Source organism: Clostridium sp. AF37-5, from assembly GCF_003477605.1.
GTDB lineage: Bacteria > Bacillota > Clostridia > Lachnospirales > Lachnospiraceae > Eubacterium_F.
In genome coordinates, this window is sequence record NZ_QUDR01000005.1 from 115,343 (window position 1) to 173,013 (window position 57,671).

62 protein-coding genes and 1 pseudogene (2 of these 63 running past the window's edge) are annotated in these 57,671 nt (G+C 40.5%); 6 read left to right on the forward strand and 57 right to left on the reverse strand.

The features are described from left to right. The 14 genes from guaB to DW019_RS05070 form a co-directional block, all read right to left on the reverse strand. Nucleotides 1-675, reverse strand: the beginning of a protein-coding gene (gene guaB / locus DW019_RS05005; RefSeq protein ID WP_022376910.1) for an IMP dehydrogenase. Its footprint begins 783 nt before the window's first position; 675 of the gene's 1,458 nt are visible here — the first part of the coding sequence; its start codon is at nt 673-675; the stop codon falls past the left edge of the window. 103 nt (nt 676-778) lie between these two features. Next, nucleotides 779-2,515, reverse strand: a complete 1,737-nt coding sequence (locus tag DW019_RS05010; RefSeq protein WP_118442721.1) for a methyl-accepting chemotaxis protein — start codon at nt 2,513-2,515, stop codon at nt 779-781. Beyond that, entirely contained in the window at nt 2,467-2,820 is a 354-nt protein-coding gene (locus tag DW019_RS05015) for a hypothetical protein (RefSeq protein WP_118442722.1), read from the reverse strand. The genes DW019_RS05010 and DW019_RS05015 overlap by 49 nt, the downstream gene beginning before the upstream one ends. Before the next feature lie 206 nt (nt 2,821-3,026). Next, nucleotides 3,027-3,542: a hypothetical protein gene (locus tag DW019_RS05020; protein ID WP_117478065.1), complete on the reverse strand. Its 516-nt coding sequence runs from the start codon at nt 3,540-3,542 to the stop codon at nt 3,027-3,029. Between the two features lie 26 nt (nt 3,543-3,568). Next, nucleotides 3,569-5,194 carry a chaperonin GroEL gene (gene groL / locus DW019_RS05025; RefSeq protein ID WP_117478066.1) on the reverse strand — a complete coding sequence of 542 codons (1,626 nt, stop codon included), beginning with the start codon at nt 5,192-5,194 and terminating at the stop codon, nt 3,569-3,571. Between the two features lie 29 nt (nt 5,195-5,223). Continuing rightward, nucleotides 5,224-5,508, reverse strand: a complete 285-nt coding sequence (gene groES, locus DW019_RS05030) for a co-chaperone GroES (RefSeq protein ID WP_022376906.1) — start codon at nt 5,506-5,508, stop codon at nt 5,224-5,226. A gap of 142 nt (nt 5,509-5,650) precedes the next feature. Then, nucleotides 5,651-8,119: a hypothetical protein gene (locus DW019_RS05035; RefSeq protein ID WP_118442723.1), complete on the reverse strand. Its 2,469-nt coding sequence runs from the start codon at nt 8,117-8,119 to the stop codon at nt 5,651-5,653. Then, the gene (locus DW019_RS05040) at nt 8,119-8,718 is read right to left on the reverse strand and encodes a TetR/AcrR family transcriptional regulator (RefSeq protein ID WP_118442724.1); all 600 of its coding nucleotides are present in this window, start codon (nt 8,716-8,718) and stop codon (nt 8,119-8,121) included. The genes DW019_RS05035 and DW019_RS05040 overlap by 1 nt, the downstream gene beginning before the upstream one ends. 407 nt (nt 8,719-9,125) lie before the next feature. Beyond that, entirely contained in the window at nt 9,126-9,563 is a 438-nt protein-coding gene (locus tag DW019_RS05045; protein WP_118442725.1) for a GNAT family N-acetyltransferase, read from the reverse strand. Nucleotides 9,564-9,597: 34 nt separating this feature from the next. Beyond that, the gene (locus DW019_RS05050; RefSeq protein ID WP_118442726.1) at nt 9,598-10,284 is read right to left on the reverse strand and encodes an HAD family hydrolase; all 687 of its coding nucleotides are present in this window, start codon (nt 10,282-10,284) and stop codon (nt 9,598-9,600) included. Nucleotides 10,285-10,405: 121 nt separating this feature from the next. Continuing rightward, nucleotides 10,406-11,152, reverse strand: a complete 747-nt coding sequence (locus DW019_RS05055) for a class I SAM-dependent methyltransferase (protein ID WP_117478069.1) — start codon at nt 11,150-11,152, stop codon at nt 10,406-10,408. 53 nt (nt 11,153-11,205) lie between these two features. After that, the gene (locus DW019_RS05060; RefSeq protein WP_117478070.1) at nt 11,206-11,805 is read right to left on the reverse strand and encodes a YitT family protein; all 600 of its coding nucleotides are present in this window, start codon (nt 11,803-11,805) and stop codon (nt 11,206-11,208) included. 282 nt (nt 11,806-12,087) lie between these two features. Beyond that, nucleotides 12,088-12,300: a helix-turn-helix transcriptional regulator gene (locus DW019_RS05065; RefSeq protein WP_118442727.1), complete on the reverse strand. Its 213-nt coding sequence runs from the start codon at nt 12,298-12,300 to the stop codon at nt 12,088-12,090. Nucleotides 12,301-12,494: 194 nt separating this feature from the next. Continuing rightward, entirely contained in the window at nt 12,495-13,370 is an 876-nt protein-coding gene (locus tag DW019_RS05070) for a helix-turn-helix transcriptional regulator (protein WP_117478071.1), read from the reverse strand. Nucleotides 13,371-13,787: 417 nt separating this feature from the next. On the opposite strand from DW019_RS05070, the gene DW019_RS05080 reads away from it, so the two are divergent. Next, nucleotides 13,788-14,015, forward strand: coding sequence for a DUF6061 family protein (locus DW019_RS05080; protein WP_008119346.1), 228 nt, complete (start codon nt 13,788-13,790; stop codon nt 14,013-14,015). A 108-nt stretch (nt 14,016-14,123) separates the two neighbouring features. Here the strand turns inward: DW019_RS05080 and DW019_RS05085 are convergent, their stop codons facing one another. Together DW019_RS05085 and DW019_RS05090 are read right to left on the reverse strand one after the other, a co-directional pair. Beyond that, the gene (locus DW019_RS05085) at nt 14,124-16,922 is read right to left on the reverse strand and encodes a chitobiase/beta-hexosaminidase C-terminal domain-containing protein (protein WP_118442728.1); all 2,799 of its coding nucleotides are present in this window, start codon (nt 16,920-16,922) and stop codon (nt 14,124-14,126) included. 278 nt (nt 16,923-17,200) lie between these two features. After that, complete coding sequence (locus tag DW019_RS05090; protein WP_207663920.1) at nt 17,201-17,593, reverse strand: hypothetical protein; 393 nt, start codon at nt 17,591-17,593, stop codon at nt 17,201-17,203. A gap of 82 nt (nt 17,594-17,675) precedes the next feature. On the opposite strand from DW019_RS05090, the gene DW019_RS05095 reads away from it, so the two are divergent. Continuing rightward, on the forward strand, nt 17,676-18,395 hold the full coding sequence (locus tag DW019_RS05095) for a DUF6062 family protein (RefSeq protein ID WP_118442729.1): 720 nt from the start codon (nt 17,676-17,678) through the stop codon (nt 18,393-18,395). Here the strand turns inward: DW019_RS05095 and DW019_RS05100 are convergent, their stop codons facing one another. The 6 genes from DW019_RS05100 to DW019_RS05125 all read right to left on the reverse strand — a co-directional run bounded on the left by DW019_RS05100 (nt 18,396) and on the right by DW019_RS05125 (nt 24,693). Then, entirely contained in the window at nt 18,396-19,241 is an 846-nt protein-coding gene (locus tag DW019_RS05100) for a DUF2225 domain-containing protein (RefSeq protein WP_022376896.1), read from the reverse strand. A 26-nt stretch (nt 19,242-19,267) separates the two neighbouring features. Further along, nucleotides 19,268-20,929: a glutamine--tRNA ligase/YqeY domain fusion protein gene (locus tag DW019_RS05105; protein ID WP_118442744.1), complete on the reverse strand. Its 1,662-nt coding sequence runs from the start codon at nt 20,927-20,929 to the stop codon at nt 19,268-19,270. A 73-nt stretch (nt 20,930-21,002) separates the two neighbouring features. After that, a complete protein-coding gene (locus DW019_RS05110; RefSeq protein ID WP_182431046.1) occupies nt 21,003-21,491 on the reverse strand; it encodes a cell wall hydrolase in 489 nt (162 codons plus the stop codon). Between the two features lie 184 nt (nt 21,492-21,675). Continuing rightward, nucleotides 21,676-22,449 carry a phosphoribosylformimino-5-aminoimidazole carboxamide ribotide isomerase gene (gene hisA / locus DW019_RS05115; RefSeq protein WP_022376893.1) on the reverse strand — a complete coding sequence of 258 codons (774 nt, stop codon included), beginning with the start codon at nt 22,447-22,449 and terminating at the stop codon, nt 21,676-21,678. Nucleotides 22,450-22,464: 15 nt separating this feature from the next. Continuing rightward, nucleotides 22,465-23,949, reverse strand: a complete 1,485-nt coding sequence (thrC, locus tag DW019_RS05120; protein ID WP_118442731.1) for a threonine synthase — start codon at nt 23,947-23,949, stop codon at nt 22,465-22,467. Between the two features lie 99 nt (nt 23,950-24,048). Next, a complete protein-coding gene (locus DW019_RS05125; protein WP_117478077.1) occupies nt 24,049-24,693 on the reverse strand; it encodes a cell wall hydrolase in 645 nt (214 codons plus the stop codon). A 142-nt stretch (nt 24,694-24,835) separates the two neighbouring features. Between DW019_RS05125 and DW019_RS05130 the strand changes: the two genes are divergently transcribed. Further along, nucleotides 24,836-25,630 (forward strand): hypothetical protein, encoded by a 795-nt coding sequence (locus tag DW019_RS05130; protein WP_117478078.1) that lies wholly within the window; start codon nt 24,836-24,838, stop codon nt 25,628-25,630. On the opposite strand, the gene DW019_RS05135 is transcribed toward DW019_RS05130, so the two are convergent. From DW019_RS05135 to DW019_RS15380, 6 genes and pseudogenes are all read right to left on the reverse strand, one after another. Further along, nucleotides 25,614-25,943: a DUF6142 family protein gene (locus DW019_RS05135; protein ID WP_022376889.1), complete on the reverse strand. Its 330-nt coding sequence runs from the start codon at nt 25,941-25,943 to the stop codon at nt 25,614-25,616. The two genes, DW019_RS05130 and DW019_RS05135, sit on opposite strands and share 17 nt — an antisense overlap. A 13-nt stretch (nt 25,944-25,956) precedes the next feature. Beyond that, nucleotides 25,957-26,442: a VanZ family protein gene (locus DW019_RS05140; protein ID WP_022376888.1), complete on the reverse strand. Its 486-nt coding sequence runs from the start codon at nt 26,440-26,442 to the stop codon at nt 25,957-25,959. Nucleotides 26,443-26,475: 33 nt separating this feature from the next. Further along, nucleotides 26,476-28,914 (reverse strand): phenylalanine--tRNA ligase subunit beta, encoded by a 2,439-nt coding sequence (gene pheT / locus DW019_RS05145; protein WP_118442732.1) that lies wholly within the window; start codon nt 28,912-28,914, stop codon nt 26,476-26,478. A 12-nt stretch (nt 28,915-28,926) separates the two neighbouring features. After that, on the reverse strand, nt 28,927-29,946 hold the full coding sequence (gene pheS / locus DW019_RS05150; protein ID WP_022376886.1) for a phenylalanine--tRNA ligase subunit alpha: 1,020 nt from the start codon (nt 29,944-29,946) through the stop codon (nt 28,927-28,929). 142 nt (nt 29,947-30,088) lie between these two features. After that, nucleotides 30,089-30,256, reverse strand: a complete 168-nt coding sequence (locus DW019_RS14975) for a hypothetical protein (protein WP_022376885.1) — start codon at nt 30,254-30,256, stop codon at nt 30,089-30,091. Nucleotides 30,257-31,055: 799 nt separating this feature from the next. After that, nucleotides 31,056-31,742 (reverse strand): annotated as a pseudogene (locus DW019_RS15380) (glycoside hydrolase family 11 protein); the annotation flags it as partial. A gap of 189 nt (nt 31,743-31,931) precedes the next feature. On the opposite strand from DW019_RS15380, the gene DW019_RS05160 reads away from it, so the two are divergent. Beyond that, on the forward strand, nt 31,932-32,813 hold the full coding sequence (locus DW019_RS05160) for a YihY/virulence factor BrkB family protein (RefSeq protein WP_117478083.1): 882 nt from the start codon (nt 31,932-31,934) through the stop codon (nt 32,811-32,813). On the opposite strand, the gene DW019_RS05165 is transcribed toward DW019_RS05160, so the two are convergent. The 7 genes from DW019_RS05165 to DW019_RS05195 form a co-directional block, all read right to left on the reverse strand. Further along, nucleotides 32,764-34,545 carry a SpoIID/LytB domain-containing protein gene (locus DW019_RS05165; protein ID WP_182431047.1) on the reverse strand — a complete coding sequence of 594 codons (1,782 nt, stop codon included), beginning with the start codon at nt 34,543-34,545 and terminating at the stop codon, nt 32,764-32,766. The two genes, DW019_RS05160 and DW019_RS05165, sit on opposite strands and share 50 nt — an antisense overlap. 50 nt (nt 34,546-34,595) lie before the next feature. Then, nucleotides 34,596-35,570, reverse strand: coding sequence for a beta-ketoacyl-ACP synthase III (locus DW019_RS05170; protein ID WP_118442735.1), 975 nt, complete (start codon nt 35,568-35,570; stop codon nt 34,596-34,598). A 122-nt stretch (nt 35,571-35,692) separates the two neighbouring features. Beyond that, on the reverse strand, nt 35,693-36,220 hold the full coding sequence (locus DW019_RS05175; RefSeq protein WP_117478086.1) for a hypothetical protein: 528 nt from the start codon (nt 36,218-36,220) through the stop codon (nt 35,693-35,695). After that, entirely contained in the window at nt 36,211-36,876 is a 666-nt protein-coding gene (locus DW019_RS05180; RefSeq protein WP_347461375.1) for a DnaJ domain-containing protein, read from the reverse strand. The genes DW019_RS05175 and DW019_RS05180 overlap by 10 nt, the downstream gene beginning before the upstream one ends. Beyond that, on the reverse strand, nt 36,873-37,688 hold the full coding sequence (locus DW019_RS05185; protein WP_117478088.1) for a DUF5685 family protein: 816 nt from the start codon (nt 37,686-37,688) through the stop codon (nt 36,873-36,875). Before DW019_RS05185 ends, DW019_RS05180 begins: the two co-directional genes overlap by 4 nt. A 54-nt stretch (nt 37,689-37,742) precedes the next feature. Then, a complete protein-coding gene (locus DW019_RS05190; RefSeq protein WP_117478089.1) occupies nt 37,743-38,150 on the reverse strand; it encodes a hypothetical protein in 408 nt (135 codons plus the stop codon). 82 nt (nt 38,151-38,232) lie between these two features. After that, nucleotides 38,233-38,457: a hypothetical protein gene (locus DW019_RS05195; protein ID WP_022377453.1), complete on the reverse strand. Its 225-nt coding sequence runs from the start codon at nt 38,455-38,457 to the stop codon at nt 38,233-38,235. 91 nt (nt 38,458-38,548) lie between these two features. Here DW019_RS05195 and DW019_RS05200 point away from each other — a divergent pair, with 91 nt between their 5' ends. Together DW019_RS05200 and DW019_RS05205 are read left to right on the forward strand one after the other, a co-directional pair. Next, the gene (locus tag DW019_RS05200; protein ID WP_243024102.1) at nt 38,549-39,724 is read left to right on the forward strand and encodes a glycoside hydrolase family 27 protein; all 1,176 of its coding nucleotides are present in this window, start codon (nt 38,549-38,551) and stop codon (nt 39,722-39,724) included. A 2-nt stretch (nt 39,725-39,726) separates the two neighbouring features. Then, a complete protein-coding gene (locus DW019_RS05205; protein ID WP_117478090.1) occupies nt 39,727-39,933 on the forward strand; it encodes a hypothetical protein in 207 nt (68 codons plus the stop codon). Nucleotides 39,934-39,999: 66 nt separating this feature from the next. Here the strand turns inward: DW019_RS05205 and gpmI are convergent, their stop codons facing one another. From gpmI to spoIIIAA, 22 genes are all read right to left on the reverse strand, one after another. Next, nucleotides 40,000-41,529 (reverse strand): 2,3-bisphosphoglycerate-independent phosphoglycerate mutase, encoded by a 1,530-nt coding sequence (gene gpmI, locus DW019_RS05210; protein WP_117478091.1) that lies wholly within the window; start codon nt 41,527-41,529, stop codon nt 40,000-40,002. A gap of 107 nt (nt 41,530-41,636) precedes the next feature. Further along, nucleotides 41,637-43,271, reverse strand: a complete 1,635-nt coding sequence (locus tag DW019_RS05215) for a class I adenylate-forming enzyme family protein (RefSeq protein WP_022377450.1) — start codon at nt 43,269-43,271, stop codon at nt 41,637-41,639. Between the two features lie 35 nt (nt 43,272-43,306). Next, the gene (locus DW019_RS05220) at nt 43,307-43,978 is read right to left on the reverse strand and encodes an HAD family phosphatase (protein WP_181974923.1); all 672 of its coding nucleotides are present in this window, start codon (nt 43,976-43,978) and stop codon (nt 43,307-43,309) included. A 50-nt stretch (nt 43,979-44,028) separates the two neighbouring features. Next, a complete protein-coding gene (locus DW019_RS05225; RefSeq protein ID WP_117478093.1) occupies nt 44,029-44,805 on the reverse strand; it encodes a GDSL-type esterase/lipase family protein in 777 nt (258 codons plus the stop codon). 94 nt (nt 44,806-44,899) lie between these two features. Further along, nucleotides 44,900-45,637: a YebC/PmpR family DNA-binding transcriptional regulator gene (locus DW019_RS05230; RefSeq protein WP_022377447.1), complete on the reverse strand. Its 738-nt coding sequence runs from the start codon at nt 45,635-45,637 to the stop codon at nt 44,900-44,902. A gap of 38 nt (nt 45,638-45,675) precedes the next feature. Then, a complete protein-coding gene (argR, locus tag DW019_RS05235; protein WP_117478094.1) occupies nt 45,676-46,119 on the reverse strand; it encodes an arginine repressor in 444 nt (147 codons plus the stop codon). A gap of 29 nt (nt 46,120-46,148) precedes the next feature. Further along, on the reverse strand, nt 46,149-46,979 hold the full coding sequence (locus DW019_RS05240; protein WP_117478095.1) for an NAD(+)/NADH kinase: 831 nt from the start codon (nt 46,977-46,979) through the stop codon (nt 46,149-46,151). 11 nt (nt 46,980-46,990) lie between these two features. After that, complete coding sequence (locus DW019_RS05245) at nt 46,991-47,809, reverse strand: TlyA family RNA methyltransferase (RefSeq protein WP_278286498.1); 819 nt, start codon at nt 47,807-47,809, stop codon at nt 46,991-46,993. A 1-nt stretch (nt 47,810) separates the two neighbouring features. Beyond that, nucleotides 47,811-49,691, reverse strand: a complete 1,881-nt coding sequence (gene dxs, locus DW019_RS05250) for a 1-deoxy-D-xylulose-5-phosphate synthase (protein ID WP_118442736.1) — start codon at nt 49,689-49,691, stop codon at nt 47,811-47,813. A gap of 13 nt (nt 49,692-49,704) precedes the next feature. Beyond that, nucleotides 49,705-50,604 (reverse strand): polyprenyl synthetase family protein, encoded by a 900-nt coding sequence (locus DW019_RS05255; RefSeq protein WP_117478097.1) that lies wholly within the window; start codon nt 50,602-50,604, stop codon nt 49,705-49,707. Next, entirely contained in the window at nt 50,591-50,806 is a 216-nt protein-coding gene (gene xseB / locus DW019_RS05260) for an exodeoxyribonuclease VII small subunit (protein WP_022377441.1), read from the reverse strand. Before xseB ends, DW019_RS05255 begins: the two co-directional genes overlap by 14 nt. Continuing rightward, on the reverse strand, nt 50,806-52,020 hold the full coding sequence (gene xseA / locus DW019_RS05265; protein WP_022377440.1) for an exodeoxyribonuclease VII large subunit: 1,215 nt from the start codon (nt 52,018-52,020) through the stop codon (nt 50,806-50,808). The genes xseB and xseA overlap by 1 nt, the downstream gene beginning before the upstream one ends. Continuing rightward, a complete protein-coding gene (gene nusB, locus DW019_RS05270; protein WP_022377439.1) occupies nt 52,013-52,429 on the reverse strand; it encodes a transcription antitermination factor NusB in 417 nt (138 codons plus the stop codon). Before nusB ends, xseA begins: the two co-directional genes overlap by 8 nt. A 10-nt stretch (nt 52,430-52,439) precedes the next feature. Next, a complete protein-coding gene (locus DW019_RS05275) occupies nt 52,440-52,814 on the reverse strand; it encodes an Asp23/Gls24 family envelope stress response protein (RefSeq protein ID WP_022377438.1) in 375 nt (124 codons plus the stop codon). 64 nt (nt 52,815-52,878) lie between these two features. Further along, a complete protein-coding gene (locus DW019_RS05280) occupies nt 52,879-53,529 on the reverse strand; it encodes a SpoIIIAH-like family protein (protein ID WP_117478098.1) in 651 nt (216 codons plus the stop codon). Continuing rightward, complete coding sequence (locus tag DW019_RS05285; protein WP_022377436.1) at nt 53,526-54,059, reverse strand: hypothetical protein; 534 nt, start codon at nt 54,057-54,059, stop codon at nt 53,526-53,528. Before DW019_RS05285 ends, DW019_RS05280 begins: the two co-directional genes overlap by 4 nt. Nucleotides 54,060-54,062: 3 nt before the next feature. Continuing rightward, nucleotides 54,063-54,545, reverse strand: coding sequence for a stage III sporulation protein AF (locus tag DW019_RS05290; protein WP_118442737.1), 483 nt, complete (start codon nt 54,543-54,545; stop codon nt 54,063-54,065). Between the two features lie 18 nt (nt 54,546-54,563). Then, nucleotides 54,564-55,688 carry a stage III sporulation protein AE gene (locus DW019_RS05295; protein WP_118442738.1) on the reverse strand — a complete coding sequence of 375 codons (1,125 nt, stop codon included), beginning with the start codon at nt 55,686-55,688 and terminating at the stop codon, nt 54,564-54,566. Then, nucleotides 55,685-56,065 carry a SpoIIIAC/SpoIIIAD family protein gene (locus DW019_RS05300; protein ID WP_118442739.1) on the reverse strand — a complete coding sequence of 127 codons (381 nt, stop codon included), beginning with the start codon at nt 56,063-56,065 and terminating at the stop codon, nt 55,685-55,687. The genes DW019_RS05295 and DW019_RS05300 overlap by 4 nt, the downstream gene beginning before the upstream one ends. A 14-nt stretch (nt 56,066-56,079) precedes the next feature. Next, complete coding sequence (spoIIIAC, locus tag DW019_RS05305; protein WP_022377432.1) at nt 56,080-56,274, reverse strand: stage III sporulation protein AC; 195 nt, start codon at nt 56,272-56,274, stop codon at nt 56,080-56,082. A 39-nt stretch (nt 56,275-56,313) separates the two neighbouring features. Then, the gene (locus tag DW019_RS05310; protein ID WP_022377431.1) at nt 56,314-56,832 is read right to left on the reverse strand and encodes a stage III sporulation protein AB; all 519 of its coding nucleotides are present in this window, start codon (nt 56,830-56,832) and stop codon (nt 56,314-56,316) included. Next, a protein-coding gene (spoIIIAA, locus tag DW019_RS05315) for a stage III sporulation protein AA (RefSeq protein WP_242989345.1) crosses the window boundary here: on the reverse strand, nt 56,823-57,671 show its 3' portion. The gene runs 48 nt beyond the window's last position; only the last 849 of its 897 coding nucleotides appear in the window; its start codon lies beyond the right edge, outside the window; it ends in the stop codon at nt 56,823-56,825. The genes DW019_RS05310 and spoIIIAA overlap by 10 nt, the downstream gene beginning before the upstream one ends.

Here is a 57,671-nt window from a genome sequence, read left to right on the forward strand (position 1 = left end):
ACCAACACCGGCACCACACAAAAGTCTGCCCTGCTTGTCCTTTGCTGAATTTGGATACTTAATCTGTTTTTCAATATCCTTAATTGTGATAAGTCCGGTCAGGTTTCCGTCTTTGTCTACGATTGGCAGTTTTTCCTTACGGGCTTTTGCCAGAATCTGTTTTGCTTCCTCTAATGTAATACCTTCCGGTGCTGTCACGAGCCCTTCCGATGTCATACACTCACTGATTTTTTTCGTAAAATCGGTTTCAAATTTCAAATCACGGTTTGTAATAATACCAACCAGCTTTTTATTTGGTCCCTCTGTAATTGGAACACCTGAAATACGGAATTTTGCCATCAAATCATCTGCGTCTGCCAATGTATGATTCGGAGAAAGATAAAATGGATCCGTAATAACACCATTCTCCGAACGTTTTACCTTATCAACCTCTTCTGCCTGCGCTTCTATAGACATATTCTTATGAATAATTCCGATACCACCCTGACGTGCCATCGCAATTGCCATGCGGTGTTCTGTTACCGTATCCATCCCTGCACTCATCATAGGGATATTTAATTCAATGTCCTTTGTCAAATGAGTTTTCAAACAAACTTCATTCGGTATTACTTCAGAATATGCGGGTACCAATAATACGTCGTCAAATGTAATGCCTTCACCAATAATAGTTCCCATCTTTTCTCTTCCTCTCTTTTTTGTATTCTATTTGTATTTTTATCATTTTATCGAATATTGACAGGGTTGTCAACTATTTTGGTCAATCCTTAATAGCGATTTTTTATTTTGTAAATTTTTTCACAATATCACGAATTTCCTCTGCATTTTTTTGATTTTCGTGTGTTACGGAAGAAATCGCCTCCGCACTTGTCTTAGTTGTCTCAATCTTATCGATAATGCGTTCCATTCCCTGAGAATTTTCCTCTGTGGCTCCTTCCACACGCTCCATCTGATTACAAATTGCAACAACGCCATCCGAAACAGAATCTGTCACATTCTGAATACCACGAATCAATTCCTCAATCGAGCCAATCGATGTGCTGTATTCATTCGACATCTCAATAAAGTCTGTAAACTGTTTTGTAACATCAGTCTTCCAATAATCCAAAATAGAAACAAAACACTGCCTTACATAATCAATGTTTTTGTTCGCATCTTTACAAATCGTCTGAATTTCCGTCGCAGTCTCGGATGAACTCAACGCAAGATTTCCAATCTCGCTAGCAACAACGGCAAATCCCTTTCCTGCCTCTCCGGCTCTCGCTGCCTCAATCGAAGCATTCAAAGAAAGCAAATTCGTCTGGCTTGTTATCTCTAGAATTCGATCAACCATCTCATTGATGCGTGACAATGACTGCAATTCTTTCATTGCCTTCTCAATATTATTTTCATTCCATACCATCTTTTCGCGATTGGCATCTAATGACTGATTAGCCGTATCTTTCATCTTCTGAACTTCCTGAATCAGTTCTTCGCTGCGCTCGCTTCCATCACTGACTTTTCTGCCAACATCGGATACAAGTTCGGAAATACGTCCAATTTCCTTACCAACCTGTTCTACAGCCTCTTCCGTAAGTGTAACACCAGCCACTACCTGTTCTACCGTTGCTGCATTATCACCTACACAATCATATAATTCTTCTGAGGAAGAAGTGATTTTCTCTGCCGATTTAAGAAGCGATACCGAGCAGGAATTAAGTGTATCAATAATGGCATCAAATGTACGATACAAAGAATCAATCGCCGTAGCAATGTGGCCAATTTCACTTTTTCCGTTGACATATTTCTCAATTTTTTCATCTTTATTCAACTTCAGATCTTTCAAATTCAAAATGGCATTTTCTGCTACTTTCAAAGGATTCAGACAGAATCGAATCACAACATAAGTAAGCAGCATAATGAGTAAGAAAGAGCCAAGGCAGATAAATCCAAGCGTATTACGATTGGTATTTGCCATTGCAAATATTTCGTCTTCTGTATCTGTCATTACAACGGCCCAGCCGCGGTCATTTAACACGCGGTAAACACCTACACAATCTTTTCCATCAGCATCTTGGTAATCGATTTCATGAACCTGGTTACCGGCTCCTTTTTTGGCACTTTCCGAAATATTAAGGAGCATCGGATCCTTGATTTCTTTCGCAATCTTTTTCGAATCCTTGCTGAAAATATATGTATTTGTCTTTGTATTAATCATGGTAAAGGACGCATTATCAAGTCCTTCTACTTTTAACGCATCCAAACTCTTCTGAAGTTGTTCTCCAAAAGGACCACCGCCGACATATCCAATCATTTCATCCCCTTTATAAACCGGGCAATACATAGAAAGCGTTAACTTTTTCGAAGCAGGAGAAACAATAATTCCTGCATTATACAAGCGATCCGATTCCTTCATCGCGTCCTGCAATTGTTTTAGTGCTTCTCCTTTTCTAGTCGTCATTCCAACAATTTTCGGATTATTGTGAACAATTACATGCGTATTTGGCTCTCCGGCATAAATACCTTCCCATCCGGACAATTCTTTATAATAATCTTCTGTATACTTTTGAGCTTTTTTTGAATTTCCGAATCGGTAGGATTTTCTAAAAGCTTCACAATCTCGATTCCCTTACTGTAAGAAACCAGCTGGTCTTCCGCATTATTTACATAGTCTTCAATGACCTTCTGCCTAGATTCAAGCGAAGTTTTCATGTTATCCATGCTGTTGTTCTTCATTACAGATGTCATACTTCCATTTGCAAACAAAAACAATCCCAGTATGCAAACAGCAGCAACAATGGAAATAGTAATTGTAATTGTGGTGCTTAACTTTTTGTTTTTCATCTTTAGTCGTCCTTTCTTTTCCGATTTTTTTATTCTATCACATTCCTTTTTGTTTGTATTGATTTATCACGCACCACTTTTGATTTATTACGTACTATTTTTGATTTATTACGTATTTGATTTATTACGTATAATAAAAGAAAACAGTACCTTATGTTGACATAATCAAGATAAGGTACTGTTTTCTTTTATTTGGCACATTATTATTAGGACAGCGACACAATTTCCGGACATTTCTTCTGCATCAACTCAACCATACGGCTCGTTGGCTCAAAGAGAATCATTACTTTCTCGTCCTTTTCCGGAAGTCTTGTTACAATTCCGTAAACATTCGCCTTTTCATTCATTGATGAATAATCGCGCACTTCCAAGTGCCTGTATCCATCCAGTTTTGTGGACTGAATTGGGGCAATCGCATCCGCATCCTCAATTTCAATTCGAAGAATATTCTTTCGACGCTCTCCGCCTTGTATCATATCAAAGTCAAGCTGTCCATCACAGAATACATATTCCCATTCCACACGGAATCTCGGCCAATACCAAATCAAGCCAAAGATTGCTGCTACTCCGATTAATACTAACAGATTAATTTTTGTCGATATCGAAATCAGTATTGATGCTAAAAAAACAAGAATTACCAAAATAATCAATATAATTTTTAAAGCAATGACTGACCCCGTCGTTTTCTTTTTTGCGTTCGCTTCTGCGTATGATTGTTCCATCCAATCCTCCTAGTTCTTTCGTCTATTTACATCATGCCCATGCCGCCGGCACCGCCTGCTGGCATTGCCGGTGCATCTTCTTTAATATTAGCAACAACAGACTCGGTTGTCAACAAGGTAGACGCTACACTCGTTGCATTCTGCAATGCACTTCTTGTTACCTTAGCCGGGTCAAGAATACCATTGTCTACCATATTTACATATTCTTCTGTCAATGCGTTAAATCCAAATCCAGGCTTCTCAGAACGGACTTTATCAATGATAACAGAACCTTCCAGACCTGCATTTTCTGCAATACGGCGAAGTGGTGCTTCCAGTGCTTTCAAAATAATGTTGGCACCGGTCTTTTCGTCTCCCTCAAGAGAGGCAGCCATCTTAGCAACTTCTTTGCTTGCATGAATGTAAGCAGAACCGCCACCTGCGATAATTCCTTCTTCTACCGCTGCTCTTGTTGCTGCTAAAGCATCTTCCATACGAAGTTTTGCTTCCTGCATTTCTGTCTCAGTTGCTGCACCAACACGTACAACAGCAACGCCGCCAGCTAATTTAGCAAGTCTTTCCTGAAGTTTTTCACGGTCAAAATCAGATGTTGTCTCTTCAATCTGATTCTTAATCTGTGCAATTCTTGCCTCGATTTCTGCTTTATCACCTTCACCATCAACAATGATTGTATTTTCTTTCTGAACTTTTACAGATTTTGCACGTCCAAGCTGATCCATCGTTGTCTCTTTCAAATCCAAGCCAAGTTCTTCGGAAATTACCTGACCACCGGTAAGGATTGCAATATCTTTGAGCATTTCTTTTCTTCTGTCACCATAACCAGGAGCTTTTACAGCAACTACATTAAAGGTTCCGCGAAGTTTATTGATTACCAATGTGCTGAGAGCTTCTCCCTCTACATCCTCAGCAATAATCAAAAGTCTTGCACTTGCCTGAACAACCTGCTCAAGCAGTGGAAGGATTTCCTGAATATTAGAAATCTTTTTATCGGTAATCAAGATATACGGATTATCCAGTTCTGCTTCCATCTTATCCATATTAGTAGCCATATAAGCAGACAAATAACCACGGTCAAACTGCATACCTTCTACCATATCCAGTTCTGTCTTCATTGTCTTGGATTCTTCAATTGTAATAACACCGTCACCGGTTACTTTTTCCATTGCATCGGCAACCATTTCACCAACCTGCTCATCACCGGCAGAAATTGCTGCAACTTTTGCAATCTGCTCTTTACCGGAAAGTTTAGAACTCATGCTGCGAATGGAATCAACAGCTGTCTCTGTTGCCTTTTTCATTCCCTTGCGGAGAATAATCGGATTTGCTCCGGCTGCTAAGTTCTTCATTCCTTCATTAATCATAGCCTGCGCCAAAACGGTAGCTGTTGTTGTACCATCACCGGCAACATCATTTGTTTTCGTTGCTACTTCTTTTACTAACTGGGCCCCCATATTTTCAAAGGCATCTTCTAATTCAACTTCTTTTGCGATTGTTACACCGTCATTGGTAATCAATGGAGCACCAAAAGATTTATCCAAAACAACATTTCTTCCTTTTGGTCCAAGTGTTACACGAACGGTATCTGCCAGTTTATTTACACCTGCTTCTAATGCAGATCTTGCTTCTACGCCAAATTTAATTTCCTTAGCCATAATTAAATTCCTCCTATCAAATCAATCCTTTACTCTACAATTGCCAAAATATCACTCTGACGAACAATTACATACTCCTCGCCGTCCAATTTTACATCTGTTCCGGCATATTTGGAGTAAATCACTTTATCGCCAACTTTTACTTCCATTTTTACTTCTTTTCCATCTACAACACCACCCGGTCCAACAGCAATAATCTCTGCCTGCTGTGGTTTTTCCTGTGCCTGCCCCGGCAGTACAATACCGGATTTGGTGGTCTCTTCTGCGTCTAACTGTTTCAATACAACTCTGTCACCTAAAGGTACTAATTTCATGTTTGATTCCTCCATTTCTTATATCTTGTTAGCACTCCAATCTGACGAGTGCTAACCCATTGGCTCTATAATATGCAATAATCAAAAGAAATGCAATGCCTTATGCATTTCCATATTTCCGCATTTTGCCACTATATCTAACTTATGCTCTTTTTTTCTCGTTTATTCTTATTTTTTCATTTTTCGTAGTTCTCTTCTTCTGCAACATACACACAATGCCACTACCACTGAGAAAAAACAATGTAATCCACAGTTTCAAATTGCTGTCATCACCAGTCTCCGGACTCTTATCTTCTGTTCTTGACGATCCTTTTTCCTCATTCTCATCACTGGTTTCAGACAGTGTATCTTCAGCCTCTCCGCTGGTATCACTTGCTTCTGACTGTGTATCTTCAGCCTCTTCGCTGGTATCACTTGCTTCTGACTGTGTATTTACCGGATTGGAAGCGTTGCTTACAGATGGAGCATCCGTCGCACTTGCATTATTTGTTTCAGACTGTGCACCACCCTGATTTGTATTGTTTGTCTCCGTCTTTGTATTTGCGGATTTTAACTCAAGAGCGGCAACCGCATCCTCAATAGCCTTCGCCATCGCATCCACCTCTGCCTGCTCCTTAATATTTTTACCACGCACTACTGCATCTATAGCAACATTTACCGCTGTAAAGTCCTTGTACAAATTCACATCCAAAGCTTTTGCCTTGGCAATGGCCTCATCCACTGTCGTGTAATCTGCATCTTTATATGTCAATGCCTGAATTGCTGTTTCTATTGCTGCTGCCATCGCGTCTACCTCTGCCTGCTCCTTAAAGTTCTTATCCCGGTCAACGGCATCTACCGCTGCTGTAACATCCGAAAAGTTCCGGTATAAATCTGCATCCAGACCTTTTACCTTGGTCAGTGCTTCATCCACCGCTGTATAATCCGCACTTCGCAATTTCAACGCTTTGATGGCTTTTTCTATCGCTTTGGCATGACCTTCCACCGTTTCCTGTTCCGTGTAATCCTTGTCATACTCAACAGCATTTACCGCATCGGTCACAGCAGAAAAATCCTCATAATCATTCTTATTCAGTGCATTTACTTTATCAATTGCTTCATTTACCGCTGTGTAATCCGCCTTTTGTACAGACTGCTGTTCATAAGTTGTATGATAAAGTCCAAAACTCATATTCTCATTTGCATTTGCATAAAACCACGTAACATCAAGCATTCCCGAATGATTAATGAATATAGACGGCTGCGCCATAAAAAACACTCCATCTTTACCATGTAGTTTTTGCGGCAGTATTTCTGCTTTTCCTGTTGTATTGTTGTAATAATACAAGCGAATATCTTCCTGCCTGATATCCTGTTCCTTATTTTGCTCATCCATCCATTTTCCATTGGAGGATTTTGTATATTTCATACCATTGAGGGTAATCTCTGACTTATCTATTTTTAACGGGCTGTACTCTCTCGCCGTAATATACTGCATGGAACCGTCTTTGGAAAGAATCGAATATCTTGCGTCTCCTGTTTTAGATACATCTGCGAGTTCCTCAATCTTCCACCCGGATGTGCTGTCCGAATCGGTGCCGATTTCCTTAATCTTTCCATTGCAGTAGTAAATTAATTCTGGCAGATCCGTCTCAACAATGGAGCCATATGTATCCGGCAGATTGACTGTATCTACATTTTTTCCATTATTTACAGCCAGTTTAACTTTGTTATTCTTAAACTCATCCGGAGAATACAAAGATACCTTATCTCTCTGTTTTACCTGATCATACATCACATCCGATACATGTGTCCCATCCACAGCCTCTTCATAAAGTACTGCAACCGAACCATTGAGTTCTGCCACTGTATGATTGGAAATATAATTGCAGGATTCTGCAAAAACCATCGGTATTAGATTTCCCTTGGCATCGGTCTTGTTATCGTCTGAAGAAAACTTGTTCGTATCCGGATCATAATAAAGTCCCTCGATTCCATATGCTCTGTCATCATTTTTTACATCCGAACAAACAACCCATGTAATGAGTATTTTGTCTCCAAATTTAGTTATATGAGAATTATACGCGCTGACATCACTTGATTCTTTTGTAACTGTAAGAATCTTATCCGAAAATACTATGGTTGAAGACTTTAAAGCCCTAACCGATATTCTCATAGAACCTGCAATCTCATCCTTCGTCTCAGTCCCGTCAAACTTCTTATTTGCATCAGTCCATGTAATGATCATGTTGTTATTAAAAGTGTCATCAAGGTCCGTAAATAGAAATGGGTCCATATCCCATGTTTTATCATCCTGAATTTCCGTAGGAGGGCTGACGTTTGCGTACTCTTCCGAACTGCCAGACCAATATAGCTTAGCACAATCTTGTCCATCACTGTCCATATACCATGAATACAATAGCAAATCTGAACTTGTCCCCGGTAGTTTCGCACCTTTCAATCTACAATAGTCAGGATTACCATAATACATAAGATATACGTCTTCCTTACTTTCTGCTGCCGATACTTTGACCGGAACCGTATTGACCAACAATACGAACACTAAAACAAATACCACGAGTTTTACTGATTTGTAATTTTTCTTTTCTTTCTTCTTAACCGTTATCCGCATTAAGCGTCACCTCCATCAAAACCTTCCCTTCTGTACTTGTCCGCAAACAGGGCAACAGCCTGTTTCAAGACTTCCATCTGGGTTTTTAGATAATATTCATCTTCAAACATAGCATAGTGGACGCAGGCACGGACGAATATGAAGATTAATGGCGTAATCACCGTATGAGGAATACCAATCTTTGGCTCTAACTGCTTCGCATACTCCGTATACCGCTCATTGACACCCTCAAAGAATTTCTTTCCATACTCAATATACTTGGGAAGTGTGTACACTTGATACATCAAACGATACTTTTTCCCGTGCTTCTTCGCTGTCCAGTAAGGCACCTCTTCAATAAACCGTAACACATCCTTAGGATCGGTAGGTGCCTTTTCCATAAAATCATCCTCTACCTTGGTCATACAATAGGCGGTTGATTCAAGAATCAGCTCATCTATATTTTTAAAGTAACAATACAGATTGCCTGTGGTGCAGTTGCAGGCTGCGGCAAGTGCTTTAATCCCTGTACCAGTCAGTCCGTTTTCTGCATAGCATTCAAAGCATTTTTCCATGATTTCCTTTTTTCGTTCATTATGCTGCTCTTTTGTCTTTTTCATATGTATCCCCTTCATTTTATCTGATTGATTGTTCATTATTAGAATATCATAAGCTGACATCAACATCAAGTTTTTTAGAAATATAGAAAACAAAAACTGTTAGGTTGACTTAATTCTAAAAAAATCTTTCTACGGTCACCCAATTTTCTCTCTTGCGTTGACTTGTTTATACTTTTTTCTATATAAAGTCAACTTCTACGAGGTCTAAGTTGACCTAAATTTGCATAATTACAAATACAGTCATTTATTTTTTCGATTTTTATGACCTATTTAGCAAAATATGATTTTCCAGTCAACTTTTGTCTAAAAAATGGTTGACCGAATTTTCGATTTTGAAAAATCCAGTCAACCAGTCACAACCTAAATTAACATTACAAGAATACCAACAACAGGTACAAACACCTGATTTATTCTATCCATTGTACAAAGGCTGTTTTATCGGAACAATTATACCCCGCACTTTTATAAAACTCCATAGTTGATTCCTTTTTGGAACCTGTGAGTAACATCATTTTATAGCAGTTTTCCTTTTTAGCTATTTCTTTAGCATATGCTAAACATTCCGATGCATATCCCTTTCCACGATAATCTTTATGTGTAACAACATTTTCTATAATAGCATACGGTCTTACATTTCTTGTCAAGTTAGGTATGATTACACAAACACAAGAAGATACTATTTTGTTATCCACAACTTTTATAACAATATGATGATTTCTATCCTGAACAATAGTCGACCATGTTCTATTTAATTGCTCTGTCATTTCCGGAACAGTACTTTCATGTAAATGTAAATATAATTCTAATAACCCTTTTAATTCATTTTCGTGTATTTCTCTAATCAATATAGTGCCCCTCCTTTAACTTGTATCACATTCATCATACTAAACATTGTTTTTTAATCAGCTCTATTATATCCATTGGCTTTTCAATATGCTCAAAATCTGTTTTCCTTTGTGCGGGTTGATTTATTCCTTCCTTAAGATACCAAACGGCTTGTACAACTTGCATTCCAAGCCTTTGTGCCGCCTCAAGTTCATTGCTTCCACCATCTCCCACATATAGACAGGCGTCCGCCTCAACACCTAGCCTTTCTATGCATCTTTCAAATATAGCTGGATCTGGTTTTTGTATTCCTTCATCAAAAGATAAGCATACAGCATCAAAAAAAGGATACAAAATACTTTTCTTTATAACCGTTGACTCTTCCGAAAAACAATTATTAATTAATCCAATCATTATTCCTTTTTTCTTTAATGCTCTTAACATTGGAATAATTTCAATATGCAGATGCTCAAAAGCCTCTTCTTTACACCAAATACGCTTTTTCAAAATATAATTCATTTTCTCTTCCGAAAAGCAATTATTTTCTCGAAGTATCTTTTCCAGTAGTTCTTCTAAAGTGATTTTTCCTGTCGTTCTATTTTTTTCTTCTGCACGCCATGTTTCTTGGAATCTTTCTTCTGCAATACCCGCATCTGACGCCATCTGAGTTCCAAAATACAATGGACTATCAAAAAGAGTTATAAGTGTTTCATACATATCAAATATTACTGCTTTTATCACTTGCATCACCTCCGTGTACATATTTGGGCAGGTTTTCGTATAATTTTCCTAATCCTTTCTCATATGCTGCAAGTTCAACATCAATATCCATTACGCCTATCCTCCATAAACAATTTCCGATTCATATATGCGCAATCACCCTTAGTCTGCGGTAATCAGCAATCCACTGACTTCCATTCCAAAGAGACTTTCTCGTTAAATCCTCAACATTTTTAATAACTTCTGTCTGCATCTTTTCCGTCATTAATTCCAAGTCAGAGGCAAAAAACTGTTTCATCCAGTTCGCTAAACCTTTTTCATTATCTTTTAATGGCGTTGGTCTGTCATAATCATATATTTTATCAATAACAAATCCGTTCTTTCTTAATAAGGCAGCAAAATGCTCACTTGTCGGAAAATTAAACTTAGGACTGTATTCATATCTCAAATCCTTGCTCACTCTCATAAATGCATTCTCGATTGTTGCAATATTTCCACTAGCACCAAATTCGCATATCAATAATCCGCCTGGTTTCAATACTTTATGTATATTATTCAACAACGCATTATGGTCTGTTATCCAATGAAAAACAGCATTTGAAAAAACAACATCAAACTGTTCTACAAATGGTAATGCCAGTGCATCACTAACTATAAATTTTATGTCAGGATACTGCTGTTGCGCCCGTTTTATCATGCTTTCCGAACTGTCAACACCAATCACCACTTCTGCCAGCTTCTTTAATTGTACTGTAAGAATTCCGGTTCCGCAGCCCAAATCAAGAATACTTTGATTATTATTCTCAGACACAAACTCTAAAAGTCCCTTTCCATATTCCGCGACAAAATCATGTTTATTATCATATAAAGCTGCATTCCATTCACTCATAAATTTTCATAAACCTCCAATTTACTTTTCCCTCATTATAACACAATCGTGATTCAGATATTAAACACTTTTTTTGTCTTTGATACTGTAAACTGAATAACCGGTCCCGACAGAATAATTGTCAAAATAGTACATAACCCAAACTTTCCGCCAAGAATAACTCCAATAACAACCATCACAATATCAAGTATCATTCGCACAGCTTTTACCTGCCAGCCATTCTTATCTGCAAGCGAAAATGTCAATGCCTCATAAGAACCACGCCCTAAAGAAGCTGCCGCATAGATTCCCGTTCCCATTGCAAAAAGGATTATACCCAATAACATGATAAGTGCATTTACCCACAAATGCGCACTGTACACATGTATATTTGCAAATAAATCAACACAAAAGCTATATACAATCTGATATAAAATTGTACCAATATGTATCTGTGATCTGTCGTAGGAAAATGCAAATGTAATCATAATTATGGCTACAATCATAGATGCCATACCTATACTTACATGAAAAGTTTCAGAAATACCCTGCCACAAAACGGCAAGAGTTGCACCACCAAACCCAGCATATAAGGCAAGCGTGATTCCATATGCCGCCACCACGGAACCAACCACTATTATAATTATTTTCTTTATCCATTCTAATCTGCTCATTGCCATAACCCCTTTCTGCTTTTGGCACAGCAATTCTTATATTTATAATTTCCCAATAAAATTAAAAGACTATAGACACACTGTTATGTTCAGAAACAGTAAAATCTATAGTCTTCATCCATGCCGAGACAAGCTCTTTATCAATTTAGGTATAATAATAAATATATTATTCTTTTTTGTCAAGATTATATATTTTGGTGTTACAAACTTGAATCTGTCTATTTCATTAAGCCACCATGAAAATAGCATTCATATACCTTTTCATTATTACAATAAATCTGTTCATAGCCTTGAAACTATGTAAAATCTCCTACAACAATCTACTGTCACATTAAACAAATTGCTGATCTGAATAAAATTCGTAATCTCTGGATATACCTGTCCCGATTCCCATTTGGCTACAGCTTGCCTTGATACTGATAATTTTTCTGCCAGTTCTTCTTGCGCTAATCCTTTGTTTTTCCGAATCAACTGTAGTTTTTCCGAAAAAATCATTTCTAACTACCTCCAAAATCATCGTACACCAACGCAGAATCTAAGCCAATATATTGCTAGTTGCAATTATGCTACTTATATTATACATAAACACCATCTTAACGTCTTAATTTTCGAATATTCGGATTGACATTTTTTCTACCATATTGTATTATCTATTCATAAAAGAAATGGGTTTTGTGCCAAGTAAAGCCTTATGGCTCCAACGGGGTGCTCGTTTCTTTTTTTATATCTAGAATATCATACAAATACATTTTTCCATCGTTTGCATGCCTTATTATCAAAGATGCATGAAATACGTTATATCTTTCAATATCTTCATTATCACCGTATACCGGTAATGCAAAATAAGTATCATATCTATACCAGCCATTCCTTGCACTCCAATTATGTTTCCCCTTATTATTTTCTCTAAAATATCTGCCTGTTGAAATTTCTATCATTTCAGGAATTCCCTGTGTTGCATTCGCTTTAGCCTTTGCAACTGCTCCGTTCAGCCTTTTGGTATATACTGATCCCGAATATTCACTTGGCAGATCAGATCCGATATATATAACATCGCCAGTAGACGCCACCTTATAAAAGTCACCGACATATTCTTTCAAATACGCCCGCACTTCCTTCCAATTGATGGAACGTTTTCCCTTAAACCGGATATCGTTAATCACCACAATATTATTTCCATCAATGTCCTGAATGACAGAAACATTCCTCTGCTGCGATTGGCTACTATCGTTGATTTGCTTGCAGACATCAAGAAGTGCAAGGTAACTGATCATTCTTTGTCTACTCTCTGTATCTGATCGTCGATACAATTCAATTATATAATTTTCATCTGTTACATAATCTATGTAGGCTGTCTGTTCCGCATTTTCTTCGTCGCAAAGCAATTCCACAAGTGTCATATCTAGTGCCTTGCATATAGACACCAGTTTATCCGCCTGTGGATTAATCTGTTTCTTCCGCCAATCACTAATTGTGCTGGTCGCAATACCAGTTCTTCTGGATAGTTTCGTCTGGCTCATATGTAGTTCTTCAAGTCTCGCAAATATTCTCTCATATATCTTCATGATGCAATATTCTTTCCTCTATCTTTCCATTTCCGATTTTTCGGATATTGTATCATGAATAATCTCTTTTATCAATACTGTAACAGACTTACAAATTCCGATTGAGATTTCACCTATTCTAAGGAATTTAATAACTGTTATATTTTGTTACTAAATTTCTCACGAGCCATTGAAAACACTAAGTTTGTGGTAGGTGAACTTTCCCTTAGACTTTCCCTTGTGTTATATCTTCCCACAGGTTTTTACGAACTCTGATAAGGGAAAAAATAAGGGCACAGAGCAGATGTCCAGTGGACATCTGCTCTGTGCCGACCGAAGCGGCAGCGGAGACAAAGAAAATCATATAACACAAAATAAAACTGACATGGTGAACTGATTGAAATGCTTCAATATTTTTTGATTTTAAGGAGACACAACATGAATACCATTTACGCAGAATACAATATGTATCACAACAGCATTGATATCTACACATCTGCTGGATATATGTTACGCATTGACTGTAATAAGGCAGAGGATGGACTAAAAACTACTCCCTGCTCACAATGTTCGTTAAATGCTCTTGCGATTGATGAGCCACTAGAGTATGTTAAGCTATATCTTGATGGAACTATGCAGATGTGGGTAGATGCAGAAGACGCATAAGAATAACACTCTGCATATACCACCATATATACAGAGGGGATAGCCAGCATTTCTTTCGTGCCAGCTATCCCCTTTACTGAATATATATGCCTTGTCTAAAGGCGCATATTATTCATTATCCTTTTTCTTTCTCATATATAACGTTGCCAGTAATCCTATTAATGACGCTCCTAACAAAGAAATCCATAAAGTCAGATGACTATTATCTCCTGTCTGTGGGGCAGTTATATGGTGATTATCACCTGTCTGACTTCCGCTATCATCATTTTTGTTTTTGTCATCATCTTTTGGTGTTTCGCTACCGGAATCATTCTTACTTACTGTAAAGTTTGTACTGGCCGAACCATCTGTCCATACAATTTCAAATGTATGTGTTCCTATAGAAAGTGTCTTCAGGTAGTCTGTCGTTAAGGTAATAATTGTAGAGCCTTCCTTTGCGGTATAATTCTTAGCATCAATAGTGTTTCCATCTATTTTTACACCAACAAACTTGGAAAAATCACCATTTCCTCTGATTGTAATAGTTTCCTCAGTATTCTGCTTCCAATCACTGTTTGCGCCATCCAAAATCTTGTAAGATACAGGGGTTGGAATCGCTTCATAATTTGCTTTCACACTTACTGCTCCTGCTGGCATTACAAATGTTGTTGTGTCACTTGTGCTGCTTGCAAGTGTTATATTTCCACTCTCTATCGTCCACTCCTTAAAACGCTGTCCATTTGGTGCTGTGTTTGCAGTAATCGTTACTGTAGAGCCTTGTGCATAATTTCCTGAACCACTTCCATTCGTTACGGTCACCTCATATTTCGGTACCGGAATCTGAATGGTATAGGTAAATGTCTCTACACTGCTATTCTGCATTCTGTCCTTTACTGCAATTGCTTTGATGGTAGTTGTAATACTCTGTCCTTCTGTTCCTGTTACCGCTATCGGTGCTGTGTACTGTGCTGTTGTTCCGGCAGGTACACCACCGGTAATTGTTGGTTCACTTCCATCGGTAGTATAATAAATCGTTGCTCCTTCTGTGGAAGAAGTAAGTGTTACCGACTGATTCTCTGTATAGGTTCCTGCTGCCAAATTTACTGTCGGAGCACCAACAATGCCTGCCGCACTGATGGTGATGGTAATGGTTGTGGTAAGCGGAATTCCATTATCATCAATACTGTCAGGACATGTTACCGTTCCAGTTAAGATTACGGTCTGCTCGGTTAATTCAGACGGTTCATAGCTTCCGCCTGCCGGTGTAGTGGTGTTCCATGTGACCGATGCACTACTTACCGTATTACCCTCTGTCACAATATTTACCTGCTCCGGCAGATTCATGTCACTATAAGCAGTTCCGTTCGCTACGGTTATCGCCTGTGGTGTCGTGATACTTATCAATCTATCCTTTGCTGTGGCAGGAAAATCATATGTTACCGTAAGTGTTCCGTCCGTATTCTTTGTAATGCTTGTTGCGTTATTACCTGATACGGTAGCTGTCGTGGAATCAATAAATTCGTAGCCTGTAGTTGCTGTAAGTGTAATACTTGCCGTGTAGCTTGTATTGTAACCTGCTGTGGTATCACTTGATGTCCATGTAATCTGTGGTGTGGTGCTGCTTACACCTGTGGTTGCACATGATGCTTCGGTGTCCAATGCAGTATTTGACACCGGAGTTTCAATATCTGTAATTGCTACTGAATGAATTATTTTAATTGTTGTCTCAGTTGCATTGACCGCATAAGTCAGATTTTCCGTACTGTCTGTAGCTTCCAGCCAGATTTTGCAGGCTGATAAATCGATTGATGCCGGTGTATTTGATTCTGCCACAATATCAGATACGTTCACAACATCTGTTCCTGTAATCTTCTTGCTGTAATACCAGTTATTTGTTCCGTCATTGCCCTGCACGACAAGTGCCACGGTTTGTGAGGTAGCACCCTTCACCGCCTTAATATCACCTGTTGTGGTGTTATATGTTGCTGTACCAATATCCTTACCTGTTCCGTCCAGTCTTAAAGTCATCGCCGTACCGTCTGCGATTGTTCTTGCCTCTGCTTTATCAGATGATGCTGCTGTCGCAGCAGATGCGAAGAGCACAGATGACAGATTCAGATTGGAAGCGGGCTGAACTGCGAACTTGGTGCTGACAATGCTGCCGTAGACATACTTGCCCGGATAAGCGACCCACGCAATGTTATCACTACTATCGAGGTCGCTAGGCGAGCGCAGCCAGAATAACTCTCCGCTTCTCCAGTAACTACTCTCGGCAAGTACTGTATTGTTATCACTTCCTACTTTTATGGTTGTATAGGGAAAACCGGCACCATCTGCCGTCAGTGCATACAGCTTGTCTGTGGTGGTATAGATTGTACTATTCAGTATGTCATTTGTTGTCACTGTGGTAGGATTCATCAAGCCCTGCTCTGCTGTGGTGAAGTAAGATGTATTCGTAGCCATATTCTTCAACGCCACTCGAAGGTCACTTGCTCCGTAGTGGTTTTGATATACATCTGATGGATTGGTTTCATATACTCCAAAACTTGAAGCAAAAGTCTTCTTGTTGGAATCATCATCCTCAAACGCCTGCTTTCTTGCTATCGGACTTGCGGCAAAGATGATGGTATTATCTCCTGATACGCCGGTATCCCTTCCTAAGATGTACCATTCCTGCGCAACGCTACTGCTATTTTTACCAAATACCAGCTTGCCGATGGTCGTAGCATCACCATTAGAATCCGGATTAAATGCGGTCATTAACTGGTCCTTCGTGGCATATGCTGTCACACTTGGTTCTGTTCCGGAACCGGTTGCAGCCTGCACCGTATTTGCTCCGCCAGACATAGCAGGAACCAGTCCTGCCACCATAGCAAGGGAAAGAACAAACGCCATGCCTTTCTTAAAATTATGCTTTAATTTTTTCATCTGAATCCTCCTTTGATTTCGTAAATATAGTATTGGAACAGATACGTTTTCTTAATTTCCATGTATGACCATGCTTTAAATTCAAATCAAATTATCCCCCTTATCAGACAGAAAAAAAGGCGCAGTCAGAGTGCTGTGCTGTGCTGTGCTGTGCTGTGCTGTGCTGTGCTGTTAAGATTATCTCTCTGACCGCCATGCCTGTCTACCTCCGTTGCAATATTTCTATAATATTCAGAATAGCAGAAATGTCAGGATTTATCAATCATTTTAATCTGATATTATAGTAATATCGGCTGGATTGGTGTTTCTGCATTGTCATTGGATTTCTTCCAGTCATCAACTTCCTGCTGATACTCTGCATAAGCATTTTGAGATTCCTTGTAGCTTAGATAAAATTCATTCATGTTCTCAATAGCAGAAGTATTATCTGTGTTATCTACCACTATATTGCTTGCAAAATCTGTTTTTTCGGCATTCGTAACATCTGTATGCAGTATCTTATTCCGAATAGCTCTGGCTGCTTCAAGCATCTTCGATATCAGCAGTACAAGCCCCGTAATCGCCATATTAAGTATCAATGCTAATCTTTGAGGTTTGTTCCCATATATTTTAATCGACCTTTTTATCGGTTCTGTGATATGTTCCCTTTTTATCTGTAAAATATCATCCATAGGAACATTGCTTATGATTGCCCTGTCAATCTCCCAATTTCATGTTATAATAAAACAAAAAATTAAAGGAGCAATGACAACCATGCCAGAAATATTATACGAAATCCCAGTCAACGACATTTTTGACCGCCCGTGCGAGTGCCCGGTCTGTGCCATGAAAAAAAAGCTTGATGATGACGAAGTTGCCTTTGCCATGGGTCCTAGCTATATGGAAGATGACATCCGGCTGACCACCGATAAAATCGGATTCTGCGCCCACCATATGCAGATGATGTATGATTTTGAAAACCGCCTCGGTCTCGGTCTGATTCTAAATACCCATATGCAAAACATCATAAAGAATGTCGAAACACTGCAAAAAAAGAAACGGAACGGCTCCAAACACTTATTTGCGAAGGATACCGGTTCCGCTCTCTCCGATTATATCAAACAGACTACAAGTTCCTGTTTTATATGTGACCGTATAAAAAATACTTTCAAACGGTATTTAGTGACCACTTTATATCTGTACGAGAAAGATTCCGATTTCCGTAAGAAATTTAAAAACAGCAAAGGATTCTGTCTCGAACACTATGGTATGCTTTATGACCTTGCACCTTCTCACTTGAGCGGGCAGGTACTTGTCGATTTCACAAGCAATTTAAATGAAATCTTCCTTACAAACTTTAAGCGCGTGCAGGAAGACGTCTCATGGTTTGTCGACAAACACGACTACCGCAACAAAGAGGCCTCTTGGAAAAACTCAAAAGACTCTCTCCCACGTGCTATGACAAAAGTAAACAGTATCTTATCGGAAAATTGATTACTCCGCTTTGCCTTGAAGTTTCTCCTTCAGGGCAAACGCTTTGTCCTTAATACGGCGCTGGGCATTTCTTGCCACTAACACCTTTGAAACATAGCGTTTTGCTTCATCATTTTTACCAATACGTCTTGCCAGTTCTGCGAGCAGATACATCATTGTATACTGGTCCATGCCACACATTGGGAAATCTTCTTTGGAAAATGCTGCTTCAAAGCCATCATAGGCATTCGAGAGCAATTCCTTTTCTTCGTTAATCAGCTCTGTAACTTCTTCTTTTTTGTAATCGCCCTGCATCAAAAGTTCGCGCTTGCCACGGCAGAGCCATGCCATCTTCAGACAGGTGTAAGCACGCTCACTGCTCTTACCGTTTTTCACAACGGTATTCAAAAGTGCCATCTTATGTCTTGTCAGCGCATCATCATATGTGTAAATCTTTCCTGCTTCCGGCTGATAATGGAAGTTCGCAGAAATTTTTTCCTTGATGTTTTTCGCCTGGCTAGACATCACAAAATTAAAATAGCGGTTCAGTGCTGCATAACCACATTTTGGACAAAGAATCGCATCATACTTCAAGGAATCGACTCCCATATAACGCGGACGCAAATCCGAATCGGCACCAACCAAACGCACCTTACCGGTTCTTACCATACGACTCTTAAACTCATGGTCACATACCGGGCAGGTGTAACTCTTGTCAAAAAGCAGGTCTTCTTCGTTTGTTTCTTTTTTGGCATCCTGTTTTGCCGCTTCCTGCTTTTTCTTCTCGCTGTCGCTTTCCTGATACACATCTACTTTTTCAACATTTTTAAAACCTAAATCCTCCAACCCTGCAAAAATATTAGACATCGTCATCCCCCGTTTCCATCTAAATTTTATTTATTGGGACGATAAGAGCTCTTCAACGATACAATGCGATTAAACACCATATGCTCTGCCGTCGTATCCTTTGTATCCACACAGAAGAAACCAGTTCTCATAAACTGGAACTTATCCCCTGGTTTTGCCTCTTTCAGTGCCGGTTCCATATAGCACTCTTTCAAAATTGTCAAGGAATTTGGATTTACATTTATGGAACCATCTTCATTGTAAACCCCTTTTTCTTCGTCAACAATATTTTCATATAAACGTACTTCTGCTTTTGCCGCTGTATCCGCAGCTACCCAGTGAATTGTTCCTTTCACTTTGCGGCCGGTAAAGCCGGAACCGGATTTAGTCTCCGGGTCATACGTTGCATGAACAATCGTTACATTTCCATCTTCATCGGTTTCGTAACCGGTACAAGTCACAAAATAAGCACTCATCAGACGTACTTCATTGCCCGGGAACAGACGGAAATACTTGCGTGGAGGATCAATCTTGAAATCCTCTCTCTCAATATACAACTCTCTTCCAAATGGCACCTTACGTGTACCAAGTTCCGGATTCTCCTGATTATTCGGAACATCCAAATATTCAATCTTTCCTTCTTCGTAATTATCAATCACAAGTTTAACCGGGTCTAACACTGCCATCATTCGTGGCTGAGACATTTTCAAATCCTCGCGGATGCAATACTCTAACATTGCAGAATCCACAGAACTGTTTGATTTGGAAACACCACAAAGTTCCATAAACTTGCGAATGGAAGAAGCCGTATATCCTCTTCTTCTAAGAGCAGTAATCGTAACCAGTCTTGGGTCATCCCAGCCGTCTACAATACCATCTTCTACCAGTTTTTTGATATAACGTTTACCGGTTACCACATTGGTCAGATACATTTTTGCAAATTCAATCTGGCGTGGCGGCACCTCAAACTCACATTCTTTTACAACCCAGTCATAAAGCGGGCGATGATCCTCAAACTCCAGTGTACAAATCGAATGGGTAACACCCTCAATCGCATCCTCAATCGGATGAGCAAAATCATACATCGGATAAATGCACCACTTATCTCCTGTATTGTGATGGTGTAAATGTGCTACACGGTAAATAACCGGGTCTCTCATGTTAATGTTCGGCGAGGACATATCAATCTTTGCACGAAGCACACGGGAGCCATCTTCAAACTCACCATTTTTCATTCCTTCAAACAACGTAAGGTTTTCTTCTACCGAACGGTTTCGGTAAGGACTGTCTTTGCCGGGCTCTTTTAACGTACCGCGGTACTCTCTGATTTCTTCTGCTGACAAATCACAGACATATGCTTTTCCTTTGCGAATCAGTTTCAATGCACATTCATACATATCATCAAAATAATTCGATGCAAAATATACCGGTGGTTTTTCGCCACAAATCCACTCCACATCTTTGCTAATGGAGTCCACAAATTCTTCTTTTTCTTTCTGTGGATTCGTATCGTCAAAACGAAGGTTAAAGGTTCCGCCATATTCCTTTGCCAATCCCTGATTCAACAAAATCGATTTGGCATGTCCAATATGCAGATAACCATTTGGTTCCGGTGGAAAACGCGTAACCACTTTATCATACACGCCCTCCTGCAAATCCTTATCTATTTCATTTTCAATAAAATTTCTTGAAATCACTTCTTCATTCATTCCTGGCATAAAAAAAAGCCTCCTTTGCGTATCTCTCTAAATAATAACACAAAGAGGCTTTTTAGACAAGATTTTATTTGAAATCGTGTCCACCGATGCGAAGTTTTGCATGAGACAGACGCTGACTGAAAAAGTGATACTTACTCATCTTAATCTCTTTTCCCTTATAAGTAACACACTTTTCACCTTCTAAGGCAAGTTTTGCCGCCTGTACACATTTGGCACGGACACCAGATTTATATTTACCCTGGCTGTATTTTTTCATTTCCTTCTGCCATTTACCGGTACGAACCGGAGTAAACTGTCCACGCTGTTTGAGAACACCCTGAATCGAGTTTGGAAAAGCACCGGATTTTTTACGGTTCATCACAACAATTCCTACCGCTGTCTTTCCTGCTTTGCTCTGGTTTCCTGCCTCACAGAAAATAATCGCAGACATCATTTTTAATTCCTTGCTTGTATAACTTTTTTTCTCAGCAGCCTGTGAAGGTGTTGCCCCGATTAAGATTCCCATCAACGCAAAAACCGCCATCATTCGTACTACTAAAGTTTTCAAAAACATGTTTACACTCCTAACATTTTTATTGGTTACAAAATTGTTATCGACTTGCATCGTTTTTGTAACATTTACGTAACAATTGTAACATACTATAACAAAAAATCAACCCTAAATACAAAAAAACCGCCTTCCAAATGCTGGAATCAACGGTTTTTGGTTTGTTTTTACGAAAACTTTTATAATTTGTTTAATTAAATTTTGTAACAATTGTGTCGAATTTGAGCGAACCACCAAACAAATCGAGGGCACTTCCAATCGTATAATTGACTCTGTTTTTTCCTGTTTTTTGAATTTTTTCGATGTCCTCATAACTGCCAATGCCGCCGGCATATGTAATCGGAATTTCACTTTCTTTAGCAAGAATTTTTAACAAATCCTCATCTACACCTGTTCCGGTTCCCTCAACATTTACCGCATGCACTAAAAATTCATCACAGTACGAATGAAGTTTTTCCATCAGTGCTTCATCCAAACACTGATTAGTAAATTTCTGCCACCGGTCGGTTACAATATAATAAGAATCTCCTTTTTTCCGGCAGCTCAAATCCAGAACCACATGCTCTTTTCCCACCGCTTTCACTAATTGCTGCAAACGGTCAAAACGAATCTCTCCGCCCACAAAAACATACGATGTAACAATGACATGGCTTGCGCCAAAATCCAAAAAAGAAGCGGCATTTTCCGCATGGATTCCACCACCTACCTGAAGGGCCCCCTGCCACGCTAAAAGAGCTCCCTTTGCCTGCATAAGGTCTGCTTCATAATAAGGACTGTCCGCCGCATTTAACAAAATAATATGTCCGCCGCGAAGCCCCTTTTCACGATACAAGGCGGCATAATCTGCCGCCTGCATCTCCGAAACAAAATTCTCTTTTGCAAAATCCTTCTCATCTTTTAAACTTCCACCGACAATCTGCTTTACCTTACCATTATGAATATCGATGCATGGTCGAAATTCCATCCTTTTATCCTCTCTTTACAGTCCAAGAATCTTTTCTACGGTCATCTGCATCTCACTCTTGTCGCATACAATATCATGACGAATCGGTGCGGTGCGGATTTCCTCAATTGCTTCCGGAATCTTCACACCGGAAAGAGCATTTAACTCATCTACCAGTTCAAAATCAGTCATGCTGTCATATTTTTCTTTGTCAATGGCATCCATAACACTGCGGGTAAACTTGTATGGACTTGCCGTAGAAGCAATTACTGTCTTTAAGCCGGCATCCTTTGCCTTGTCATAATAAACACAGGAAGCAACCGACGTATGTGTATCCATGATATAACCGGCTTTATCAAACACCTTCTTAATGTTTGCTGCAGTTTCAGCTTCTGAAGCATAACCACCAACAAAGCAGGATAATTTCTCCATCATTTCCTTGGTAATCGTATATTCACCATTGTTTGAAAGTGCATCCATAAACACTTTTGTCTGTGCTGCATCCTCACCGGTAATGCGGTAAATCAAACGCTCTAAGTTGCTTGAAATCAAAATATCCATCGACGGAGAAGATGTCAAAATAAATTCTCTCTTTCTGTCATAAGTCCCTGACTGGAAGAAGTCAAACAATACTTTGTTCTCATTCGATGCGCAGTACAAAGTCTCAATCGGAAGCCCCATATTTTTTGCATAGAAAGCTGCCAATATATTACCAAAGTTTCCGGTTGGAACAACTACGTTCATCTTCTCACCGCAGGTAATTTCACCTTGTTTGAGAAGCTGACCATACGCATATACGTAGTAAACAATCTGTGGTACCAAACGTCCAATGTTAATAGAATTGGCAGAGGAAAACTGATATCCTTTTGCATTCATGCGCTCTGCTAAATTTTTTGAGTGGAACATCTCTTTTACGCCGGTCTGGGCATCATCAAAGTTTCCAATAATTCCTACTACATTTGTGTTTTCTCCTTTTTGTGTCAGCATCTGTTTCTCCTGAATCGGGCTGACACCGTTTTTCGGATAGAACACAATAATACTTGTTCCCGGAACATCCGCAAAACCAGCCAGTGCAGCTTTTCCTGTATCACCGGATGTTGCAGTCAAAATAACAATTTCATTTTTAACACCATTTTTCTTTGCTGCCGTTGTCATCAAATATGGCAGAATCGAAAGTGCCATATCTTTAAAGGCGATTGTCTTTCCATGGAACAATTCCAAATAATAAGCGCCATCTTTTTTAACAAGCGGAGCAATTTCCTTGGTGTCGAATTTATCATCATAGGCACCATTAATACAATGCTTTAATTCTTCCTCGGTAAAATCTGAAAGAAACAGCTTCATAACTTCATAAGCGGTTTCCTGATATGTCATATCAGCAAGTTTTTCAAGCGGTACTTCAAGTGCAGGAATCGAATCCGGCACAAATAATCCACCGTCGTCTGCAAGCCCTTTTAAGATTGCCTGCGATGCTGTCACTTTGTCACTATTGCTTCTTGTACTCTTGTACATGATACTCATAATCTCTCCGTCCTTTTCTCTAAACTCATTTCGGTAAAACAAAACTAAACATAGAATACCATGAAATGTCAATTTATACAAGACTGCAAATTACGTGTTTTAGCGAAAAAATTCGTGACAGCCGTATTCGCATATTTTGGTGAGTTCTCTGTCAAACCAGCTGACATTGGAAGAATCAGAGCCGGCGCGGTACATAAAATACAATGCTCCGTTTGTATTATCTTTTTCCTTTAACGCCTTTTCTACCGCTTTTTTTGTCCGTGCTGACACCTTTACGCGGTAGTAGCTGCCGTTTGACACCGGCGAGAACTGACGGCTGGCAAAAACGATTTCACGCACAGAGTTCGGAAATTTTTCGGATTTCATACGGTTTAATATCACATTTGCTACCATCTGACGTCCCTTGATTGTCTGGTCGCCGGATTCTGCCTCCACAATCCTCTCTAAAATCCTTCTCGCCCCATGCTCCAGATTCACCCGGTATCTCACAATTGTTTTTACCGTGCGTCTCTGCTTTTCATCTTCCTGTGCATTCATACGTCTTTCATCCATATCTGTTTCTGTGACGCCCTGATAACAAAACTGATTATTTTCCACCAGTGCTGCCATCTTCTCTGATGACTTTCGCACCAAAGTTATATCTTTCTTTACCTGCTTATTCTGATTCTGTGGATACCAGCCAATGGAAAGGGCCGAAACCAACAGACAATAAACGAAAAACAATATTTTCTTCTTTTTAATCATTTTCCTTTCCTCCTAGTATCAAATATATGTTGTTATTACATAATTATTACAATTTTGTTACGTTTTTATTCACAATATTGCAATAATTCAAAAAATCGCATACAATGATAGCAGATTTTAAACATAGGAAAGGAGCATCCGTATGCTGCCCGGTGTATATCAAGCGAAAAAAAAAGACAACACCATATATTTTCGAAGTTCGATTACCTACAGTGGAAAGCATATCAGCCTTGGCAGCTTTGACACGGAAGAAAAGGCACACGAAGCTTACCTTTACGCCGGCAGACTGCTCGCAGGAAAGGAAATAACGCTGACTTCATATAAAAAGGAAAATCCGGTGCTCTCCTTTTCCAAATGGGTTAGTTTAATTAATTTTCGGGATAATGGTATTTATATTAAGACACCGATTTATTTGTTCCAGAAATATTTTCATTATTATTTTTCGCCGGAAAATTATCTGATTTTTGATACGGACGATTTATTTTATTACTCCACCCGCACCATAAGCCGCCGCGGAGGACATCTTTTTGTTGCCGATTACGGAATGCAGGTGAATATTTTATCCCGCTATGGCATTAAAAATTACGCCGTAGCCGGACGTGATTATCTGTTTGCCAACGGAAACACAAGAGATTTCCGCTATGAAAATCTTGTAATTATCAACCGCTATCACGGCGTATGCCAAAAAACAAAACAGGGGCAGATTTATTATGAAACAAAAATTCACTGGAACGGTGATTTTTTAGTTGGACGCTATGAAAATGAAATAGAAGCTGCCATTGCCTATAACAAAGCAGCTTCCACTCTTTTAAGAAAAGGATATCTGAAAGATTATCCGGTTAATTATATTGAAGAACTTTCCGATTCGGAATACCGCTCCCGCTATCAGGTAGTGGATATTTCCGACAAAATCAAAGTTCTTAAATCGCTCCTTTAATAAACAGCACCATAAACAAAAGAATCATAATACCATTCAGCACTGAGCCAACCGCCGGTGTCACATGGTAAATATCTTCTTCTTTGTTGCAGCGAACCGCAAGCACAAATCCAATGATACTAAGTACCATCGTTGCAAGACCGAGCGCACCAATTTCCATTCCTGCCCTGCCTTTTGCATGTCCGGACACAATGCAGAGTGTCAAGAGAATAATAATCGAAAGGACACCCAGTACCACCGAAATAATTCCATGTTTCGGATGTTTCTTATCACTAAAACGTATTCTTTTCCGATTTCCAAAACGTACTTCCATATTCGGTCTCCTTTCACTTTCTTCCGAGTGCACGAATGATTTTTTTTGAAAGATAATAACAAATATACCCCAAAATAACACCAAACGTATTTAGACACAAATCATCGACATCAAAACATCCCACTTTTGTCACGAGCTGGATGGTTTCCACGACAAGACTGAAGGCAAATCCAAGGAACGTAACAAACAGTCCGCTTCTAAAATAATGCCCTTTAAAATGAACACCTTTTCGCTGTTCTCTGTATAGTACCGGGACCAGAAAGCCAAATGGCATAAATACCACAACATTTCCTAATAGATTAATAGCAAAGTATACCATGCCAATCTGCTCCCTGTACATCAGATACCGTTTAATTTCCCGGAACAACTCCAGATTGTACTGATAGGTAGTATACGGCTCATTGCGTCCATATTCCTCACTAAAGAAGAGAAAATAGACCAATAAAATCATATAACAGATAAAGCATACCGTTAATAAATTGCTTATGAACCGTTTCATCTTTTCCTCCTAAAAACACAACCAAAATCTATCTTACTGTCTTAAAGCTACTCCTAAGTTTTCCAGTTTCTTTAAGATTTTATCCATGACAGCCGATACATCTTTATCCTCTAGCGTACGGTCTTTGGCACGGAAACGAATGGAATATGCCAGTGATTTTTCATCTTTTCCAACATTTTCCCCTTCGTAAATATCAAACAAATGATAATCTTCAAGCAGCTTTCCACCGCTCTTTCGGATTACTTCCTCGATTTGTCCTGCTAATACTGTCTTTTTCATAACGAGAGAAATATCACGTGTTACTGCCGGGAATTTAGCAACGCCCTGATATTTGATATCAAAGTTTGCTTTTTCAGCTAATTTTGCAACATCCAGTACAGCAACATATGTCTTTGTTCCCAGATTATAATTATCTGCCACTTCCGGATGCACTTCCCCCAGATAGCCAAGGACTTCTCTATCCATCATTATATCCGCTTTTCTTCCAGGATGCAAATAGGAATGTTCTCCTTTTGGCTCATAAGTAACACCTGTTGTAATACCAAGTCTGTCAAGAATTGCTTCCACACAGCCTTTCATATCAAAGAAATCGCCCTGTCCGTACATACCAAGTGCTAACATCATTTTTTCTTCCGGCAGTTTGGTAAGCGGAAGGGATTCCGGCAGATATACATTTGCCATTTCATACAAACGCACATCTTTGTTGCGGTGATTATAGTTTGTCGAAAGCGAGGTAAGCATACCGTTTAACGGTGTTGTACGCATGATACTGTAATCCACTCCAAGCGGATTGGAAATTTCAATTGCCTTGCGAAGCTCATCCCCTTTTGGAATCAGCAGTTTATCAAATGCTTTCGGGCTTTCAAAAGAATAAGTCATTCCTTCCGAAAAACCATACGACTCAATCACATTACGAATCATATTGCAAATGCTTGTCTGGTAGGAAACACCGCCCTGTGTTGCCTCACCGCTTGGAAGCGTTGTAGGAATCTTATCATAACCATAAAATCTTGCTACTTCCTCTGCCAAATCGGCAAGGCGCAGAATATCCTGACGCCAAGTTGGAACATGAACACATTTCTTTGCCTTATCCGGTACAAGATCAACCATTTCCCAATATTTACACATCTCATCTTCGGAAACATCAATACCAAGTAATGCGTTGATTTTACCAACATCATAAGCCACATCAATCGGCTCTTTTTTCTCCGGATAAACGTCCACACAGCCACCGACAACTTCACCGGCACCTAATTCTTCAATCAACTGACAGGCACGGTTCATCGCTTCCATCGTAGTATTCGGGTCTAAGCCTTTTTCAAATTTTGCCTGTGCGTCGGTTCGCATACCGATTTTTTTACCGGAAAGACGAATGTTTGTACCGTCAAAGCAGGCAGCCTCAAACAGCATCGTCTTTACATCGTCCGTAATTTTGGAATTTTCACCACCCATGATTCCGGCAAGTCCAACGGATTTTTCACCATCACAAATCATAAGAATGGAAGAATCCAGTTCTCTCTCCTGACCATCGAGTGTCTGGAATTTCTCACCGGCTTCTGCTCTCTTTACTACGATTTTATGACCGGCAATTGTATCTAAGTCATACGCATGCATCGGCTGCGCATATTCCTGCATTACATAGTTTGTAATATCTACGATATTGTTAATCGGACGGATTCCGCTTGCTGCCAGTCTGCGCTGCATCCACTCCGGCGATGGTTCAATCTTAATATTCTTTACCACGCGCGCCACATAACGGGAACACAAATCCGGCGCCTGAATTTCAACGGAAATGTAATCCTCTGTCTTTTCATCATTTCCACTCTCTGTTACAACCGGCGGAACAAATGGTTTTCGAAATGTAGCTGCTGCTTCTCTTGCAATACCAAGAACACCAAAGCAGTCCACACGGTTACTTGTTACTTCATACTCAAAATCGGCATCACGAAGGCCAAGTAAGGCAATCGCATCACTGCCAACCGGTGCATCTTTATATTCCGGATTATCACTGAGAATATAAATACCATCCTCTGCTGCATCCGGATAAAAATCAGTTGAAGAACCAAGTTCCTCAATCGAGCACATCATGCCGTTACTTTCCACGCCACGCAGTTTTCCTTTTTTGATTTTTACGCCACCGGCAACTTTTTTGCCATCATGACCGCCGGCAACACGGCCACCATCTAAAACAACCGGCACTTTCTGTCCTTCTTTTACATTGGAAGCACCTGTTACAATCTGCGTTGTTGTTCCTTCCTCATCAATTGCCACCTGGCAGACAACCAGTTTATCCGCATCCGGGTGTTTTTCAATTTTCTCAATTTTACCTACAATAATTTTGTCCAAATCTGCATCGAATTTTTCATATCCTTCGACCTTTGTTCCGGACATCGTCATCGCATCCATATATTCCTGCTCTGTACAGGTAAGTTCCGGTACATAAGCTTTAATCCATGATAATGGTGTATTCATTCTTAAACCTCCTTAAAACTGTTCCAAAAATCTCTTGTCATTTTCATACAAAAGGCGCATGTCATCAATCTCATATTTTAAGAGGGCAATACGCTCTAAGCCGACACCAAAGGCAAATCCTGTGTATTCTTCCGGATCAATACCACTCATCTCAAATACATGTGGATGAACCATACCGCATCCTAAAATCTCAATCCAGCCCTCACCTTTACAGAAACGACAGCCCTTACCGCCGCATTTGAAACAGGTCACATCCATTTCTGCACTTGGCTCAGTAAATGGAAAATGATGCGGACGGAATTTTACTTTGGTATCTTCTCCAAACAATTTCTTTGCAAACTGTTCCAGTGTACCTTTCAAATCAGCAAAAGTAATATTTTTGTCAATAACAAGTCCTTCAATCTGATGGAATGATGGAGAATGTGTTGCATCGACATCATCACTTCTAAATACTCGTCCCGGTGAAATCATACGAATCGGTAACTTCCCTTTTTCCATCTCGTGTACCTGAACGGAAGAAGTCTGGGTACGAAGTACAATTTTATCATTAATATAGAAAGTATCCTGCTCATCTTTTGCCGGATGATTTGCCGGAATGTTAAGTGCTTCGAAGTTATAGTAGTCATACTCTACTTCCGGACCTTCGACAACCTCATAACCCATGCCGATAAAGATTTTTTCGACTTCTTCTAAGGCAATCGTGTTTGGATGACGGTGACCCATCTTTCGCTCACGGCCGGGCAAAGTTACATCGATTACTTCGGCTTTCATTTTTTCCTCGCGGAGTTTGCGCTCAAAAGCAGCTTTCTTTTCCTCTAAACTGCTCTCGATTTTTGCCCGTGCCTCATTCACCATCTGACCAACTTTCGGACGGTCTTCCGGTGCCACATCCTTCATGGACTTAAGAACACTTGTCAGTTCTCCTTTCTTTCCCAAAAAGGCAACCCGGATTTCATTTAATTTATCGAGTTCCCCCGACTGCTCAATTTGAGACATCGCATTGCTTAAAATATGCTCCAATTTTTCTTTCATGATAATCTCCTTTCCTGAAAGATTTCTTTTCTTGTAATTAAAAAAGCCCCTTACAGAGATTTCTCTGCAAGGGACGAATCAACTCGCGGTACCACCCAAATTCTTATCAAAATGATAAGCACTCATAATACGATAACGGATATCAGCCGTCACTTTCTACTTTTGTCTTTTGACCGTTCAAAAGCAAGACTCCGGTGCGAAATTCAACTGCTAACGGAACCTGACAGAACTTACAGCCGATGATTCTGTCTCTCTGAAGGAAATTAACAGTCTGTCTGGCAAATACCAACACCTTCTGCGTCATTTTCATAATGAAACCTTTTACACTTTAGCATATATAGTTGTTCTCTGTCAAGTGTTCGATGGAAGGTTTTTAGTTTTTAGTTTCCGTAATTTAGTAAGAAAAGTTTACATCCTGTGGGTACAAATCTTTTCTTGCTAAATTACTGGAATCCTAAAAACTGGCAACGATTGCTTGGCACAGGCTACTGCTTTAACAAGTCAGTTAGATGGGTTTTCAATCAAAAAAAATTCAACTGAAAAGTTTTGCACTGAGTGGGTTTTGAGTGCGTCGGCAGGTGGCACTGGTAGTTTCAGTGCCCCTGCTGTTACGCACTCAACGAGCGAGAGCGCCCACGAAGTGCAAACTTTTCAGTCGAATTCTTTTCATTAAAAACTACATCTTATTTGATTGTCAAATAGTCAACATAACCATCCCATGTACCATCGTCACTTGTCACAACGAGTTTTACCTCTTGATTGCCAAGTCCGTGTGTTACATTTTTAATCGTATATTCTGCCGGATAACTTCCGCCATAGTAGAACGTTCCTTTTTTCTGACCGCCTACAAATAGGTCTACTTGCGCCATCTTTGAGTTGTTTGAACAGCCACGCAATGTAAAGTCATGTGTTCCGTATCCAAAATACTGCGTATATGAACAGGAATCATTGTTTCCATACAAGGCAACACCATTAAATGGAGAGCTGATTTTACTTGCATATGAGCCGCCCAGTGTCATGTCCTCACACTGTACCGTGAGCCCATTCCATGTACTGCTGCTTCCGCCGGAAGTATTTCCTCCTGAGCTGCTTCCACCGGATGTACTTCCACCAATCGTCAGATTGTTTTTGTAAACATCCGCATAACCGCTGCTCTGGTAACCTTCTACATTCAAAGCTACTTCATAGAGTTTACCCATCGGCATGCCAAGGCTTTCCCATTTTTTAAAGTGTTCTGTCACCGAAATGGTTCCGCTTGTACGTTTGCTTGTACGTACACTCCAGTACTGTTTGAATGTTGTGTTACCGTCAATTGACGGTTGATTGTAACGAGTTGTTTCATATACATCATACGTTCCGCCATCGACTGTAATCTGTCCTTTGGAAGAAGCTCCAGGCGGACGCCAGGTTCCCCAACTGTCTACGATGTAATATTCAACCAACGGGTTTCTGGACCAGCCATATACACAAAGGTAAGAATTTCCTTTTGGCTGGTAGTAACATCCATAATCAATGGAAATGTTACCAATCTGGGAATATGTTTTTGTGCAGTCAAAGGTTTTTCCTTTGCGGAACAACGCATTCCCAATGTTGTCCCACCAGCAGCTGAAGTTTCCACCACCGTTTAAGGTCATGCTTGTATCGCCATAATCCTTCCACAGTGCGTAATCATAACCGTCTTCAACGCCGGTCTTTTCGTTGTAGATCGTCGTAGCTGCCTGAGCTGATACGGAAGGAATCATCATTCCGATGCATAAAAGCAATGCTACAACACCCATAAGTTTGTTTCGTTGCATTTGGCAACCTCCTTTCTCTGACATAAAAATACCACATTTTGGCTATAATGTAAATACTATATTTGTTGATTTTTTATAGTTTTTTGGTTATATGACTATTAGTTTTTGTGCAAATTGCATGCATTTTATGTTGATTTTTCCCCGAGAATTGCATATACTTAGCACAGCAAAGAAGAAAGGAGTCATTCGATGGAAACAAATAACCTTTATATCTGGTCCATAAAAAATATTAAAAGCAATCGCATTTCCATTCATGCGGCACAGGTTGCTTTTTTTATCATGGTGTCCTTTTTTCCTTTTTTAATGTTTTTTATTACCTTGTTAAAGCATACTCCCATCAGTGAAGCGGTTCTTCTTGCCTCCGTACAGAAGGTCATTCCTGCCAGTTTAAGTTCCCTTATTTCAACTTGGCTGAATGAATCGTTTGAGGCATCTACGACCATTCTTTCTGCTACCGTTATTTCCGCATTATGGGCCGGTTCAAAAGGGTTTGCCAGTATTGCCTATGAATTGGAAGCAATATATAGTGATGGATTGGATAAACACCGTTCTTTTTTTTCAAGACGTTTTCATTCCATCTTAGATACCGTTTTGTTTACAATTATGATTATTATCAGCTTAGTTCTTCTTGTTTTTGGCAACCAGATTATCCAGTTGATTAATCACTTTCTGCCGTTTATGCAGCACATGACATTACTTTTGTTTTTGCTGCGCTCGGCATTTTCTCTGTTACTGTTTACGATTTATTTCGCCTTTTTGTACTATTTTATACCGGGCCGCCATGCGTTGTTTAGGGAAGAACTTCCGGGTGCCATCCTGTCTTCCTTTCTCTGGATTTCGTTCTCGTATCTGTATTCTTTTTATGTGGATACCTGGGGCACGATTTCATCGATTTACGGCAGTTTGACATCCATTGTCTTCTTGATGTTGTGGCTTTATTTCTGCATCACTTTTCTTTTTCTTGGTGCGCTTTTAAACAAATATCTGCAAACCTACCACAGCATTCACCCCATCAATGACCTCAGACGGATTTCTGATATTGTAAAATACTACCTAAAAAGTAAAATTTGAGAATTTCCTCGCACTTTTTTCCCTGAGCTGCCATTTGATTGGCACCGTTCTGGCTCATCCCAACGCCGTGTCCATAACCGCCTCCGGTGAAAATATAAGAATCTCCCTTTTTTTCTATTGTAAAATATCCACTCGGCAGACAACTAAGTCCCGATACCTCTTTTTTATCTTTTCTTAAATAAATTAATTTCTCTCCGCCAAACAAATTTCTTAAATTATATTCTGTGTAAATCCGCAGTGTATTTTTGCTCCCTGTAATTTGCGCCATCACTGCCACACCGCTTTTTCCTCTTTTTAGAATTTCTACTTTTTTGATTTCTCCTAACTCTGTCTGTCCGGTACTGAAAAATGTTCCATCCTTTTGTTTTGTCTGAATCTGTGTCGGATTTTTTTCATACCGGCTTTTTATCTTTTCGGAAATAAATTGCTGCAATTGTTTTTCAGACACGGTTGTCCGCCAGCGATACCATGGCGAATTGGCATCATAACTTTTTGTTTCATCTTTCAAAAATTTAGAAAAATCCGCTTCTTTCTGCAAATCCAGTGTTTTCCTACTATCTCCTAACAACACGCACGGCATAAGATAACTTCTGTCTTTTTTCGCAAACCATACCTCCTTAATCCCGGCAGAAACTCCTGCAGAAACAGAATAAAAATAAGTTTCTGCCACTTGATTCTCTGCCCACACAACCTGCCCTTTTGTTTCATTAACCGCTGCGATGGACGCAGCATCCTCACGCAGATTGTTATACACTTGGAATGCCACACTATCGTCGACGTGCGCACCTAAAGCTGCCAGCCTTTTTCCCGCCATCTGCTTGATGGCATAACTTCTGGCGCATACTGCCTGCGCTTTCAATGCCTCCTTTTGATATTCGGTCGGCATTTCACTTGGCACAACACTATATAAATATTCCTCTAACGGCAGCTCATTGATTATATGTAATGCCTTGTCCACTAAATCAATTTCAAAAATCCCCCGGTACTCCGGATGTCCATACTGCTTATTTACACTCTCTACTCGGATTTTACCACCTGAATCCGGTATCACCACGATATGTTCCTTCACGTTTTGTGCCGTCAGTTTTTGCTTTTCTGATGCATCAAAATGTGTCTTCTTCTTTCCGGCAACCACGGTATACCCGGTTGTCGCTGAAAAACAGACATTTGGAAAATCATAAGAATGATTCTTTTCATTTTGCAAAATTACACGAATTTTTGCTGTCTTTTCCGCCCTCTCATAAAGCAGTACCGCGCAGATTTTTCCGGAGGCCGCGACATATTTTGCCTCCGACTCCCCCACCGATAATTCGCTTACTTCACCCGGTGTCACTATGCCATCACTTTTCAGATGATAAACACAAAATTCTGCATCCAGTGAAACGAAACCATAATTTTCAATCTGCAGTTTTTTATCCATAATACGCAGAATTTTTCCTTGAATCATATCCGGTTTTTTCCGAACTTTTACAACTTTTCCCTGCTCTTCAATCAAGTCTGCTACCCCACTTATTTTTTCTTTGGAAACAGCAGAACGAAGCTGCCACGTTTTTTTCTGCCCGCGCCAGATCCCCTCAACTTTCTGTTGTTTTACATCGGTTATGTACACATTGCGATACTCTTTTTTTGTCTTTACGACACGACTCTCCCGAAAGGACTGAAACAGCCACAATCCGGCCATACAAAAAAACACAAGAAAAAATACAATAATTACTCTGCCTGTCCTTCTCAAAATAAAAATCCCCCTTTGCATTATAGTTTATGCAAAGAGGGATATATATATTACCATTCAATGAGCATTGCGCCCCAAGTTAATCCACCGCCAAAGCCTGACAAAATAATTTTATCTCCTCGCTCTAATAAATGATTGCGGTTTAACTCATCAAGTAATATCGGAATACTTGCAGACGATGTATTTCCATAACGGTCAAGATTCATCGGAAACTTATCAATGTCCACCTTCAGTCGTTTCGCAATCAGTTCCAAAATTCTGACATTTGCCTGATGCAGTACAAAGAATTTAATGTCATCTACATCCGTTTCTGTTTTTTTCAAAATCTGCTTCACACAACGTGGCACCATGGTAACGGCAAACCGAAACACTGCCTGACCATCCATGCGGATATAGTCTTTTTTTCGTTTAGAATTATGAAATGGATTTTGAATTCCACGACCTTTACACGTAAGTACATCACCCTGTGTACCATCTGATCCGGTCACACTGGCAATCAGTCCTCCTACATTAGAATCATCTTTTTGAACAATCGCAGCCCCTGAGCCATCCCCAAACAAAATGCAGGAACCTCGGTCTGACCAATCCACTTCTCGAGATAAAGTCTCAGCACCAGCCACAAGAACTGTTTTTGCCATTCCCATTTCAATATAAGCATACGCCGTATTTAAGGCAAATAAAAATCCGGAACACGCAGCATTAATATCAAAGCAAGTTGCCCGTATCGCACCAATTGCTCCCTGTACCGAACAGGATGTACTTGGCACATACGTATCCGCCGATACCGTGGCTACAATAATCAGATCTAACTCATCGGCTCCTATCCCCGCATTTTCCAGTGCAGCCTCTGCCGCATGAGCAGCCATATAAGTCGTTCCTTCTTTTCCATTCGAGAGATGTCTTTCTTTTATACCGGTTCGCTGTCGAATCCACTCATCATCTGTATCCACGATGGTGGACAAAAAGTTATTATCCGCTACTTTTTTTGGAAGGTAACTGCCGGTTCCTATAATTCTGACTGACATAACATTTCCCCTTTATCCTAAATTCAAACATTGTATAGTATAAAGCCTTACTACGCCACTTGTCAATCGTAGTCATCAATACTACGTGTTAGCATTTTTCGTACTACTTTTTGTCTTATTCATTAAATTATTGTATGAAACCGCTCATAAAAAATACGTTTAAACACCCGGTACGCGACATCATAAACAAACCATCCGATCACACCGGCAGGAATTAACAGTGGGTAAAAAGCGGTCATTTTCTGCATCACATCTCCAAATAAAAGTTTTGGAAAAAAGAATATCATCGGAACATATATTAAAAGGAATATCATAAGCCTTATTACACAATGAACCCATTCTTTCGGATTCTTTTTTTGCATCAGTAAAAAAATCCCTTCTGATAAAAGTATGTAAGCAGCAAGTGCAAGATATAAAATCACATGCATCTTATCCGGATTCACAAAAAAGTCCAGTGCTGCACAAACAAAATAAAAAAGGATTCCCTCTTTGATTCCAAAGCGAACTACAATAATTCCTAACAGATATGCCGCCAATGCTGTAAAAAACACGGTATTTACAGAAATAACAGTACCAAGCACCGTAAAAACCGTGCTCAGTGCTGCGAATACACCTAATATTGCTATTTTCTTCGTCTTATTTACATGCATGAGCACAAATCTCCTCCCATACATTCACAACAAGAATCAGCAATCCACAAATCACAACAGGGATTGCCGGTTCCGCATGCACTGCCGCCACCGTAGTTTCCATAGCCACCGTAACTGCCGTAGCCGCCATAACCACCGCCAAATGGATTTCCACCAAACGGACTCGCACCGCCTCCACGCTGCAGCTGCTGATAATACTGCTGGTATTCAGGATTAGAAGGGTCTAACTCGACTGCCCTTTTGGCATAATCCATCGCAACCACATTATTTCCCAAGCCAAGGTTTGCATACGAACTGAAATAATACCATCTGGCACTTCTGTTTTCCATACTGTTTAACACGTTAATCGCCTCATTAAAACGACGTGCCCGGATGTAATTCATCGCAGCCATCAGATGCTGGTCTTCTTCGGTATATTCTCCGCCATCACCGTAACCGCCGTAACTTTGATTTGTCTTACCGGAGCGCTCATTAACAATCTGGTTATAAGCTTCTTGTACTTCGCGGAATTTTTCTTCCGCCCAGTTTTTCTGCGATTCATCCGAATAGGAATCCGGATGATATTTCCGGCTTAATGTGCGGTATGCCTTTTTAATCTCGCGATCCGTTGCTCCTCTTGTCACTCCTAATACTGAATATGGGTCTCTTGTCATCATTTCCTCCGTTTCTTTTCATCCGTCACCCAGACACCTTCGTATAAAATATTTCTTAAAATCGGTAAATCCTGTTCCAGTGGTAACTTTTCAAACTCGGCAATTGCCATCCGAAGTGTTCCATCCAGCATTTCTCTTATTGTTTCTTCTAAGTCTTCTTCTCCGATTCGGTTCATAAACGGATTATAGCATCCTTTTTTTTCATCGTCTGCCAAATCCATAAAGGCGTCCATCATATAAATAAATTTACCAAGGTAAAAACCAAAAGCACGTAAAATCTCCTGAAAAGCATCCTCTTTCCAAACAAACAATTCTGCCATCAGACTGCCAAACGGTCTCGCTGCTGCATCAATATCCTGACAATTTTCTTTCTCTAATTCTGCAAGTTCTTTTAGTGCTTTTTCAATTGCCTCAGCTTGTCTTTTATACTTTTTCTCAATCTTTTTCTTTTTTGCAGCAAAAACCTTCATCCCCAAAAAACCGCTTATTTTTCTTTCGTCTTCCCAATCATCTTTTAAGTGGTCATACGTTAAAAGAATGTTCATGTCCGACGCATAAAACGATACTTCATTCTGTATCATATACTGCTTCTTTGCCGGATGAATCAGACAGTGCTTTCTCATTTCTTCCTCTTTTGGTTCATATAAAGAACTCAATAAAATCACAAGAAATGTCATATCATAAGTAAGTGTCATCTGTCCGCGCCTGCCATGGTTTTTCAAAAGTGTATGACACAGTCCGCAGTAATATCCTTTGTATCTGGCAAATTCTCTTATCTTTAATTCCGGTTTATTTGCCGTTACATAACCAAACATCCAGTTTCTCCTATAAACGGTAACAATTCAGACACATAGGAAGTCTCTAACTCATCACGTTTTCTTAATAAATTCAAATCGACATTTCGGACACGAAATCGCAATTTTTCCACGTCCCTTTGGCACACGAATGGTCTGGTGGCACTTCGGGCATCGATATAACTTTTTTGTTCCACTCCGCTCTTTCATACGAAGTCTGCAAAACTTAAAGTAGTTTTTTACCGGGTTCCAGAATTTCAAAAATTTCTGATTTTCTCTCTGGCGGTTCACAATATTTCTCGAAAAGCAGCGGAAGAAATAAAGTACAATCACAAGCATACTGACAAGTGCAAATATCGGTGCCGCCACCGTTCTTATAAAAATCCGCTGTAACACAAATAATAGTAAATACAGGACAAACAAGAAATTTCCAAACTGATCATTTCCATATCTGCCATACATCATCCGTCGAAACCAATTCATATCATCACATCCTTTCACCTGTCCCATATAAAATAAAACATACTAAAGGATACACCTATTTTGTGAACTTCCTATGAATCTTTTACATATTATTTGCTTTCTTCCATTTAAAATACTGGATAGTATAAAACAAAGAAATCAAAATCCATACGACAAATAAAATAATAAGTGCAGTGTTAAATACGCCCATGGAACCGGAACCAATCAGCAGATTTTTTCCAATAAACAAAATAGCAATAAAGGCAGCACACACCCAGCAGCTTATCATTTCACTCTTACGGTTACGAATCGCACGTGGTTTACTCATAATAATACACATCCTTTACATAATAATCCATTGTTTTGCCTTGAGTAATATCCTATAATAGAATTAAAAAAAAATCAAGGAGCGTTTATCTATGAACGAAAATATGAGCGAAAACACAAGGGCACTGGGATTTTTACCTCCGCTCGGATGGAATTCTTGGAATACATTTACATGGGATATTAACGAATCCCTTATTTTTGAAATTGCAGACTGCATGGTAAAAGACGGCTATAAAGATGCCGGCTACGAATATCTTGTTATCGATGACTGCTGGAGTCTGAAAGAACGAAACGAAAACGGTCATCTAGTTGCCGACCCTAAAAAATTTCCACATGGCATGAGGGCGGTTGCCGACTACATCCATAACAAGGGACTGAAATTTGGTATGTATTCCTGCGCCGGCACCCACACCTGTGCCGGTTATCCGGGAAGCTTTGAGCATGAATTTGAGGATGCAAAGCAATTTGCGGATTTTGGTGTCGATTATCTCAAATACGATTTCTGCTTTAAGCCAAGACATATGTCCGGAGAGCTTCTTTATAAACGGATGAATTTGGCTCTTCGAAATTGTGGACGCCCAATTTTATTTTCTGCCTGCAACTGGGGTGAGGATAACGTACATAACTGGATTCGCGAATCCGGTGCCCATATGTACCGCTCCACACCGGATATCCAGGATAACTGGGAATCGATTCAAAAAATCGCCCTGTCCCAAATTGAAAAAGAAGCGTTCACCGGCTCCTTCTGCCACAATGACATGGACATGCTGGTGGTTGGTATGCATGGTGGCAGCAACGATGATTTTATTGGTTCTATCGGAGGTTGTACCGATACGCAGTACAAAACCCACTTTGCTCTCTGGGCTATGATGGGTTCCCCTTTGATGATTGGATGTGATATCAGAAAAGCCACACAGGAGACAAAAGATATTCTATTAAACCGTGATTTAATTGCCATTAATCAGGATGTCGAATCTCGTGGGGCTTACCGTGTCCGTGTCGAACCTCAATGGTTCCATGAGGATGAAGCCTTTGTACTGGTAAAAGTTTTGTCGAATGGTGATTTGGCAATTGGGCTTTTCAACCTCAGTGACCAAAATCGTGAATTAACAATTCAATTCTGGGATTTAGGACTTCCTTACGCTTCCGGCATAGCACTGTCTATGTACGACTGCCACGAGCACAAAGAACTCGGTACTTTTAAAGAAAGGTTTGCTGTAACGGTGCCATCCTGTGACTGTATGGTCGTTCGTGCAAAATTGGTGTGAACATGGAACCATCTCAAAATTTATGCAAAAACTGTGAAAAGAAACTTACCTCCGATGAAAAGGCAATTTACTTAAAATTAGTGGACCGCACAGCATCCCGTTTTCTCTGCCTAGACTGCCTTGGCGAAAAAATGGGATGTGGGCGCGAGCCTCTTGAAAAAAGAATCCGTTATTATCGGGAAAGCGGCAATTGTGTATTATTCCGCTAAAAAAGGAGTTTCTCCTCTTCATACAAACCAAGAGGAGAAACTCCTTTTTATTTTATTAAATCATGATTATTTTTTAATCAACAATGACTTTCCGGTCATTTCAGCCGGCTGTTCCATACCCATCATCTCAATCATAGTTGGAACGATATCTGCCAGACATCCGCCTTCACGAAGTGTATAATCTTCATCGTAATTTACAAGAACGAATGGAACCGGGTTTGTTGTATGAGCAGTGAATGGTTCGCCATCTTCATCCAAAAGTTTCTCTGCATTTCCGTGGTCGGCACAGATAAACATCTGTCCATCCACATCCAAAATGGCATCCACTGTTTTGCCAACACATTCATCAACTGTCTCAATTGCTTTTATTGCTGCTTCCATAATACCGGTATGACCTACCATATCCGGATTTGCAAAGTTTACGATAATGACATCGTATTTATCCGAACGAATCGATTCTACCAAATTGTCACAAACTTCGTAAGCACTCATCTCCGGCTGCATATCAAAGGTAGCTACCTTTGGAGAGTTTACAAGAATACGGTCTTCTCCTTCAAACTGCTTCTCTTCGCCACCATTAAAGAAGAATGTAACATGTGCATACTTCTGTGTCTCAGCCAGGCGAAGCTGTTTTTTACCATGTTTTGCCAGATATTCACCAAATGTCATTTTTAATTCTTCCGGTGGGAAGGCAACTAATACATTTGGCATCTCAGCATCATACTGTGCCATGCAGACAAACGTGAGTGGGAAATATCCGTTTCTTCTCTCGAATCCGGTAAATTCCGGATCTACAAAAGCTCTTGTCAGCTGTCTTGCACGGTCCGGACGGAAGTTAAAGAAGATTACACTGTCATTTTCATGAATCATACCATTTTTATCAACAACAGTAGGAAGCATAAACTCATCCGTTACATCATTCGCATACGAATCTTTGATTGCCTGTACCGGGTCATCTGCCTGTACACCTTCACCATATACCAAAGCAGAATATGCTTTTTCCTCACGGTCCCATGCATTATCACGATCCATCGCATAAAAACGTCCGGAAATCGTAGCAACAGAACCAACACCGATTTCTTTAATCTTAGCAACTAATTCTTCCATATACTCGGCTGCGGATGATGGTGGAACGTCACGTCCGTCAAGGTAAGCATGAACATATACCTTTTCCAGTCCGTTTTTCTTTGCCATTTCCAAAAGGCCGTATAAATGCTCCATATGGCTGTGCACACCGCCCGGTGACAACAGTCCCATCAAATGAAGTGCACTGTCATTTTTTTTGCAGTTTTCCATAGCGGCAACAAGTGCTTTATTCTCAAAGAAATCGCCATCCTGAATTGACTTTGAAATTTTAACAAGCATCTGGTATACGATTCTTCCGGCACCCATGTTGGTGTGTCCGACTTCAGAATTTCCCATCTGTCCGTCCGGCAGACCAACTGCCATACCGCTTGCTTCGCCCTGAACAAAAGGATACTTTGCAATTAACTTATCCATAACCGGCGTTTTTGCCTGTTTTACAGCATTTCCTTCTGTCTTATCACTTAATCCATATCCATCTAAAATCATTAATACCGTTGGTTTCTTACTCATATTTCCTCCGTTCTGAAGTTCTTTTCACTTCTAACTGTATTTTCCTGCCAACATCCTATTATAATGGAGTTTGCAGTAGAAATCAATGATAACTTGCTTCAATAAATCTAACCTCGGTTCTGTGCATCTACCAAGTTTTCACTCTGATACATCTTGCGCAGTTTTGGTTTCTCAATTTTACCGGTTGGGTTTCTCGGTACATCTGCAAAGAAAATCTTACGAGGTCTCTTATAACGTGGAAGTCCTTTGCAGAACTCATTCATCTCATCTTCCGTGCAAACAGCCCCCGGAACCAGTTCGATAATCGCTGCTGCAATCTCTCCCAAACGGTCATCTTTTAGTCCGATAACAGCCACATCCTTTACTGCCTCATGTTTGCTCAGATAGTTTTCAATCTGAACCGGATACAAGTTTTCACCACCACTGATGATAACATCTTTTTTGCGGTCAACCAGATAGATAAAACCATCTTCATCCATCTCCGCCATATCACCGGTGTAAAGCCAGTCGCCGTGAAGAACTTCTTTTGTTGCCTCTTCATCGTTATAATAACATTTCATCACGCCGGGACCTTTAACCGCCAGCTCACCGACTTCACCTTGTTTTACTTCATTTCCGTCGGTGTCAATAATTTTTGCCTCCCAGCCATATCCCGGAATACCGATAGCACCGACTTTATGGATATTTTCCACGCCAAGATGAACGCAGCCCGGTCCAATCGACTCACTTAAACCATAGTTCGTATCATACTGATGATTTGGAAAATACTCTTTCCAGCGGCGGATTAAGCTCTGTGGAACCGGCTGTGCACCAATATGCATCAGACGCCACTGGGATAATTCATAATCATCGGGTTTTAATCTTCCACTGTCAAGTTCCACGAGAATATCCTGTGCCCAAGGAACCAAAAGCCAGACAATTGTGCATTTCTCATTGGAGACCGTCTCCAAAATTGTTTTCGGGCTTACCCCCTTCAAAAGCACTGCCTTGCTTCCCGTCAAAAGACTGCCAAACCAGTGCATCTTCGCTCCGGTATGATACAGCGGAGGAATACATAAGAACACATCGTCATGTGTCTGTCCGTGATGCTTCTGCTCGACTTTACAGGCATGCATCAAACTTTCATGATTATGTAAAATTGCTTTCGGAAATCCGGTTGTTCCGGAAGAAAAATAAATTGCCGCATCATCTTCGTCAGAAATTGGGATTCCCGGTGCTAAACTTGCACAGTTTGCCGTCAGTTTATCATAATCTTCCGCAAAGGACGGGCAGTCGCCTCCCACATAAAACAAAAGACGGTTCTGACTGATTTTATCGGCAATTTCTTCCACACGGCCGATAAATTCCGGACCAAACACTAAAACATCTACCTCCGCCAGATTCAAACAATATTCAATTTCATCCGGTGCATAGCGGAAATTAAGCGGCACCGCCAGTGCTCCGGTCTTTAATATACCAAAATAAATCGGAAGCCATTCCAAGCAGTTCATCAATAAAATCGCCACTTTGTCCCCTTTTCCAATCCCTCTGCTGATTAAAAGCTGTGCAAAACGATTGGCTTTTTCGTCAAATACATGCCATGTAATTTCCCTGCGGTAATGACACATCGGACTTGACTCGATTAATTCATAATCCCTCCATGTTACTCTTCTTTTCTCCTGAATATCCGGATTAATCTCTACAAGACTCACTTCGTTCGGATATTTTTTGGCATTTGCCTCCAATAACTCTGTAATTGGCATTCCCTTTATCCTCCATTTCAAAATACAAAAACTATCTATATCATATCGCATTTCCACTGATTTAGCAAGGATATCGCCTCGTCAATTTCGTCCACTGCATAGTCGCAAATCAAATCAAAGTCTTCTTTTGCATAATTCCACTTTGGTTCTCTTACTAAAACCGTCTGAAAACCACCTTTTTTTGCTCCTAAAACCGCCGGCAGAATATCTTCAAACACAAAACAGTTACCGGGATTTACTCCCATCTTCTCTGCCGCCTTCAAATAGACATCCGGGAACTCTTTTCCTCTTTTTACATCCCCCGTTTCCGTAAATGAATGAAACCAGTCGTAGATTCCTAAATTTTTTAGGCACGGCTCAAATAAAGAAGCACTGTTTGAGGTTGCAACCGCCATTTTAATATCCTGCTTCTTTAGCCACAAAAGAAGTTCTTTTACCCCTTTTTTTAGTTTTACATCATGAGCATACGCATCTCTTGCCATCGCATCCCATTCCGCCATCACATCTTCCTTAGTCTCCTGCAGCAAAAAACGTTTGATGGTATATTTCGCCACCTCTTCAAACCCCATCGCCATAATTGCCGTGGAATAATCTTTTGGCACTTCAAATCCTCGTTTTTTCAAAAAATCGGTATCAATCTGCGACCAGACCCATGTCGAATCTAACAATGTGCCATCCAAATCAAATATGACTCCTTCTATCTTCACCGTATCCATCCCTTCTTTTTTTATCTTTTACCAGTATAACAGAATTCCCCCTATCTTTCCATGGCTTTTATAACCATCTGAGCGATTTTTTTATGTCCTTTTTCACTGGGATGCGGATCAATTTCCCTTCCCTTGAAAGAAAGATTGACCATGGATTCCTTCTCGCCGTCAAAACATTTTTTAATATCGACAAGCACATACTCATCCGATGGATAAAATCCGCGGTTCATCCGGTTAATATAAGCATCCGCAACCGAATACACCTGTGAAAACGCATCAATCCCCTTAGCAGGATTATAAATATTGTCCGCATATATTTTTACATCCGGATTAACCGCTCGAATTTCTCGGATGATTTTTGGAAAAGTTTTTGCAAACTGCACGCATGCCTCATCAAATTTATGTGCATCCCGTTTTATCATTTCTTCCATGTTTAAATCCAATTGAATCAAATGGAGTAAATCATTTGAGCCAATGGATATCGTAACAAAATCGGCATGTTTAATCGTTGCCCGGTACTTTTTATATTCCTTTCTTTCCGGATTTGTAAGTATATCAAGAAGTTCCCCGCTTTGCATCCCATTTTCTCCAAAATTCGTAACAAAAACCGAATCATACTTTGTCTCCAGATTTTTGCGAATCAATTCTACATACGACTGCTCTTTTCTATCGCTAAGTCCATACCCATATGCGATGCTGTCTCCAAGCGCCACATAGCGTATTGACGTTGATGTAATATCACCGGAACTTGCCTTTTCCTCCGGTACAGCTTTAATTCCACAAAACACAGCGAACATAATCACCCCGATTCTTATTATCCATTTCACCAAAAAAGCCTCCTACACATAATAAAAGATTGCTTTTTTATTATGTGTAGAAGACTTAAAATTATTAGCTCATTTTGGATTTTTGAAAATTATCTTATTCGTCATCCTCTTCGACATTGTGATATACATTCTGCACATCATCATCCTCATCCAAAAGGTCCATAATACGCTGGAACATTTTTTTATCTTCATCTGAAGTAAGTTCCACATAATTTTGCGGAATCATGGTAATTTCAGCCTGTACCATCGGAACGTTTTCTTTTTCCAACGCTTCACGAACAACACTAAAATCCTCCGGTGTTGTAAGAATTTCGTAACTATCTTCTTCCTCAACAAAATCCTCTGCACCGGCATCCAATGCCATCATCATAAATTCATCGGCATCAGTCTCATATGCTTCTTTATCAACAAGAATCTGTCCTTTTTGGTCAAACATATAAGACACGCAGCCTGTCGTTCCTACATTACCGTTTCCTTTGGTAAATGCATTTCTTACATTTGAAGCAGTACGGTTTTTGTTATCCGTCAGTGCCTCTACAATAATTGCTGTTCCGTTCGGTCCATAGCCTTCATACTGACAGCTTACATAATTAACCGCATCTACGTTTCCTGCTGCTTTTTTGATTCCACGCTCAATCGTGTCGTTTGGCATATTGTTTGCCTTTGCTTTTGCAACAACATCACGAAGTTTACTGTTATTATTCGGGTCTGGTCCGCCCTCTTTTACGGCTACCGCAATTTCACGGCCGATTACCGTAAAAATCTTACCTCTTTTAGCATCATTTTTCTCTTTTTTGTGCTTAATGTTTGCAAATTTTGAATGTCCTGACATGTTTTTACTCGACGAGATATTTCTACTCGTCTTCCTCCTTACTTATTACTTATTTTTTCAATCACTGCCGGTACTAAGTCCGCCGTACGGACTGCACACATAATCGTGTCATCCCCCGCAATGGATCCTACAATTTCTTCTATCTCAAGCGCATCAATTGCGGCGGCAACTGCCATTGCCATACCGCTTACCGTCTTGATTACTACCAAATTATCTGCCTGGTCGATACTCACCATACCATCTTGTAAAACTCTTGCATAGCGCTCGCCAAAGCTAGCACTTCCCGGAGTAACACAGATGTACTTGGATTTTCCGTTTTTATCTGCCTGTTTTTTTAACTGCAGTTCTTTGATATCCCGGCTGATGGTTGCCTGCGTCACCCGGAAACCAGATTCATGCAGACGCTTTCCAAGCTCCTCCTGCGTATCGATATCATACTCATCAATTAATTCTAATATTTTATTCTGTCTTACTCGCTTCATAAAAAACTCCGTTCCAAAACCTCAGCTCATTAATTACGGTTTAGTTTGCTCCGCATTTTATCAAAAAAGCTGGCATCACCTAACCGAACCATATCAAAAGTTTCTTTTGCTTTTTCAATCCATACAACATCACCTGTCGATACCGTCCAAAGCATCTGTCCGTCGCCTCGAATCGCAGCCTCATCCTGATAGTTTTCCTTTGTCTTTCCAACTTCTATCCTTAGTTTGGAATCCGAAGACACCACAAGACTTCTTTTGTTCAACGAATGTGGGCAAATCGGTGTAATAATCATCGCTTCCATCGATGGCACTAACACCGGACCTGCTGCCGATAAATTATAGGCCGTCGAACCGGTCGGCGTCGACACCAAAATCCCATCTGCCACATAAGTATCCATCAGTTCATCATCTACATAGACATTTGCTGTTATCATATGTCCAAAATCCTGCTTGCCGATAATAAACTCATTAATCGCAATGCCAATCGCTTCTCCAACTGAAGTTTTCTGCACTCTGCCGGTAAGCGCCATCCGCTTTTCCACTTCATAATTTCCCGACAAAATTTCGTACAGTGCTTTTTGAATTCTCGGCTTTTCCACCTCGGTCAGAAACCCAAGTGTTCCAAAATTCACGCCAAAAATCGGAACATGACTGCCGGCAAACCGCTTCGCTGCCTGGATTACATAACCGTCTCCTCCAAGCACAATCACTAAATCTGCCCAGTCAATCTGCGTAACTTCAGACGAACTCCCTACTATTTTAGCACATTTTTCATGAGATTCCAAATATCTTTTTATTTCACTCGCCGTCTCATGATGTATGTCTTTCTCAACATCGGAAATAATCTGAAAATTTTTCATCGCAGTTCCTCCTATAAAACCTCATGCGCATGCGCTACCAATTCTTTCACCGCTTCCTTCTGCTTTTCATCTATGGTAACCGGTTCTCTGTTATCATTCTCCATATAAAGGAGATATTCAATGTTTCCTTCCGGTCCGCGAATCGGCGAATGGTCAATCCCCAAAATATGAAATCCAAGGGAAAGTGCATAGTTCATAACCATCTGAATCACTTCTTCGTGGACACGGGGCTCTCTCACGACCCCTTTTTTCCCAACCTGTTCTCTGCCCGCCTCAAACTGTGGTTTAATCAAACAGACAATCTGAGCATTTTCCTTCATCAGTGCCTTAACCGGCTCTAATACTTTCGTGAGGGAAATAAAGGCAACATCGATGGAAACAAAATCTACTAACTCACCAATATCGTCCGGTGTGACATAGCGGATGTTTGTCTTTTCCATCGAGCATACTCTTTCATCCTGCCTTAACGACCACGCAAGTTGGTTTGTCCCCACATCAATCGCGTACACATACTTTGCGCCATTTTGCAGCATACAGTCCGTAAAACCACCGGTTGAAGAACCGACATCCATGCATACCGTATCCGTAAGAGAAATCGGAAACACGTTCATTGCCTGTTCCAATTTGTAACCGCCACGGCTGACATATTTCATTTTCTTTCCCCGGACTTCAATCTGCACCGATTCCGGAAACGTCTGTCCGGCCTTGTCTTCTCTTTGATTATCGACAAATACCTCCCCTGCCATAATCACGGCTTTTGCTTTTTCACGTGAAGGCATAAGTCCTCTTTTCACAAGAAGGACATCCAATCGTTCTTTCTTTTCTTTCACCTTACTCACCATTTATCTTTCTTACAATCCGATTCGATACCGATGCCGCATCCAATCCATATTTCTCATAGAGTTCTTCCGGCGTTCCGTGCTCAATAAACTGATCCGGGAAACATACGCTAAGACATTTGTGGTAAATTCTTTCCCGCAGTAAAAATGCTTGAATCTGCTCGGAAAAACCGCCGGTATACACATTGTCTTCCATTGTCACAATCAGACGGTGACTGATTGCTAATTCTCTTACCAAATCCTCATCAAACGGCTTCACAAAACGCATATTGACAATCGTTGGATGAATCCCTTGTACTGCTAACTTTTTTCGAACCTCACATGCTTTACTAACCATATTGCCTACTGCCAAAATAAGTACATCTTTTCCTTCATACAAAAGTTCTGCTTTGGCGTACACAATCGGCTCTCTTTCTTCTTTCTCACAGCAGTACGCTTTTCCTCTTGGGTAGCGGACTGCCACCGGACCATCCATCTGATTCAGTGCAAAATCCAGAACCTCAGTCAACTCTGCACCATCCATCGGCGAAATCACCGTCATCCCCGGCATCGTCGACAAAAAGGATAAGTCAAAAATACCCTGATGCGTCTCTCCGTCATTTCCTACAATGCCACTTCGGTCTACTGTAAAAATAACCGGCAGACTGCCAAGACACACATCATGAATCATCTGGTCATAGGCACGCTGCAAAAAGGTAGAATACAAAGAAACTACCGGTCTCATACCGCCTGCTGCAAGTCCTGCTGCAAAAGTAACCGCATGTTCTTCCGCAATTCCCACATCGAAAGCTCGTGATGGAAATGTTTTTGCAAAGGCTGCCGTTCCGGTTCCATCCGGCATCGCAGCACACACAGAAACCAGTTCATTGCACTGCGCCCCCCGTGACAAAAGCCAGTCGGAAAATATATTCGTATAAGTTACTTCGTTTGTTTTAAGAATCGTACCATCTTTTACATCAAAGGTTCCTACACCATGAAAAGCGGAAGGATTTTGTTCTGCCGGTTTATACCCTTTTCCCTTCTGGGTCAGAACATGCACCAAAACCGGCTGATTCGTAATCGAAAACGCTGTTTCAAAAGCTGTAACCATTTCATTTACATTGTGTCCATTCACCGGACCGATATAAATAAGCCCCATATCCTCAAACAGCATTCCCGGAATAAACAAATGCTTAATCGAGTCTTTCGCACGCTTAATCTGTCTGGCAAGCGGATGACCTACATTCGGAATTTTGCCTAACGAATTTTCAACATTCATTTTCAAATCCCGGTACTTACGGTTTGCACGGATTTTACCTAAGTAAGTTGACATACCACCTACATTTGGTGCAATCGACATCTTATTATCGTTTAACACAATAACCATATTCGTTTTTAATGCTGCGGCGTTATTTAACGCCTCAAATGCCATACCGCCGGATAATGCACCATCACCAATAACCGCTACCACCTTTTCATCGCCGCCACGCAAATCCCTTGCCTTAGCAAAGCCCTGCGCCACGGAAATCGAAGTCGAACTGTGTCCGGTATCAAACGTATCACTCGGATTTTCCTTGACTTTTGGAAAACCACTTAAGCCACCCATTTGGCGGAGTGTCGAAAAAGCATCCCCTCTCCCGGTCAGAATTTTATGCACATATGACTGGTGCCCCACATCCCAAATTAGTTTATCCTCCGGAAAATGCAAACACAAATGAAGTGCCATCGTAAGTTCCACCGCTCCTAAATTGGATGCCAAATGTCCTCCCGTCCGGCTCACACTCCGTACCAATTTGGCACGGATTTCTTTAGCTAACTGCCTATAATCCGCGGGGGCAATATTATGAATGTCATTTTCTTTTACTATTTGACTAAGTACCTTTTTCTTACTCACAAAATCATCCTCTTTATTTCTCCCGTTCCACTAAGGACATTAACAATTCCCGCAGAAACGATTTATGTTCTTCATCTGCCGCTGTTATGCCATCTAAGGCAGCAATACCGGCATCTGTATATTCTGCCACTTTTTTCCGGCTCTCCTCCATTCCATGCAGAACCGGATATGTGGATTTTTCATTCTTTTCATCACTGTGCACCGGTTTTCCGATGACTTTCTCATCCCCTGAAATATCCAGAATATCATCCTGAATCTGGAAAGCAAGTCCAATCGCCGTTCCCACATTTTCCATAATTCGTACTTCATCCTGTGAAGCACCGGCTAAACAGGCTCCAATCATAAGACTTGCCTCAATGAGTGCAGAAGTTTTATTTTTATAAACATAATGAAGCATCTGTTCATCGACAAATTTTCCGTTATTTTCAACATCAACAACTTGTCCGCCAACCATGCCGCAAATCCCTGCTTTTTTCCCTAATACTTTCAAAGCATTGGCAATTCTCTGCTTGTCCGTTTTACTGTCAAACGCAAGAAATGCCGTCTCATAAGCAAGATTCAACAAAGCATCTCCGGCAAGAATCCCCATCGCTTCTCCATACTTTTTATGTGTCGTTAATTTACCACGACGGTAATCATCATTATCCATCGCCGGCAAATCATCATGCACAAGCGAATACGTGTGAATCATTTCTATCGCCATCATAAACGGACGAACTGCTTTTTCATCCGTTCCTCCAAACATGGAATATGTCTCACAAAGAAACATTGGTCTAAGTCGTTTACCACCGGCATTGATACTGTAATTAACAGCCTCCAATACCGTTTTTTCATAGCCTTCTTCCTTTGGAAGGTACGGGATAAAACCCTCTTCTATATTTTGTATTTTTTCCTGCCATTTATCCTTCGACATCTTCTTCTCCTTCCATCATCAGGACCTTTATTTTTTTCTCCACGCGGTCAATAGCGTCATTTCCCATTTTCACAAGTTTCATTCCTTCCGAAAATGCCTGATAGGATTCTTCTAACGTCATTTTATCATTTTCCATCTGTGTTACGGTATCATCTAAACGATCCATAATTTCTTCTAAAGAAATTTCTTTTTTTTCTTCCATTATGCTTTTTCCTCCTCGACGACTTCCTGTACTTCACTTTTCACAACGCCATCTGAAAATGTCATCATCAAAACATCGTTTACTTGAAGTGATTTCACGGAATCCACCATCCTGCCCGCCTCATCAGTCACATAAGCATAGCCGCCGGCAAGGCGTTTTAACGGACTTTTTGCATCCAGCCTTGCCGCCAAAAGTGACATCATTTGTTTCTTTTTCTGTAGTTCATTTTTCATATTACGAAAGAGGCGTTCCTCTATATCAATCAAATATTGTCTCTTCTGTACCATCTGGTTTTCCGGATTCAGATAGCGGAGCCGCTTCTCTGTAAAATCCAAGTGCTCACGCCCTGCATCCACCTGTGCCAGAATACAACGTGCCAGACGATCTTTATATCCATACAATTCTTCTAATACAAGACGGACATCATAAACCGCCAGTTCTGCTGCCGCTGAAGGTGTCGGTGCGCGTAAATCCGCCACGTAATCTGCAATTGTCACATCGGTTTCATGTCCGACTGCTGAAATCACCGGCGTCCGACATTCATAAATTGCCTGTGCCACGATTTCCTCATTAAATGCCCACAAGTCTTCCATTGAGCCGCCGCCTCGCCCCGCTAAAATAACGTCCACGCCAAATTCATCCAAAAAAGAAATTCCCCCAGCAATGGATTGTGCCGCTCCTTCTCCCTGCACTTTTGCCGGATATAAATAAAGCTGCACATAAGGATTGCGTCTTGTAGCAATCTGAATCATATCATGGACTGCCGCACCGGTTTTCGCCGTTACGATACCGACTTTTTTTACATACTTTGGAATTGGCAGCTTTCGATCCTCGTCAAAATATCCTGCTGCCTCCAGCTTTTTCTTTAATTTTTCATACTGCTCCTGTAAGTGTCCATCTCCTACCGGGACAATTTTTTTGGCATAGAGCTGATATTTCCCATCGCGCTCGTATACACTAATGGAGCCGCCAACTACGACTTCCTGTCCATTCTCCATCCGAAAATCAAGTCCGCCGCGGTCACCGCGAAACATCACACACGTAAGCTGTGAGCGGTCGTCTTTTAGCGAAAAATAAATATGCCCGGAGCTATGATATTTGCAATTGGAAATTTCGCCTTTTACAAATACAACCGACAGGGCATATTCTTTGGAAAACATATTCTTAATATACTGATTGACGGAAGAGACGGAATATACATTTCCTCTATTCATTTACAATCTTACCCAAGATACCATTCACAAACGCAGCACCATTCTCTCCGCCATACTCTTTTGCAAGTTCCACGGCTTCATTGACGGCTACGCCGACCGGTACACTTTCCTCATATAATGCTTCATAAACAGCCAGTCTCAAAATTGCTAATTCCGCTTTTGCAATTCGCTCAATCTTCCAGCCCTTTGCATTTGCCGAAATTTTTTCATCAATATCCGGCATCAAAGCAATCAGCCGTTCCACTTTTTCGCGGACTTCCTTTTCATCCTTTTCACTAATTTCATGTTCTTCCGGAAAATGGAAATTCGCCAAAAAATTACTCATCTGTTCTTCAAACTCATCGGTTCCATAAAAATCATTCTGGAACATCAGACAGAAGATACATTCTCTCATCTCATGTCGTGTCATAACTATCCTCTTAATCCTGTTCTAAACTTACACCGGCGATTCGCACATTCACCTGTTTTACTGTCAAACCGGTCATGGAATTAATCGCCTGCATTACTTTTTCCTGTACCTGTTTACAAGTTTTTGGAATGCTGTATCCATATTTCATATTAATTGCCAATTCAACCATTGCGATGTCGTCTGCCACTTCCACCTTGACACCTTTGGACAAATTCTTTGCACCAAATTTGCCTGCCAGCTCACCGGCCAAGCCGCCTGCCATCGAATCCACGCCTTCTACTTCTGATGCGGAAATACCGGCAATGCTTGCTACGACTTCATTGGCAATCTGCACTTCGCCAATCCCTGTGTGTTTTCCCATAGAATCATTTGTCATCTCTGTCATACTTTCGTACCTCCTATTGGTATGATACTACAACAAAACAGTTGTAATATGTATTATAGCAGATTTATTTCTTTTTGCCAACAGGCGATATTACAATTTTATCGGCACTGCACTCGGTTTTTCTTTTTACGATATCTTCAATCTGTGCAATCTGGCTCTCCGTCAAATCATCTGCATTTACAACAACATCCACGCTGTCGGATAAAATTGTCACAACAGCTTCTGAAAATCCCTTCGCTGCCAGCAGATTTTCGGTTGCCGTTTCTTTTTCGCTGATTTCGGTCATCTGCATAATCTGCTGCATTGCCTTGTCTTTTTGCGCATTGGTTACATTTTTGTTATTCACTAAATTTGTAAGCGTCTCTTTGTTTTTCGCACGCGTCTGTTCTCTCGAAAGTTTTGCCTCCTCGAAATAATTTCCGGTAACAGTGTTACTTACAAGTACTGCTTCACCGGCATTTTCCTTATTGGAAACCTTTTGTCCACTTGTGCTCACTGCCTTGCCACTGGCTGTTTCTACCGTTTCTTCGTCCTCATCAAGAACAATATCCTCCTCTGAAATGTCTGCTGCGCTTTCGGTTGCCGCTTTGTTATGATCCCCATGTCCGTTCATTGTCAGTTCTTCACGGTCTGTCATGCTCAGATACCCGGCAATCGCAACCATCACAACAAGCGCAGTAATAATAATCTGGTTTTTTTTCAAAATTTTCTTCACTCCTTTGCCTCCTTACTTTTCATTATTTTTATTTTATGACTCTCAATAGAAAATAATGCACTTACTGCATCGGTTATTTCTCTTTTTATCACAGAATCGTATCCGCCTTCGCAGACAATGACAATCCCCTCGATTTCCGGCTCCTTCTCCTGTATGATATACGGAGAAGAGTCACGGCTTGAATTTTCCACTAAAACTGTTTTTTCCTCGTTGGACTCTCCTTTTTGCGTATTATCTTTTAATGTCACTTTCTCATTTGACGCCTTCAAAGTAATCATTACATCCGCATGCCCGACTCCGTCCACCCGCTGTAAAAGCTGTTTTAACTCTTCCTCCCGCTCCGCCTTATATTCCTCAAGTGTCCCCTTTGTCTCCGCGTCTGTAACATCGGACGAAGAAGCAGGTGCCGCCGCCTTTTCATCTGCATTTTCCGAATAGGAAAAAAACAAAAGCAGTACACCACATATAACAACCGCTAACAATTTCAAGGTTCCTGCTTTTTCAATTAGTTTTTTTAATTCCTCTTTCATGCGCTATGCCTCCTCAATCCAAATCTTTTCTTCTTCCACCCCATATTTAAAAGCCAGTTCATTCTGCCACTCCTTTTGCATTTTATCTGCATTTTTTACGCGCACCCTTATCAATATAATTTTCATATCATCCATCTTTATCCGGCAATCGGATTCATCCACCCCACATTGCAGTGCAATATCTTTTTTTACCTGTGCCACATATTTCTCTTTCATCTGTTTTTCATACTTTTCTCCAAGCAGACGAATTTCCTCTTTCGTCTGTTCCACCTGCTGTTTGTTTTCCGAAAGAATATAATTTTTTTCCCATACCTTTCCTTTTCCAAAAAAGCCAAGCACCGGAACAAGCACAAGTAAAATAACAATCAAACTTGTCACATAGGTAAAATACTTTTTGTATTCCGTTCCCATAAATAAATTTGTGAGCAGTGCCGCAAGCAGTAAAAATACTACAACCTGTCTCACCATCTGAAATGCTGCTTCCATGAAATCTCCTTTCGTCCGTCATGAGCCAAGATTTGTACTGACTAACACAATGACTATCGACAGTAAAAACATAAGTCCGGATGCCAGTAAATACCCTAACATCAGTTTTCCGCTTGTGGCTGCCGACTGCAATACCATCACAATTCTGTGGTCGCTGACCGGCTGCGCAACCGCTCCTGCCACACGGTATAAAAAGGTAAATAAAAAAACTTTCATCATCGGGTACAGACAAAGAATCACAATGGCAATCACACCGCCTACTCCGACCGCACTCTTAATTAACAGACCGCTTCCATATACGGTATCCATCACACTGCCCGCTGTATTTCCCACACCGGGCATCCCCTTTGCCACGTTCCAGACCGCATTATTTCTCACACGGTCCATTACCGGAACTAACAAGCCCTGGATTCCCTGATAGCCAATCATTGCTGCAAACAAAATACGAATTGACATCCTTAATATACTGCCAATTAAATCCACCATTTTCGAGAACCGGTGTCCTGCCATCTGATTGATCACACTCAGGAAAAAATAGATTTCAACCCCCGGCATCAAAAAATATTTCATTGCCATCGAAAGCAGCCCCATCGCAAGAAGCATTGCTTCATAAAAGGCAAGCGAACTCTGCATTTTCCCGCCATAGCAGAGGGTAAGCGAAAAAGAAGGAATCAAAGCTTTCATAAAGCCAATCAGATTTTCCAGTGCTTTCTCCGCCACGGCATACACACCTAAAAATCCCGAAAGCACGAGTGAAAACAAAAGAAGAAATACGACAAAAAATCCCGTTTCTCCCAAATCACCGTCCCCAATCGTACCGGCAAATTTCACAAAAATCCCCGCAAACACACTGAGTGCAAGAATATGTAAAATAGTTTTTTTCTGTGCATCCCACTGACCGGTCACCTGCTCACAGATACAGTCAACAATTGCCCCAAAGGAAAAATCGGCCGTTCCATCCATAACGTCTGTAACATACTGCTGTAAGGAAAAACTTTGCTTTGTATTTTCCTGCAGAGAAAGATCCGCCTGTTCTAAAGACAATTCATTCTGCCACTCTTCTTTCTGCTCTGCCTTAGCTTCTGTATCGAATGAAAAACCAAATAGCAGAACCATTAAAAAAATGAAACATTTCTTTTTCACTGCAACATATCCCCCAAAGTCTTTAAAAGCGTCTCGACAACCGGAAAACTCACTAACATCATACTGATTTTTCCTATCATATTGATCTGACTGGCAACCGCTCCATTACCAGCATCCCGGCAAAGATTCACGACAAGCTGCGTCAAATAGGCAATTCCTAACATTTTAAGAAGGATTCCTAAGTATTCTCTGCTTAAGCCAATTGCCTGTTCAAATTCATGAATTCTCTCAATCACCATCCGGATGGACGACAAACTATAAATTCCTAACAATAGGACTGTCCCTATCATCACGGCAACCGCATATTCCCGTTTCACACTGCCGGCTATTAAAGACAGAAAAACAGCCGCCAGACCAAGCACCGCCACTTTCACCATTTTTTTCACCTCCCTTACAGAGAAAACATGTCCTCAACGCTTGTGAACAATTCAGAAATATATGGAATAATCCAAAACAAAACTAAAAGAAGTCCTGCTAAGCTTACAATAAATGCCTGTTCATCGCGCCCGGATTGTTTGAGAATCTGATTTAAAATGGTAACTAATATTCCCACTAATGCAATTTTAAATATAATTGTTATTTCCATAGGTAATGCATTCGTTCCTTTCTTCTTTTCCATCGCCTCTTACACCAATAAAAGACAGATTAAAACACCGCTAAAAGCACCTATCACCGGATACATACGAAGCCTTTCATGGCTTTCTTTTTCCGTTTGCTCCATTCTCAGTTTTAAGCGGCGTACATAAATCTGAATGGTTGAAACCTGCATTTCCAAATCCAGATATCCGAGTGTACCACCTAATTTTTCCCACTCTTCCCGCTCTTCTTTTTCCATCTGCGACTTTGTTAAAACCTTTCTCGCTGTCTGGCACCAAATCGTTTCCAGTGCTCCTTCGTGGGTATTAAGCTTTTTTGCAATCTGTGCAAAAAAACTGCCAACTATACCGCCAATCCTTACCGAAACCTCTTCGCATGCCTCCATCAGCGGCGTGTGCCCGTATTCCATTTCTCCCTGTAAAATAAGAAGTGCTCTTTCACAGTCCTGCATATTATGTAAGCGGTTGCCATATCGAATCCGATAAAAAATACCGATTCCAAAACTTCCCAACAGGACAAAAATCATTCCTAAAAATTTTATTTCCATATCGTCTTTCCCTCCTTATCATAAACAGCCAGACATTTGCCCGGATGAAACAGATTGTCCAAAAGTATATATCGCTCAAACATCCTGTTTTCAAATACAGCCTGAAACTCTTTTTTCTGCCGGACCTGCGAAAGCGTTTCTCCATGAATGGTTGCTAAAAGAGAACAGCCGCTTGTAAGTGCATATGATAGAGCGGCAATATCTTCGCTTGTCCCAATTTCATCGACAGCAACAACCTGCGGAGCCATCGAGCGAATCATCATGCGCACACCATCCGCTTTTTTGCATCCATCTAACACATCACAAAAAGAGCCTAAATCTCTTTGTGAAATTCCCATATAGCAGCCGGCTATTTCCGAGCGTTCGTCAACTACCGCCACATTGCACTGCCTTGAAAGATTCCTCACAAAATCACGCAAAAGCGTTGTTTTTCCACCACCCGGAGGAGCTATAATCAGCGTTGGTAAAATCACGGTATTTAACACGACAAATGGCATCAATTCATCGGAACATCCCTTTATTTCATGGGAAATACGGATGTTTAATCCGGACAAATACCGCATCGTCTTCACCGCTCCATGCTCATACACAACATGTCCGGCAAGACCAACTCTGTGTCCACCGGGAATGGTAAGAAATCCCTCTCTCATCTGCTCCTCAAAAGCATACAATGACTGTCTGCTGATTCGCGAAATCAACTCTTTCCATTCCGCCATCGTAACACTTTGTTTTTGCTCCGGCACAACAAATCTGCCATCATACCGTAAAGCAATGCCCTTTTCTCTGCGGATTCTTATTTCCTGCAGTTTTTCTTCTTTTAAAACCACGCGTTCAACCAG

Coding starts and splice junctions, on each gene's coding strand:
- DW019_RS05015 (WP_118442722.1), bottom strand. CDS start 2,820: ATGAAAAACAAAAAGTTAAGCACCACAATTACAATTACTATTTCCATT.
- DW019_RS05020 (WP_117478065.1), bottom strand. CDS start 3,542: ATGGAACAATCATACGCAGAAGCGAACGCAAAAAAGAAAACGACGGGG.
- groL (WP_117478066.1), bottom strand. CDS start 5,194: ATGGCTAAGGAAATTAAATTTGGCGTAGAAGCAAGATCTGCATTAGAA.
- groES (WP_022376906.1), bottom strand. CDS start 5,508: ATGAAATTAGTACCTTTAGGTGACAGAGTTGTATTGAAACAGTTAGAC.
- DW019_RS05035 (WP_118442723.1), bottom strand. CDS start 8,119: ATGCGGATAACGGTTAAGAAGAAAGAAAAGAAAAATTACAAATCAGTA.
- DW019_RS05040 (WP_118442724.1), bottom strand. CDS start 8,718: ATGAAAAAGACAAAAGAGCAGCATAATGAACGAAAAAAGGAAATCATG.
- DW019_RS05055 (WP_117478069.1), bottom strand. CDS start 11,152: ATGAGTGAATGGAATGCAGCTTTATATGATAATAAACATGATTTTGTC.
- DW019_RS05060 (WP_117478070.1), bottom strand. CDS start 11,805: ATGAGCAGATTAGAATGGATAAAGAAAATAATTATAATAGTGGTTGGT.
- DW019_RS05065 (WP_118442727.1), bottom strand. CDS start 12,300: ATGATTTTTTCGGAAAAACTACAGTTGATTCGGAAAAACAAAGGATTA.
- DW019_RS05070 (WP_117478071.1), bottom strand. CDS start 13,370: ATGAAGATATATGAGAGAATATTTGCGAGACTTGAAGAACTACATATG.
- DW019_RS05080 (WP_008119346.1), top strand. CDS start 13,788: ATGAATACCATTTACGCAGAATACAATATGTATCACAACAGCATTGAT.
- DW019_RS05085 (WP_118442728.1), bottom strand. CDS start 16,922: ATGAAAAAATTAAAGCATAATTTTAAGAAAGGCATGGCGTTTGTTCTT.
- DW019_RS05090 (WP_207663920.1), bottom strand. CDS start 17,593: ATGGATGATATTTTACAGATAAAAAGGGAACATATCACAGAACCGATA.
- DW019_RS05095 (WP_118442729.1), top strand. CDS start 17,676: ATGCCAGAAATATTATACGAAATCCCAGTCAACGACATTTTTGACCGC.
- DW019_RS05100 (WP_022376896.1), bottom strand. CDS start 19,241: ATGTCTAATATTTTTGCAGGGTTGGAGGATTTAGGTTTTAAAAATGTT.
- DW019_RS05105 (WP_118442744.1), bottom strand. CDS start 20,929: ATGAATGAAGAAGTGATTTCAAGAAATTTTATTGAAAATGAAATAGAT.
- DW019_RS05110 (WP_182431046.1), bottom strand. CDS start 21,491: ATGTTTTTGAAAACTTTAGTAGTACGAATGATGGCGGTTTTTGCGTTG.
- hisA (WP_022376893.1), bottom strand. CDS start 22,449: ATGGAATTTCGACCATGCATCGATATTCATAATGGTAAGGTAAAGCAG.
- thrC (WP_118442731.1), bottom strand. CDS start 23,949: ATGAGTATCATGTACAAGAGTACAAGAAGCAATAGTGACAAAGTGACA.
- DW019_RS05125 (WP_117478077.1), bottom strand. CDS start 24,693: ATGATTAAAAAGAAGAAAATATTGTTTTTCGTTTATTGTCTGTTGGTT.
- DW019_RS05130 (WP_117478078.1), top strand. CDS start 24,836: ATGCTGCCCGGTGTATATCAAGCGAAAAAAAAAGACAACACCATATAT.
- DW019_RS05135 (WP_022376889.1), bottom strand. CDS start 25,943: ATGGAAGTACGTTTTGGAAATCGGAAAAGAATACGTTTTAGTGATAAG.
- DW019_RS05140 (WP_022376888.1), bottom strand. CDS start 26,442: ATGAAACGGTTCATAAGCAATTTATTAACGGTATGCTTTATCTGTTAT.
- pheT (WP_118442732.1), bottom strand. CDS start 28,914: ATGAATACACCATTATCATGGATTAAAGCTTATGTACCGGAACTTACC.
- pheS (WP_022376886.1), bottom strand. CDS start 29,946: ATGAAAGAAAAATTGGAGCATATTTTAAGCAATGCGATGTCTCAAATT.
- DW019_RS14975 (WP_022376885.1), bottom strand. CDS start 30,256: ATGAAAATGACGCAGAAGGTGTTGGTATTTGCCAGACAGACTGTTAAT.
- DW019_RS05160 (WP_117478083.1), top strand. CDS start 31,932: ATGGAAACAAATAACCTTTATATCTGGTCCATAAAAAATATTAAAAGC.
- DW019_RS05170 (WP_118442735.1), bottom strand. CDS start 35,570: ATGTCAGTCAGAATTATAGGAACCGGCAGTTACCTTCCAAAAAAAGTA.
- DW019_RS05175 (WP_117478086.1), bottom strand. CDS start 36,220: ATGCATGTAAATAAGACGAAGAAAATAGCAATATTAGGTGTATTCGCA.
- DW019_RS05180 (WP_347461375.1), bottom strand. CDS start 36,876: ATGATGACAAGAGACCCATATTCAGTATTAGGAGTGACAAGAGGAGCA.
- DW019_RS05185 (WP_117478088.1), bottom strand. CDS start 37,688: ATGTTTGGTTATGTAACGGCAAATAAACCGGAATTAAAGATAAGAGAA.
- DW019_RS05190 (WP_117478089.1), bottom strand. CDS start 38,150: ATGAATTGGTTTCGACGGATGATGTATGGCAGATATGGAAATGATCAG.
- DW019_RS05195 (WP_022377453.1), bottom strand. CDS start 38,457: ATGAGTAAACCACGTGCGATTCGTAACCGTAAGAGTGAAATGATAAGC.
- DW019_RS05200 (WP_243024102.1), top strand. CDS start 38,549: ATGAACGAAAATATGAGCGAAAACACAAGGGCACTGGGATTTTTACCT.
- DW019_RS05205 (WP_117478090.1), top strand. CDS start 39,727: ATGGAACCATCTCAAAATTTATGCAAAAACTGTGAAAAGAAACTTACC.
- gpmI (WP_117478091.1), bottom strand. CDS start 41,529: ATGAGTAAGAAACCAACGGTATTAATGATTTTAGATGGATATGGATTA.
- DW019_RS05215 (WP_022377450.1), bottom strand. CDS start 43,271: ATGCCAATTACAGAGTTATTGGAGGCAAATGCCAAAAAATATCCGAAC.
- DW019_RS05230 (WP_022377447.1), bottom strand. CDS start 45,637: ATGTCAGGACATTCAAAATTTGCAAACATTAAGCACAAAAAAGAGAAA.
- argR (WP_117478094.1), bottom strand. CDS start 46,119: ATGAAGCGAGTAAGACAGAATAAAATATTAGAATTAATTGATGAGTAT.
- DW019_RS05240 (WP_117478095.1), bottom strand. CDS start 46,979: ATGAAAAATTTTCAGATTATTTCCGATGTTGAGAAAGACATACATCAT.
- DW019_RS05255 (WP_117478097.1), bottom strand. CDS start 50,604: ATGTCGAAGGATAAATGGCAGGAAAAAATACAAAATATAGAAGAGGGT.
- xseB (WP_022377441.1), bottom strand. CDS start 50,806: ATGGAAGAAAAAAAAGAAATTTCTTTAGAAGAAATTATGGATCGTTTA.
- xseA (WP_022377440.1), bottom strand. CDS start 52,020: ATGAATAGAGGAAATGTATATTCCGTCTCTTCCGTCAATCAGTATATT.
- nusB (WP_022377439.1), bottom strand. CDS start 52,429: ATGACACGACATGAGATGAGAGAATGTATCTTCTGTCTGATGTTCCAG.
- DW019_RS05275 (WP_022377438.1), bottom strand. CDS start 52,814: ATGACAGAGATGACAAATGATTCTATGGGAAAACACACAGGGATTGGC.
- DW019_RS05285 (WP_022377436.1), bottom strand. CDS start 54,059: ATGAAAGAGGAATTAAAAAAACTAATTGAAAAAGCAGGAACCTTGAAA.
- DW019_RS05290 (WP_118442737.1), bottom strand. CDS start 54,545: ATGGAAGCAGCATTTCAGATGGTGAGACAGGTTGTAGTATTTTTACTG.
- DW019_RS05300 (WP_118442739.1), bottom strand. CDS start 56,065: ATGGTGAAAGTGGCGGTGCTTGGTCTGGCGGCTGTTTTTCTGTCTTTA.
- spoIIIAC (WP_022377432.1), bottom strand. CDS start 56,274: ATGGAAATAACAATTATATTTAAAATTGCATTAGTGGGAATATTAGTT.
- DW019_RS05310 (WP_022377431.1), bottom strand. CDS start 56,832: ATGGAAATAAAATTTTTAGGAATGATTTTTGTCCTGTTGGGAAGTTTT.